Here is a 43768-nt window from a genome sequence, read left to right on the forward strand (position 1 = left end):
GGGCTATAGCCCATCCCATAAAGGGAAATTAGGGGAGTATAGAACCCAACCCATATCGCCAACCCATAACCCATATTAGCGATCCATATATGATCCGGTTGGTTATTTTTATGTGGGTGGACAGGCTGGACAAAGTGGACAGCTATATTTTTTGGCTGTCCAGTATGTGTGTCTGGTAGTGGGTGGACAGACTGGACAAAGTGGACACCAGCCGTAAAGCCTTGATATATAAGGCTTTATCTCTTGCAATCTGTCCATTTGGTATAGTGGACACGTTGTTCTGTCCAGTGGACAACAGCTAATTAGGGTTTAAAACTGTCCATTTGCTTGTCCAGTAGTCCAATTAGCAGGGTGGACAGCTTTGTATGGTGGACAGGATCGAGGTAGAACAGTGTAGCTAATGGCGGTGTTGGAAGCAATTAAGGGTTTTGGGTTTTGTTGGTTTGGGTTTATGGGTATCAACCTAAATCCCATAGTAACCCATACCCTATTTGATACCTGATCTCAAATTAACAGTAGTATAGATTAGTATAGTCTATATTGTAATTGCTAGTTGTGGTTCATTTGAGCTACAATATTATCAATCCAACGATAACAGGAAGCATCGAGCATGAAACTGATTACCCTACTGTCTAAACACTTCGACGTTGAAGTAGCTGATTTTGAGATGGAAGATGAAACCCTTACTGGAGCAATCTGGATTTATGAGAAGGGGCAAGACTCTGAACCAGTTGTGATCCTGAAACCAACAGAACAGCCGGGAAACTGGAAAGTTGGAAACATCTACTCTGCCCTTCCTCATGATGCCATCCTTTCAGAACAACAGCTAAAGGAACTGGTAAAGGCCGGGAAGGTGCTGAAGGGCTAACGCCCTGACAAAAACAAAGAGTATAGACTATATTATACTAATCTATACTCTGTTATCTTCTGGTCTGCCATTATGGTTCCAGCTCCGGCATAAGGTAAAACTCGCCTTTTGGTTATACTTCTACTTTCTCCCTGATGTGCCTGATTACCTTAGTTCTACGCCAGATTTCAACACAGAGAGTATAGTCTATATCAGTATATACTACTTGTTTTTGTTGCTCACATGAGCTACAGTATAACCATTAACCAAAAGGAGGTTTCCAACATGATGCATTTTAAAAAAATTATTTTTATACTTTTATTGCTGCCTATTTCAGCTATATCAGGTGTTAATTCTGAACAATTATATCAAATGTCTAAGGATTATAATGAAAAAGAAATTACAAGTGTAGGTTCTTTTTTCTCTGGGTATGTAATCGGGATTGCATCTTTAAATAATATCCAATCACATATTTGTATCCCACAGAATGAAAGTAATGCTACCGTTGTTAAAAATGTATCAAATTACATTAATAACCATAATGAGCTTAAATCCTTAGATGAAGGTGTATTGATAGTTTCTCTTGGTTTAATTGATAGTTATAAATGTAAAAAATAATATAACTTTTTAAATGCTATATAAAAAGATATTATTTAATATTTGCTAAACTTTTCTAAACCACGCTGTAGAGCCTTTAGGTAAGCTACTGGCCTCCTGAACGTATTAATCACTTCCCTGTATACTGTCCTGTCTTCATAGGGGCTGTAATCAGCAGGGTTCTTGTTAACGTCCATAATGCAGATTATGATCTCTTTTTTATTTTTATATTTCATGTCAATTAAGAAAACAGCTTTTTTACCATTATCTAATTCTTTCTCCTGACCACTGATAGACTCATATTCTTCAATAAGCTCAATATTTTTATTGCTTGTTGTCAAGCCTACAGATCTGTTCAGCTTCTTAAGCTCTTTATACATGTCTCTTAAATATACAACAATAACAAACTTGGATTGATTATGTTCTCTATCCTGTTTTAAGGATTCAATGTAATCTCTATTGCTCTTAATAAATGCTTCATGCTGCTCAACATCATAAGACAATAACTCTTCTCTATAAAGTATGTTTAAGAACTCATTAAAATACATAGTTTCGTTGTTTTCTAACTCAAGCTCTTTAATCTCCTTCACGATTTGTTGAAAGCTAATAAATTGTTTTTCCATATAATACCTCGTTAAATATTGTTATTTGCTTTTTGTTGGACTTTTAAAATAACTCATTATAGCTTCAGCCATTTCAAAGTCTGCTTCTTGTGCCGCTTCAAAAGATACAATATGTTTTTCACCTTTGAGCATTGCTATAAAATTATCGTTTGTTCTTTTTATTTTCTCTCTCCTTTTCAAATCCATTATTGCATCATCTAAGGATTTATCTATCATTACTGTTGTGTGTTCTATTTTCATTATACTTCTCCTTTTGTTTTGGTTTATGTATATACCTATAACCGATATAAAGTAAAAGTATATAGTAAAATATACAAATCCTTTATGTTTCCGACAAGCGGTAGATATACATCCTTTTTAATCAATCTTTTTTGTTTTAATAGAAACCACATATAAAAATAAAAACATTAAAGACCACAAACCAAAGAACAAAAAACAATGGATAAAAGGATTTTGCCAACTTAAAAACCAATCATTAATTCGCTCTACCTCTTGTTTACTAATATTGTAGCGTCTTGAGAAAACCTCCGGGTTTATTTGAGCATAAATTAGATGATAAGGTGCAGTGATACTACCAATTGCTATAAACGCACATCCTTTAGCAAACCTTTTGAATATCATTTTCATTCCCATGATGTAATCTCCACAATATACAAAAGCACAAATAATATTTGAAATGGCATTAGATAAAACCTGCTTGCTACATAATAACTCATGACTATAACCGAACTGATACCTAATGCGGAAACCAATTCATTAACTAATGCTACTTGTATATTTAAACTGTTAAAGGCAGCAACTAATATTACTAATACCAATGAAATAATAAATGGCCTTTCAAATATAATACTCCCCTCGAAAGGATTAAAACCAAAGTCTTTTACTAACTTTTCAAATTCTTTTATTAAGTATTGCTTTATGATAATCATAATTAACACCTCCATATAACAGCCCCTTTCGGGGCTATGTTAATATTACTCATCGTTTTCGTTTCTGTCAGCTTCAAGCATTTCTAAAACCTGCTCACAAGCATCATATTCATCTGATACATCATCAACAGCTAAAGAGTCATTGATAAGATATAAGTTAGCTTTTAAAACATACTCTTTTAACTCATCCTCTGTATCAAAGTAGTCATGACCAAAATCATGATTCATACCATAATATGAATTGATAACACCGGTATAAAAACCATCGCTTCCTAATGAATCAATAGCGCTATCTAAATAGTCTTTGATATAATCGGTGTTGTCATATTTAATATAATCTTCTTTTTCAAGGTCTGATATTGCTTGATAAATATAATGTGCTAAAACTTTCGTTGTTATAGTTGCTATCTCAAGTGGGTTATTGTATTTCATACTGTTCTCCTTTGTTTTGGTTTATATATATAGTTATAACCGATATAAAATAAAAGTATATAGTTAAATATACTTTTACTTTATGTTTCAGATAAACGGTGTAGTTATATCCTTTTTATAGTGGTTTTATTATTGGCTGTTGGTATAAATGATTTTAGATATACGCTCTGAAAGTGTGCTATTAACATATTAATCAAAACTGAATTAATATTTCTACAGCCATTAAGGTTAACAGTGTTATTTATAAAGTGATCTCTTAATGCTGGTAAGTTATCTGACACAAAATCTATTGTCGCCTGAAACCCTTCTCTTCTGTTTATTTCGTCTAACAGAATAACAGCCTCCCCTTGAGATAATACTTTTGCTTTAGCCTTTAATTCGTCTATAAATGTTTTGTGTTTTATCATATGACTTCTCCTTTTTTGTTTTGGTTAATAATCTTTAATCTATAAAAAAGAAAAAGTCTAATTTATTTTATACTTTTTTTTTATTATGATAAGAGGTATAACTAAAGGATTGTTTTAAGTTGTTTAATAACGCATTGCCATTAAATATTTTGACTGATTTTATATCTACGTCTTTAAAAGCTACTGGAGCCATAATCTGAACAATAGCCATCTTAACCATTAGTGGATCTATGTCGTTCATTTGAACAGCCTGTTCAAGATAGTGTCCTTCTCTCCTACAGCGTTCTCTGAGCCTTGCCAGTGTCATAGAGCCTGCGCCACAACATTCTTCATAGAACGTTCCTGATTGCCCTGATGTTGCCTGTAATGACGCTGTAAGGCTGCTAATGTCCATAGGAGTAAGGAACTGGCCTAATCCGTCGCCGTTCTTACCCGTAAGGTAGAGATCTTCAAACAGCTCTGATAGAACGTCTGTAAAGGCTTCTTCCTGTTTTATAATGTCCATGTAGAGAAAAGCGGCGTCTGCTGCTTTTGTATATTTAACAACCTCATTCTTAGACATGTTTTTGATTATGTTGCCATCAAAAAATTCAGATGTTATTTTGAATAAAGAATCTTTCTTGGCTAATCCATCACAAACAAGATAAAGGCAAAAGCCAGTAAATAGCTCAATGCCTTTTATTAGATTTGCAGCATTCGAAGGTGATGAAGGGTTTTTGATTTCAGTGATGAGTTTTGATAAATGCTGAATGTTATTCATAATGTTTTCCTTTAGGTTTTAATACTTAAAGTTAACACTATGACAAAAGCATAAATCAAATTTATTTCGATTTTAAAAAAAGAAAGCCCCTGAACGGGGCTTGTAAAACTTTTATCTTGAGAATACTACTCTTTCTGAATAGATGGTTTTAGAGAGAATAAAGGTTAAGATCAAAAACACAAATAGAGAAGCTAAACCAATAAACATATTCTCTGAAAAAATCAGCACCACAAAGCTTAATACGACAGATAATAAAGCGCCAATTTGACCAAACCATAACGGTGCTTTACCGTATGTTATGTTTGCTCCGCAAGGTAAACACACACCTAAGCCGTGTTTTGTTTCGTGATCACAAAATGGGCAGCGAACAGTTTTATTTTCCATTTTATTAATCCTTTTCGAAAACTACGCCTTGATAAACTACGCCCTGTTTTACTTTCTCAATTTTGAAAGTCCAAGATCCAATGTCTTTGTTTTGTGTTCTAGCAATGTATACAGGTTTTTGGCTTTCATCCCATGACTTAACATTAAATGTGCTGTCTTTAAACTTGATTACGTCCTTTTCAATATCAAGCCTTACCCCATACTGCTTACTGATGTATTCGCCATAAATGCCGTCATTACAACCAGCCAGAAGTGAAGCCATACCGATAACCGCAACCGCCATAAACTTTTTCATACTCAACCCTCATTCATTATAAAAGTGGTCAGTTATGCACCAGATCGGCGTGACAGTATCAATAAAAACTAGTTAAATCAATTAGTTAATTAGGCTTTTGTTAGGTGGGTAAGACAAGCCCCGGTCGGGGCTTTTGGTTAGTCGGCGTTGGTAAAAACAAGCACTGAACTGGTTTTAAAGCTGGAACAGAAAGCGGTTATGTCTGCCATGCTGGATGTGGCCGCAATCTTAGATCCTGATGTGGTGTTGCTTACGTTCCTGTAAACCACCCTGCCGCTGCTTACAAGCGTAGAACAGGCGCTTGGTGGCACATTGTAGTAAGACACATCATAAGAGTCGTCCAAGCCGTTGTGAGCCGTTATAGTGAGCTTACCGCCATAAGCATTCACAAGCGTGTTAGTTCTGGTGTCTACCATCGTAGAGGGAAGACTCTTTGAACTGATGAGCATACTGTTAGCTTCAGCTACAGTGGGCTTAGAAGCTGTTATAGCGCTCATGGCTTTACTGATAGTTGCCAGATCACGTATAGCGTTGCTTGTTCTGAACCCTTCCTGCAGCTTGCTATACCCGTAAAACGTTGCTCCGGCGATGCCAGTAGCAACTACCAGCACTAATAACATTTCAATCAGGCTAAATCCTTTTCTACGTCCTTTCATTGAAACCTCCTTATGCCGCAAACTTTGGCTTGAAAAAACCTTTTATTTTTGAATGGATTTTCTTTCCTAAGAAGAAAATACCCAAAATAAAAGTCATTGAATAGGTGATTTTTAAATAGTGAACAAATATAAGAGATAGAATAATGTGAACTTCTCTTGATAAATGAACTGATATGAATAATGAAGCTAATAAAGCAACTCCTAACCATCCTATATTTTTATATATCTTTGTTAATTTCTTACTGTTTTTGATGTTAATGCCTGTATAAATAAAAAACGCTATAAATAAACAAAATACTATAACGCCAGATACTATTGATAATATATTCATAATGTAATCCTTCTTTTATTAGTTTAAAAATACGCTCATTCCATTAAAAGCTTCTCTGCTGCTTTTGGTTCTTGCGTTGATTCTTTTTTGTTTTCTGTATCTTCTGATAATTAACATTGATAAAATCCATAAGTGAATCATCATCATGATAATTATGCCTTCATCAATACCTACTGCCTTTGCTGTTAGACTTATAAAAAAGAGTATGGTTATTGTTGCCATCGTAAACTTTAAGTAATCTTTTGGATTAAACCAATCCTTTTTGAAAGTGCTTTCTTCTATACTACCGCTTACAGTCATAAGCTTTTCAACAACTATTATATTCCTTTTAAACCACGCCCTTATAATGTCTCTTCGTGTTCTTTCTGTATAAACACATGAAAAATACAACCCCATCACAAACGCACTTGTTTTTACTAACACCAATAAATCATTTATCATCTCCATCTGAATCACCTTTTATAAAACTCATTGCCTTACCCTGTGTTTTTACCGCCTCTTCAAGAACTATGTTTGTTAAGTCCTCTTTCATTTGCTCAATAATACTCGTTGTTTCATTTGCTCTTTTCTTACCTGCCGGGGCATATGCCACTTTGAGTATTTCGACAAACGGACTATCTACCCTGAACCTTTCAAACTTACGCCCACGTAAAACTTTGACTATTTTTAGTTTTATTTCGTATGTCGCTGTTGTATTAGAAACCAAGTGGTAATCGTGTTCATTAAAACTAATTGAATCCAATATCATTATAACCCTCCTTTATTCTGGTCTTTAAAATGTATGAAGAATGAATTACTTTGAGCTAACTTGAAAGTTAACAACTTTAAGAACTGAGCTTCTTTCTCACTGTCCTGATCATTTTCAGGAGCGTAGAAGAAAACAGAACCCGCTACTATTTCATTTTTTCTTTTGCTGTATGAAAGTATGCCATCAAGTTTTTTGAAAGTTGTTATTTTCTTACCAAGCTTGCCGCTTAAATAGTTAGTTAAATAATCAACATCTATTCTTTCTGAACTTGCGAAAACTTCATTGTGATTCCTGCCTTTTCTAATGTCATTTAATATTCCATGAGCTAAAGCTATTGTTTTAATCTCTTTTATAGAATTCATATTTTAAACCCTCATATATTTAATTGTGTATATTATTATATATAAGGGATTTTAAATATAAGTCAATCTATATTGAGACTTTATTTTATAATTAATTCAGAAACTTCATATAAGTCTTCTTCTTTTAAAATTTCACGGTAATATACATTACGGCAAAAAGCTAATTTGGCTTTGTGAGATATGTTATTTTGATAGCTAATAAGTAATTTAATGATGGGGATGGAAGGAGGGGTAAAGCGGTTATGGAAGGAATCAAAATACTCTAACAGGTAATCATGTTTTACGTCTTTAAAATCTAAGCCACTTTCTGAGCATTCTTTTATAACAGATTGTATCTCAGTATCACTACCTGAACGAACCGTATGAAACAACTTATCAGCAAGACGTTTCCTGTGCTGTTCTTTGCGTTTTTTATCATCCAGAAAATCATTTAAGCTTTTGTATTTCATCTGTGTTTCTTCATGATGTATTAATATTGTTGAAGGAGGTCAACGCCTCCTTCATCACTAAGAACTAAGCTTGTGTTTTCTTTATTAAATCATAAATCTCATCATTAGCAAATTGAGTCATGAATTCAACTTTGAATGTTTTGCTTATTTGATTAAACAATGCCTGAGCATGTTCAATTTTTCGTTGTTCTTCAAGGCGTAAGCTATCTTTACCATCAACATTTTTTGTTTCAATGATAAAGTTTAAGTAATCACCACTTGTAGTTTTAACAACATAAGCAAAGTCAGGGGAATACGTGTATCCTCCTGCCACCGGAATTTTAATAGAGTTCTTCGGTATCTTCGTAAAAACAGCTACAGACAGGATCTCTTTATCTGTTATGTTAAGTCTTTCCAGCTCTGAGTCATAAAAGACCTCTTCAAAAAGATATGAATCCAATGGTGATTTTGTATAATCCTGCAATACACCAAGATCACTTGATAATACCTCACTTAGAGGATTACCATCTGCATTAGTGAATTTTGTAGGATGAATAGAGCCTGATATCACATTGTAGCCAAGACTGAACTTATTAAACGAATTGTTCAACAAATACTTGCTAAAGCCAGATTTAATCTTTCTGATAGTTTGAATGTTCAGGTAGTCAGTGATATTGATAGTATCTTTTATATCACAAAACACCTTATGCAAAGTATCGTGTTTAGCAAAAATAGTTTGTGATAAGTTATCAAGAAACTCTCGATAGCTCATTGTATTGAGTTTAGCAAAGTTATCATCATCACTAATGATACTTTTCGACATTGCTGTATTATCACGAATGTAAATTTTATCAATGCGTGTGTGAACGCCTGATTTAGTAAATCTATCTGATTCTTCGAGCATAAATGATTTGAATATGGATAAGAATTCATTCTCGCTGTTTATCTTATACTCAATCACAGCTTTCTGATTTATCAAATCCCACAAATCTTTAAGTTCACTGAACTTGCCAACACGCATTTTAGTGCGTTTTTTTCCATCGGTAGCTTTTTTAATTTTGCTTGGTTTTACTCCAGTAGGGAATGCTGCCGGGTATTTACCTTTTAAGCGTGTATAGGAATCAGAATCTTTGAAGTTGTCATTGTCATCAATGATTTCATCATCAAAAACTTCATTCATGAGCGTTCTGGATGAAAGCTCAGGATACTTAGTTAGGATTTTAACCTTAAGCTCTTCAGTAAACTTACTTGGAACAGTTTCTTTGAAGGAGCTATTGTTGACCTCTTTGACAAGAGAATCGACAAAATCCTTTTCCGTAAAATCAACATAGTAGTTGAGTGTAAAATTGCGATCTTTCACTCGACACATGTATTCATTCACTGGAAGACGCAACCCACGCCCTACTTCTTGAAGTTTAGATGTGGTGCTACCGCTCGAACGTAGCTTACAAATCTGGAATACGTTAGGGTTATCCCAGCCTTCCCTCAATGTCCACTTAGAGAAAATGAAACGGCGAGGATTATCTAAAGATAATAAACGCTCTTTGTCATGAAGGATTTCGTTGATTTCCTGTTCAATTTTATCATCCTTATCACTATTATCTTTTGAAAAATAACCACCATGAACAGAAGATACATCCTTAACAGTTTTTTCAAGGTAGTTTCTGTAAAACTCATCTTTTTCTGTTTTTAACAGTTCATTCGCTTCTGCCAAAATGAACGCTTCAAACTTAGTTTTCAGGCTTCCGGCAATATCATTACCATCACGATACCCTTCAATGTCATCAATGAAGAATAGAGTAAGAGGCTTTATACGTGGTCTTTGTGTCAGATACTCTTTTTCTAACTTAAAATGTTCTTTGACTGCTTTAAGCATCATGTTATCAGCGAGCGTCTGATCGTAAGAGTAAGGGTTTATTGAACTACCAATTTTTAGTTCAATACCATTACTCAACACTGCCGTGCTCTTGTTCAAGGCATCCAGCGTTAAATCATGAATTGCACTATGTGTTTTAGATAGTGATTCATCTTTTGCTAATTTGAATTTTTTTTTGTTGCCATTTTCATTCAGTTCAAAAGTGGCTTCTTTCCCATCAGATTGAACAAATCTGAGGCTGGCATTACCATCACCAATCATATCTTCAATGTAAGCATCAATACCTTTAACTAGATCTTCATTGAATGCGTCCACGGCTGTCAGACGATAAACTAAGTTTTTATAGCCCTCGCTAAAGGTTGCGCCATAACGAACAATATATTGAGCATTAAATTTCTCAATATTTTCCCATGTCTTTTTACCCGTAGGGAATTTATGAGGCTCATCAATGATAATGAATGGTTTTACCGCACTAAGAGCAGCAAATGGCGTATCAAACTGATTATCAAGCAAACCAACATCATAAGAGTCAGTTAAAGACTTGGAGTTAATCATCCCTGAGTTGATTACAAGGACGTGTATATATTTCTTGTTAAAATTACTTGCTTCAACAAAATCATGGATAGCTTGAGGCATATACGATTTTGTGTTTTTTCCAGAGCTTTTTTGACTTTCAACAACATAAGTCTTTAGTTCACGCTCGTAATCATCTCTAAAATGCTCTTTTAAAGCATCACTTTTTAAAAAGTTAACTGTCCCGGCCTTTATCGATAGGGTAGGAACAATAATAATAAATTTATTAATGCCAAAATATTTGTTCAGATCAAAAATGGTTTTTGTGTAGGTATAGGTTTTACCCGTCCCTGTCTCCATAGAAACGTCAATGACGTTGCTTTTAGCATCGTAATTATCTTTTGAATGCTCAATACCATTGAACTCCTGAACATTTTTTATGTTGTTGTAGTATTGCTGTTCAGACAGATTCAGTTCTGGATTAGATAACAGGCGAATAGCAACATTATCCGTCTGATGAGGTACGGCAGATACAAAGACATTCATCACCGCATCAACGCCAGCCTTTTGATGAGGTAAATTCTTTTCGAATGTGAACCCTTTAGACATGATTAGTTCCTTACCACCAAATCTAAATCAATTGATTTTTTATTAGCATAACTTTTTAGTGCTTCATTAAGTTCCATCTGTTTCGCACTTTCGAAGTTGCTGCCATAAAACACGACTTTGTTAGGTGCAAAGTCTTTGTCTGAATCAAGCTTTTGAAGTAAAGCTTTCAGAGCTTCACTGGTGAAATTAGGCGCAATGAGATAAAGGCGACCATCGCATAAGTGCGCTTTGTAGCCATTAAGATCAACATCTTCAATTGGCGTTGTTAGCAAGCTACCATCATACACGCACCATGTAGTCAATAGGGTGTGATACTGCTCAGGAGTCAATACAGCATCATCAAAGAAGGTATGGTTCGATAACGTAAGCTCTGACTCATCTTTTGTACGAAAATCATTGACTGTTTCAAATATTTTGAAGCCAAGATCACTTTCACAGCCACTTTTTTCTTTTATTATACTTTTTCGACATTCTGTCAGTCTGTTTTTTGTTATATCAAAAATTGATGTGTATCCGTTTTTAAATGCCTCACTGCCGTCAGCTATTTTTTCATCTATCTGTATATTAATGAAATTTCGATTACCATTATCTAAAGAGTTTAATTCCATTATAGCATGACCAGTAGTTCCCGATCCCGCAAAAAAATCCATAACTATTGCATTTGGATCTCGTAAAGAAACACATAGTTTTTCAATAAGTTTTTTTGGTTTTGGAAAAGACATTAGTCCTTTATTCCCTAATGTGATCCTAAGCTCTTCTTCCCCATCTTCATTGGACCCCCACCCATCACTAAAAAGGTTATCTATGTTAATAGATTTGAAGCTGCTTTCTGTGTCGTCACCAACTCTGGGCAATAGATCTTTCAAAGTTTTATATCTCGGCTCGTCAACAATCCTTCTTAGATATAAGTCCTGAGTAATATATAACTCACCGTTATTAGCATACTCAGTCATTGCATCTTGTTTATAACGCCAGTTCCCTTCAATCTTAAGATCCTCTGCAAGTTTAGAGTCTTTGATAATAAGATCAGTATGTAATACAAGGTCCATAGTTGACGCTGAGATAACAGAACCCTTTTTCATAAAGTAATTGCTTTCTCTATATTTAGATACTATTCCTTTAGGAATGGTTCTGATTTCTCTCTTATTGCTTGCATTAACACATGGATAAGTCTCGGTAGAGTGATTAATCTCACCAATTAAGCCATTGAATTTTTCTTTTTCTTTCGAATACACGTATATATATTCTTTAACACTGCTTATTGTGTTGGAAAGGAATGTTCCTTTTTTCTTTTTTTCCCAAACCAATTGAGATATAAAGTTCTGCTCACCAAAAACCTCATCGCACATTAATTTCAATTGTGCTGATTCATTATCATCAATGGAAATAAATATTACTCCATCTTCTTTTAAAAATTGTTTAGCTACATATAAACGAGGATACATGAATGTCAGCCATGCACTATGGCTACTTGAACCTTTTACAGTAAAATCGAGGATACGTGTAGCTTCATCAAGCTCGATACCTGCAAGTTCAGAAAGCTGTTCAGGCGTGAACTTGCGATCATCGTTATAAGCGAACCCATCCGAACCCGTGTTATATGGTGGGTCAATATAAATCATTTTAATCTTTTCAGAATAAGCATTAACCATATGCTTCAATACTTCGAGGTTATCCCCTTTGATCAACAGATTCTGGCTGTTCTTGTTCTCTTCACGTTGGTTATGGTCTTTATCTTCGGTGAGCAACGTCTTCGGTGGTAGGTTAGCCAACAGCCGGGCATAGGACTTACCCAGCCAGTTTAAGCTGTATGATTCTTTAGAGAGTTCAACATCCGAGGATTTGACGATCTCAAGTAGCTTCTCTTGAATGAACGCCCCGTTTTTATCAAAACACTGTGGGAAGTTAGCCTTTAATACAGCAAGCTGCTTGCTGTTAGCTGTTTCTACTTCTGAAAAAAGCGTTTCTTTTTGCATATCCATGTTAAACCTGATTATTTATCGTTCGATTTGGTGGTGTTTTTGATTGAAGCTTCACTTAAACCTATGCGCATTAGTTCGGCTACCGCACCATCAATGCTTTTGAAGAGCCGTGCTTCGTATGGCTGTCTTGAGCTACATAAGACTAATGGCTTACCTTCCCACTCTGAACCATCAAAAATCACGGTATACTCGCCTTTAGAGCCTTGTATTGTTGCTCTATCAAGTAGACCTGATCTGACCCTTTCCTTAGCCATTGAGCTAAGGATAAAATTTCCACCATCAAGACCTGACATCATCGTTATGACCTCGTTATGCGATACTGAAACAATATCAAATATCGTCTCAATGGTAAACTTTTGCTTTTGTTACGAGGGTGAATACGAGAGTCTTACATTGGTGTGCTACTCCAGAAATGACAAAGGGGCTTATGCCCCTTGTTTCGCCATTTTGATAAAATCTTTTATCACTTTAAACATTAGCCAGTTCAGATTTAAGGGATTTCAACTCGTTTTCAATTTTAGCAATCATATTCATAAGCGTATTAACCTTGTCTTCTTTACTGTCGTCTTCAACATGCTCTAAAACAAATGTTTTAACCTGCTTATGTCCAATCAGCTCTTTAAACTCTTTAGGGTTTAGTGTTGTTGTAAGAACAAGTCTGATATGTTTAAAGCGTAAATAGTCCATTAGAGCGTGAAGCTTAGTTATCTCTAATCTCGAATCATCTAATAAAAGACAATCACGTTCTATACCATCAATGATGATTGTGTTAATACTTAATTTTGTAGATGTTAAACCAAATGCTTTAGTCTTCCATGCATCAAGTTTTTCTGATCTGGTATTAGATGAGCTATTACGCAATAGATTAAGTATTGAAGTTTTACCTGTGGCTTCTCCACCTGTTAAAATAATTACTTTGCTTGAGTATATAGCTTTTTTAACTTGAGTTGTTTTATTTTTTATATATTTATTTACTGTATTCATAATTTATTTCCTCTTATTATTTTATTGTGATAACTTCTATGCCATAGTTTTCTTTCGTGTGTTGTTCAAGATATGGACTTAAAAAAACCTTATCATTCGTAAATGATAAAACCTTGTTGTTATTAGATGGCTTTTCAAATATTCGATTTGCATAACTGTTATCGTTAACCATAGCAAAATAGCTATAACCTATACCTCTTATTTGATCTACCTCTCCGCCAAAGTGCTTGTCATAAGTTTTTTCAGATATACTAATATCGAGATGGTCAAAAACAAATAAGGTGTTTATAGATTCCATCATTACTCGTCTGAGAGCAGCTTTTGTAATATTAGAATCGTTATAGAAAACTATGTTATCTATTCCTTCAATATTTAAATCCTTCAAGCCTAACATAATCTCATCTCTGTGAGACATATTTCCACCACGCACAACTACTATTCTTTTATCTTCAAATGCTGATTTTATTTCTTCTTGTATGTTTTCTATTTTCATAATGTTTTCCTTTTTTAATGTTTATAATGTAATGAATATTTCTATTCATAGATATGTTGTATTATATTTTAACTATAAGTCAAGTTTAATTGAGAAAATAAATTAAAAAAGAGAAGATAGTTAAACCTCCTCCTTTAATTATTTAAAATACTTGCTTGAGCATCTTGTAAAAAGCAAACCCGGTTGTTGATAATAATAAGAACGGCAAGTATATAATGAACGCCAACACCATAAGAAAACCAAGACTAAAAGCCGCCATGAAATCAAACTGTTTATTAATGAAATCATCAAAGGTCATTTCCTTACTGGATTCATTTTCAAAATCATCATCCTCACAAGTAAGTAAGAACTCATCGTCTTCTTCCGATAATTCTAAGTGCTCATAATCTTTTTTCATAATCACTTCCTTTATTTCTTCTTTTTTATAATATACTCTAACTCGCCATATAGACTATTAATCTTTTCATCATGCTCTTTTTTTAATTCTTCAATCTTTCTTTCTAAACCTATTATTTCACTTTGAAGAGTCATGTTTTCGAGAACAATGTAATCATAATCCTCATCTGCTTTATTCTTTTCCTCTTCCAGAGTTTCTATTCTTAACGTTAAAGCTTCTTTCTCATCCTTTAATTGATTGTATTCTTTTTTATACATAGTAGAATCACTTTCATTCAAATCATTAATCATTTCTAATCTGAATAAATCAATGGAATGTTCTTTAACTTCTTCTTTTAGTTTTTTATTTTCAGCAATCAATCCCTGTATAAATTCATCAGCCTCTTCTAATAACTTTCTTCCACAGTTAGATATTTCCTCTTCTTCCTTTAGTTGAGATTTAAGATATGAGATCTCATTTAATAAATCATCAGTCTCAGTGTTATTTTTTTCAGTATACATGTTAAGCATGTCATTAATTGCCTGTTCCGATAACACATCATCGTTATCTACTTCCGAGAGTGGTATCTCATCAGGGAACGTTTCTACCGTGTCAAATGCTTCTATAGCTTCTTTGTTTGCTGCTGTTCTCTTAGAAGCTTTGTTTTCAAGGTAGTTGACTTCAATAGTCTTCATAGGTCTATTTTTTAAGAGGTAAGCAATTTCTTTTCTGCTTTTATTGGATGTTAAAACAACTTTTATATCTTTATCTTTTAAAGCATCAAGAGCTATATTTATATCACCATCTCTATAGGTATAATCAGCTCTTTCAATGAATACTACTTCAACACTCTTACAGTCTGAAAACTTAGGATGTTCAATATCATATTCAAAAATCAACTCTGATCTATGATTGTAAATAGTCTTTGTGTTTTGTTTGGGTGTTTTTACCTTCCTTTCTAATGAGGATTTAGCTTTCAATTCAGAAACAACTTTACCGCATAAAACAGTATCACCTGTTAATAAAACTAAATTACACTTTCCAAATAATGCCTTTAATACTTGGTCTGCTTTTCTTTCAAAATACTTTTCTGTTCTTTTCATAACAATCTCCATTATTCATTAGTTAATATTTAGCGAGGTGTCATTATTGATAGCCTCACATTTGTAATTAAAACAAATAAAGAGAAAGTCAATAGATAACGATAAATTAAAAAATAGAGTCGATGCTATTATTTTAAAGGCATTTGATGTAGCCGCTTTAAACCCAGTAAATACGCCACTCTCTAATAATGCATACTAAATCTTACTTAATAATCACAACTGATAATTAAGTTATCAATGTCGCAAACAGGGTTTATCACCCTGTTGCTAAATCTAAATATTCCATTTCTTGACGGTATTTTTTAGCTTCATTAATCTTTAAACGATAACTGATTGTCGTTTCATAACCTTGATTGTAATCAGTGATAGCGTTTCTACAGCATAGCTCTATAGAGTGGATCACCGTATTCATTAGGTTGTTGTACGCCAACTGAGCAAAACAACAGGCTATAGCCACATCATCAAGATCTATGCAAATCATCTTGGTTATCTGCTGGCCTTGCTCCAGTTTGTATTTAGCTCTTGCGAGTGATAAAGCTCCCATACCACAACACATATCAAGCTCTATGATGTTGACTCTGTTCCCCATCATTTCGGCAACGGCTGTAGCTACAGAATCAGGTGTGTAAAACTGCCCGTTTCGCTTGGCCTGTGGCGCTCCATCAAGTATGAGTTCACTGTAGATAGGGCTTAACAGGTCTGTATACGGATCAGAGACTGATACCAGCTCTATGTATGTCATTATGGCATCACAGATAGCACTGGTGCTTGTTCTTGCGTATACATCCGGCCTTACCAAGAAATCACCCGTTTCGATCTCAGAGACATAAAGCCGGGTTGTATCCCTTGCGGCGGTAGCTGCCGCAAAAGCAAAGGCTGAAAAGCTTTTGTGTGTGTTATCACTGATAGCCTGAATCTGTTTAATCAGTTTCTTTTTAAGTAATTCATCTGTTTTTTTCATTTAATGCTCCTCTTGTTCATTGTTATTCTTCAACCTATCGCCATATCTAAGCACTTATCGTTATTATCTACTTCTTTATCATCAAGTTTAATTCGATAGTGAATATCCCATTCATCGCCATAATACATAACAGCGTTCATGCACTTTAAATCTATCAAATGAAAAACCGGATTTTTTAGATTGTTGTATGCCAACTGAGCAAAACACGCTGCTATAGAAGTTGGATCGATATCTACTCCTTTCATTACACAAATACTCTTGCCTTGTTCCAGAGCGTATCTTCCCCTTGCCAGAGCTAACGTTCCCATACCGCAACACAAATCAAGTTCTGCTTTGTAGAACGTATTACCCACAAATCTCGCAACGCCATTAGCTAACGAACGTGGTGTATGGAACTGTCCTGTTCTCTTGGCCTGTGGTGCGTAATCAAGCTGTAGTTGATGGAATACATCGCTTAACAGGTCTGTATACGGCTCAGAGACTGATACCAGCTCTATGTATGTCTCTATGGCATCACAGATCTTGCTGTAGCGTGTTCTTGCGTATACATCCGGCCTTACCAAGAAATCTCCTGTTTCGATCTCAGAGACATAAAGCCGGGTTGTATCCCTTGCGGCGGTAGCTGCCGCAAAAGCAAAGGCTGAAAAGCTTTTGTGTGTGTTATCACTGATTGCCTGAATCTGTTTAATCAGTTTCTTTTTAAGTAATTCATCTGTTTTTTTCATTTAATGTTCCTGTTATTCATCGTTATCTTTTTTATCAGCTTCAAGCATTTCCAAAACTTGTGAGCAAGCATCTAAATCATCGGAAACATCATTAATAATTAAAGAGTCATTAATGATAAATAGATCTTCTTCTAAAAGAAACTCGTTTAACTCTTCTTCTGTGTCAAAATGGACTGCTTCATATTCATGATTTTTCCCATAAAAGTTAGTTATTATATTTTCACAAAAAATATCTGTTTCTAATGAATCTATAACGTCATTTTGATATGCTTCTATATCCTCTAAAACTTCATAAACATCTATATCTTCCTCATGAGATTGAAACCCAGCTAAGTCTTCATATTTAGCCAAACTCTCACCATCAAGTTTTTTTATTCCTTCATAAATGTATTTTGCCAACATATTAGTTGTTATGGTTGCTATTTTAAGAGCGAGGCTTTGCTCATTTTTTAAAATAATATCTGTTTTTTTCATTCAATATTCCTTCTTGTTATCTAAATAGCGTCAAGATTTAACCATTCGTTAAAAGCACTCGAAACATAACGAGGCCATTTAAAGCTTCTTTCTCCTGAAATATGTTTATAAGAATAAAACAACTCACCACATTCAAATAAACATGATGTTTCACAGCTTTTGTAGCTACCTTCACCCCAGCTTGTTATTGAAGTTATAGCGGCACAACTATCAAACATACTGGTAATATCAAGTAAAATATCCTCTGCATCATGATGGTTTTCATTATTGCTAATAAAATAAAAATCAAGCCATTCCTTCCGCTTTCTTTTTACCAGTATAAAATGATTGCTTTCAGTGTCTTCTCTTCTTTCAATCAATAGTCCATGATCTAATAGAAATAACTCTATGCCGTCATAATCGGTAATCCAGTCTTTCAAAATGGATTCATTCCTTTTGGTTTTCTGAATACTTATAACATTCAATGTTCTGTTAACCATATTACGCCTCTTTGTTTTTAATAAGATTCATCACATAATCTACATCTTCACTATCACCGCTAATAACCATCAGCATGTAATAGAAATGAGAAAGATAATATTCGAATGAATAGCTAACCATTCTGATATCAAAAACACCATAAAAAAGAGAACACATAGGGTTTACATCATCAAACATGCGATTTAACCTTTCTGTCATTTCTTCAATGTAATCATCAGGAGCATATTCATTAACATACTCAAGTAAAAGATACTTAACAGCGAGAAGTTTTATATCAACATCTTCTTTGCTATCAATGCTGTCTTTTATGTATCTCTCTTTACTTATGTTTAATGATGATTTTCCATCATTCATCCAAACTTTTATCAATGGGCTAACTTTACTTTCAATCACGTTCAAAATATCTTCTTTCATAGTATTTTCCTTTTGTTGTAAAAAAATAATTACGCTGCATTTTGGGTGTGTTCGTGCCTACTCCACATAAGGAGCAAATCAGTAGCTTTAACGGCCTTATAGCCATTCGCTGTTTTCTTACGTCTTCCTGCCGTATAGGTAATGTCAAAACGCACTACAGAGGCATCAGAGGCGTGTTCTTCAAAGAAACCATCATTAGCCTCACGGTTAGCTAACCAGACATTACAGCACCGTTCCTGTTGCTTACGACACCATGAGATCAGTTGTTGATGGTCTTCATCAGTGAATGCATGGCCATAATCGGCGTAGCTCGCCCGGTAAGGTGGATCACAGTAGATAAAAGCCCCTTCCGGCACATCGAGATCAGCATAAGAGCCACACTGGATAGATGTTTCCTGCAGGGCGGTATGCCACTCTTTCAGTAGAGAGTAATCAAAGAGGCTTGTTGTATGGTTAAGCAGTCCTGCAGCCGTTCCGTAGCGGCCTGTTTTGCGTGAAACCTGCCAGATTCCATTGAAGCCGGTTCTGAGCAAAAAGAAGAGCAAAGCAGATGCCCGGACGGTTCCGATCTGTGCTTTCCAGTATTGTTCCCGGACACGGTAAAAGTGGTAGTTCCTCACTTCCAGAGAACGATAACCAAGATAGACCGCTTCCAGCTCCTGCAGATGGGTAATCAGCTCATCATGATCATGCTTGATAGTGTTCAGTAGAGCGATAAGCTCCGGGTTTACGTCATTGATGATTGCCGGGATATGGCTGTAGGTAGACTTAACAGACGCAAAGAGAGCGCCAGCGCCAAAAAATGGCTCTACGTATGCGCTTACGCTGTTCAGGTCTGGTAGATAGGTCTGGTAGCTTTTGAGTAGCTTAGATTTGCCGCCAGCCCACATGTAGAGGGGCTTTAAGCTTAATGATGGGGGGTTTTGGATAGATACAGTCATAAACCAACCTTCTGATAGTTAGATCAGCCCCATCATTGAGATGGAACAGGCCGGAACCATTCCGGCGGTTGGTTGATACCCATCTATCGAAAGATGGAGGGCTAAAGCCTGAACCTACGTATCATTTAACTATCAGAAGCAAATATGACTGCTTCGATGTGAACTATCGTATGTATTTCGTTTATGACGATCAACTACTTTTTTCACTTTTTTGAAAATATTTTCTAATTGCGATTGACAGGTAAAAATAAATTGATTACTTAATATCTATCCAGTTAGAAATTAATTAATACCCTATATTAAATAATGAAAACAGGTGTCAAACATAAAGTATCCTTTTATATAAAATGTTGAATTGGTAGTATTAGAAAAGCGCTTCTCCGGCGCTTTTTCTATTTGTATCTTCTGGACTTATAAACTTCTGTCAGAACATTTTCATACTGAATGATAAAATCTAAAAAACGGTCATTACCAATCTTCAATATGAGATCATACCCGCTCAAACCTTGCTTATTTCGCTTTTCAAGTGAAGCGCCATTCATTAACAGGAAGTTAAAGAAAGAAAGTTTATCCTGTATAACAGCCTCTTGAAGAGGCGTTAATGTATCAACAACAGTATTCAGATATTCAGGTTTTGCTATTAACTGAATCATTATATTGATAAAGTGATTACCTTGTTCGTCTTCTTTCAATACCCTGATTAAGTAAATAAGGGCATTAAGTTTAACTTCTAATGTTTGAAACATGAAGTGATCATAGATAATATCACCTCGATTCTGTTTTATTGCTGTAATTAACGCTTCTTTTATATCCATGATTAAGCCTTTTTCTTAGCCTTATTTTCTTCTGATAACAACATGCGAGATATTGCCTGACTGTTCTCTATGTCTAACATCGCAGCATAATCAGCGGCTTTTCTTCCGGCGTTATCTTTTATTAAAACATCGCCACCATTAACAACAAAAAATTTAATTGCTGGAACATTACCCATTATGACGGCGTGAAATAAAACTGTTTTACCTTCTCTGTCTTGGTTGTTTATATCAAAGTATTTAATAAGCATTTTAGACATTTCATAATCTTTATATTTCTTATAAAGTAGTGTGTATAACAATAGAGTGTGATGATTTGTTGTAAGCCAATCATCCTTACCAATGCCATTATCTATAATATATTTTTCAAACCCGGCAACATCTTTTGAAGTAAATAGTTCTTTTGGGAAGTTTTCCATAATATTCTCCTTAATAATTAAAATGTGATGTATTTTATATACAAAATTAATTCTTATTGGTCAATAATATAGAAATAAAAAACCCGCAATTAAGCGGGTCAGAGAGAAGGAGTATTAATTTAAGCGCTCAATAACATTCTTTCTTCATTCTTTTTTCTTACGTTATTTTTAAATACCTCTATAAAATGACTGTAGTTTTTCCTGTCTGCCATTGTCATGTTTTCATAGTGATAATGACCATCAGCACTTTTCAGGAATGGATTACAGCCCATGTTAATCAATCGGGCAACATTCAAAAGCTTGTTGGTTTTAAAAAGCACTGTCTGGCCTTTGTTGTTTCTGTGGTTGATTTTAGCGCCACAGCTAACAAGATACCTGATTACATCAATATTACTATTGTGAAATATAGGTGTTTCACCTTCATTATTCATAAAGTTAACATCAGCACCAAGTTCTACAAGAGCCTTAGCTACATCAACATTACGCGCCACTGAAAGCGGAGTAAACCCCTTGTAGTTCACAAAGTTAACATCTGCGCCCTTTTTTATTAAATCTACAACTTCTTCATAGGTGTTTACCAAAAAGAGATCGTAATTGTATTCTTCAATTAAATTTAAATCTTTCATATTTAACTCCTTCTATGTTCTCTCTCCTTCTTATATACACCATAATAATAACATTTTCAAGTATAGATTAGTATAGACTATACTATTTTCTTTTAAAAAAGTTGCTTTTAACAAGGTTAAGATGTATATTTAAATCTATTCATAATGTATTTCCTCCATTTGAGGAAAAAATCTTTTTATATTGTATGGTCGGGATTTTCCCGGCCTTTTTTTATGCGTAAAAAAGCCCCGCATAAACGAGGCTAAAGTTAAACCTAATCAATAATCAAAAAGGCACAAAATCATCGTCTAACTCTAATGGTTCTCCATCTACTACTGTATCAACATTGCTGTGCGCATACTTAATGATTTCCTCAAGATCAGCTTTACTATCAATAGAGTTGTTAATAAAAGCTTCGTCAAGAAGCGCATTTTTGGCCTCTTCGCTTTCTGTTTCAATCACAACAGGTCTGTTCTTAAGAATAAATGTTTTTTCGCGGGTAGAAGTTGAACCAAGAAGCAATTGTTTTGCTCCCCTTACTCGCTTAGTATCATAGAGTTCAAGTTTCTTAGCAGAAGCTACAAGCTCTGTAATTTCGAGTTTGAATGAACGTCTTAGGTGTTCATCACCCATCGTATTTAAAATAACATAACCATCAAAATCATTTGGTGTTTCCATAGGGCTATTCAAATGAATAATACCTAAAACATTACCTTTTGACTGAGCCATATCAGAATAACGCTTCGCTTCTGATTTTTGAGCCGCTACTCTGTTAGAGGAATCATCATCAGAATAAGCGTAAGTTTCCCAAACAAAAGAAGCTTTATTGGCGTTGATCATGAGTTTGAGAATGTCCATATTATCCCAATGTTTCTCATTTACATCAAATTGAGGAATGTCCTTATTTGAGAATCTTGATTTGTGTATATCAATAGCTTCATGGCAAATCATGCCATATTCTTCACCAAGAATAGCTCCCACAATATCAGCACCAATTTTTGAAAGTGCTATTGTCTGAATGGTTCTTCTTTCATCATGAATGATTTTATAGTTAGGGTCATTTATTAACTCACCCTCATAAGCATAAATATTAGTTCTCAACTCATCTACATGCTTAACGATATAATCAATAATAAGGGGGTATAAATGACCAAAATTCTGGTCAAGCTGGTTTAGCCACCATTCAACAACATCACCACGCCCTTCTTCTAAGTTAATACCAAAGATGTTTATCTCTGGATCTTCTACGTCAAACTCAAAGATACGTGAGTCAATGGCGCTTTGCTTCATATCCCCTCTTGTTAGTTCATAAAGGGATTTATTACTGGTAGTGAAAAAGATACTGTTCCACATTTTACCTTCTGAAACTTCTGTATCTTTATCATACTTGGAACGCCCACCATTGTTAGCAATAGTCATGAGCTTAGAGATCGCATCACTGGCGCTACCACGGAACATATCATCAATCTCATCAATGACGAAAAAGCCATTGGTGTAAGATGCCAAGAGTTCTTCGAGTCCGGGGAACGTGGTCTTACTGTCTCTGATAAGACCATACTCACGGTTAGGCGCTCCCTCAATACTGGCTATCATGGCCTCTAATGTAGACTTCCCTTTACCCTTCTCACCGAAAATGTTGTAGATAGGTGAGAAGTTGGCTGTTTTACGTATCAGCCCCTTTGTATAGGAAGCAAAAGCAACAGATATAAATATGCTTGCAAGGCGTGAGGACTTAATCAGTTCTTGGAATACGGTGATCTGTATAGAAGCATTACCAACACGTTTAGTTCTGGTCTTGGACACACCTACGAATTGTGGATGGCTTTCTCTTATGTGTATCAGGCTATCAACAATCCAGCCTCGCTTTGTGTAAGCAGGTAAACAATCAATGAGCTGGTTTTCATCATCAATGATTTTACCATCCAAACGTTTATAAGGACTCTGAGCAGTAGCAAGGACGGTGCTCACTGCTTTCTGTATCTCTTTTAACTGCTGATTATCGCTGTAAGGTAAAAGATACCCGGCCTTTTTTAGCTTAGATGATTTGAGATCAGAAAATTGGTCGAGTGGAATAGAAAGAATTTTCTTTTCATTACGGATGTTTTTAAAAGCTACATTAACATACATGCTATTAATATCTTTGTTAGCATCATTGTTATCGCCTTCTAAATCCACTGTGGATAGAATCTGAACAGGATAAATATAATAGTCTGTAATTTTAATCCAGTAGTAATTAGCTTTTTTGTCTTTAGCTGGATTGCTCTTTGCTAATTTATATATACCTGTTTCGTGAATGATATAATCACGAGCAGCAAAATAAGAAGTCTCTATTAGTTGCTTCTCGGTATATTGTTCTTCTTCATGGTAAACTATATCAGTTGATAGTTCACTTTTGATTGTTCTCATATTCATAATGTATCCTTTTATAATCTTTTTTGTGTGCTCTAATGGCACTTTTACTATTTATAACATTTTCTCACTATAAATCAATAGTAGAGTGAGAAATAATTAAGCAATCGCCTTTAAATTTCGCTTCCAGTTATAAACGTAGTTTTCTATATAGATTTTAGAAAGATTGTTTGGGGCTGTATTTCCATACTCATTTTGAATGTCATTTAATACATCTTTTATTACTTCAAGCTGTTTTTTTTGATCAACGTTGAATATTGATACTGCTACAGGTAAGTTTCTTAAGATACATTCCTTGAAAAAGAAATATAAAAACTCATCATTATATGATTCCGGCTTGAAACAACCCCACTTTTTAAGCTTTGAACCAAAATAATCAATGAACATATTTACCTGCTGACAAGTAAAATTCTCATCGCCATATAGTGAATAACTGTTTATACCTTCTTCAACAATAAGTGTTTTATTGTCATTAAATGGTAATGAGTGTCTGAAAATAATTTTTTCTTTCCTTGATAAGTCAGTTCTGTTCTTCCAGACATATCCAAGCAATGAACCATAATCAACCTCAACATTTGAGGTTGTAGCGGTTATTTCAACTTCTGGCTGTGGTTCCTGTGCTTCTGCTTCTTTTCTGGATTGTATAGCCATCCTCGCTTGTTCTGTTCTATTCATCATAATGTTTTCCTTCAAATGTAATCGGCTAAAGCAAAGAGGGGCTTTTCAGCCCCTTCTAATTATTTGTTTTTAGGTTTCTTAGGGTCAGGATTATTATCTTTCTTGCTATCTTTAGCTTGTTCTAAGCGTTGTTTATTATCATCTTCATAAACCTTTAGAGCGTCATTCAGGTCTTTATTATCATCTTCTAATTTCGCCTTGTCAGATTTAAGTTCTTCAATTTCTTTTTGAACAGATTTAAGTTGTTCATTCAAACCGTTGTTTTCAGTTTGAAGTTGCTCCTTCTCTTTTTTCAGTTTACTTACATCAGCAACTTGTTTAGTTATTTCATCGGTTAATGATTTATTTGAAGCTTTGAGCGCTTCGATAGCTTCCAAATGACCTTGTTTAAGTTTTTCAATTAAATCATCGAAATCTTTACGCTGTTTATCTTTCTCTGTTTTCAGTGTAGCAAGATTATTTTCCAGTTCTGTATTTTTTCTTTCAAGATCTGCAATATTGGTATCTTTGCTAACAATAATAGCGTTAAGTTCTTTAAGCTCATTACCATGAGTAGTTTTAAGCTGTTTTATTTCTTCTTCTTTATCAGCTAAAAGATTGTCAAACGTTTTTTGCTGATTTTCTAACGCACCTTCATAGAACAATTCTTGTTCCTGAAGCTCTCTTTCATGAGTAGACTTAAGCTCTTCAATCTCTCTATTTTTAGCTGTTATTTCAGTAGTATGCTTAGTCGTGAGGTTAGTGATCTCAACCTCATGTTTTGCTACTGTAGTGGAATAAAGAGTATCTAACTCATCATATTGAGTAGTAATTTCAGTATAATTGGTTTTGAGGTTTTCATGTTCTTCTTTTAATTTTTCAAGAACAACATTTGTATCATTGAGTTGTTTCTCAAAAGCTTCTCTTGATTCTGCTTCAGCTTTTAATGTTGCTTCTGTAGTTTCTAAAAGCTGTTCAGTAGAGGTAAGTTTCTGTTTTATGGTGGCTAAGGCAATAGCATTTTCAACAGAAGAACGTGTAATGTTAACAAGCTCTATTTCCCTGTAAGCCTCGGCAAGTTTTTCTTCGGCACGTTTAGAAATATCAGCAAGTAATTTTTGCCCACTAATGATACTTTTATGAAGTTCAGCATCCTGAATATCTTTATCTGAGAACTCTTTTACAGCAAGCTCTTTAGATATTTTAAGATTTTCTAATTCTGAATTTAATTCTTCTTGCTCTTCATCTTTAATAGCATCCTGTAAAGCATCTTTAGCTTTAGCTTTACTTTCATCCATCTTCTCATCTTTATTTAACCAATGAGTTTTTGGAAGTCCAAGCGCTTCAAGTGCATCGTTAATGCGTTTTCTTTTTAGTTCTCGCCATTCAGCTTCTGAGCCAAGTAAAGAGCGTCTTGTAATACTTCTCCAGTCTGGATTATTTGGTAGGATGATTGGCTGATCATTATGGTCTATTCCATAGTAGTTCTTGTTATTTAAAGTTCGTGAACCAACAATCATATGGAAATGAGCACTTTTACCGTCTTGGCTAACATGAGTGCCAGAAGCAGCTACAAAACAATCACCAATATGAACAGTTGGCGTATAACGACCACCACCTTTACCTTTCTTATACCACTCATTAGGGTGTGCGAAAGCTTCAATAACTTCTTTTTTGAAGTCAGGCCATTTTTCTACCGGAGTTCCTTCAGGGATTTGAATTAACAAGTGAGTAAACTCTACATCAGATTCACCATCACCTATTCTTCTTTTCGTGTTATATCCCGGTCTGTCCTGTAATTTTATAAATAACTCATCGCTTGGAAAGTCTTCTGGTTTAATCAAACCATCAATATACTCTCCTGTTTCGGTATTACGATAGCCGATGTATTTATCAATAAGTTCTTTACTGTTTTCAGCAGTAATAAATGTCTTTGATACTGGATCATAAAGTAAAGCACCATCGTGAGAAGCCTCTTTGAAACTCTCAGAATGCCTTAAATCACTTATTACCCCTTTTTTTGATTTTTCACCAAGTATTTTCATCATAATGTATATCCTCTTATTATATTGTCTGTTTTATGGGTTTTGGGTTTCAGCCCATAAATATATCCTAACCCATATTTAATTAATTACAACAGACGAAGTATTCCCTTTATCAATTATTTTTCTGAAACGATGATTTTTTTATTTTCTTTTATTAACTCATCGGCTTTCAAATCGGCAAGAGCTAAAATAACGTTGGAATAAGGTTCATCGGAAAGAGATTTAATTTTCTCTTCCAGCGCTTGAGGAATACGGATAGCTGCCATACGGAAGTTATCTTTTTCACGGGTAATCTTGAAGGTGCAACGCACGTATGGCGTGGTTCCCGGAGGAATATCACCAAGATCGATATACTCATAGTTCCAGTAGGTTTCCGCATACTGGTTAGCAAAGGCCGTTTCAAGAGAGGTTTTTTCAAACGACTCCATATCATCTAACCAACTTGCTGCTTTTTTCTTCTTTTCTACTTTCTTATCAGTCATCACAAACTTCCTCAGATTTCACCAGAATGAATATAGTCTAGTCTATACCAGTCTATACTATAATGCATGTTTTTCAGGGTCAGGCTTCACTACCACCGGATGCAAGTTGCTTAATCTTGCTACCCATAACAGATAACAGATGTTCGAACTCGGCCTGAGCATCGTTAGCTGATGGCAAACCTGATTTTGGTTCGAATACTGTTATACCCATGCCGTAAGCGCGAGGGTAGGCAACACGTTTTCTGATGAAAGGTTGTTCATAGCCATGAGCGCGTGCTTTCTCTTGGATGCGCTCTAACAGTTCGCCTTGCTCTTTGTTCTGGATCTCAACACGGTTAGGAAGCAACAGATAAGGCTTCTTCATTTCGTTCTTCAGCTCATCAATGCTTTTGAGCGTAATTGAAAAGCTGGAAGCATCGAGGATAGTCGGCACGATCACAAAGCTACCCAAAGCACCACCGCTATTCACACCGGGGCTGTGGTCAAAAATGATGTATTCAGAATCGGCTGCAGGTTTACGGCCAACGTGAAAAGGAAGCTCTTTACCGTTCTGTTTGGCATATCCGGCAAAGATAAGTGAACCGCCTTGAGGGTCAAGATCTACAAGACTTGTTTTACGTCCCTGAGCCGCAAACCATCCAGCTATCTGGATGGCTGAATTTGTTTTCCCAACACCACCCTTACGATTCCACACACTGATAGTCAACATAACACTCACCTTTTTCTAGGTTTTTCAGTTGGTTAGGCTTTCCGTCAAATTGACATTCCGCCGATATAGATTAGTATATATTAGTATAGACTATACTAGCAATGGGAAAGTTTATGACAACCAAAACAATTACTTAAAGAGAGGAAACAATATGACAGACAATACAGAAAACTTGTTCGATGAGAACGGAAATATTCAGGATGTGTTCAAGGAAAAAACAGTAGAAGAGCTGGAAGCACTCTTCCCCTCGATGGATGAAGAACCGGCTTTACCAGTAGAAGCTAACCCGGCTGATGAGCTTATCGAGAACCGCCTTGTTCTACAGGAACGTATCACCAAGATTAATGAGCTTATCGCTAACAAAGATACGCATGGCTTCAATGACGCTGTTATCAGTACGTTCAATGATGAGTTATCAGAACTGGAAGGTTCACTTAAAGAGATAAACAGCGTGTTAAGTAGTGATCCGGTGGCTGACGTTGAAACGCATAATCTCGCAAACAAGCAAACACAACTTATGGAACAGTTTGATAAAGATATAGATGATTTATACGCTTTGGATTTTAAAGACATGACTACCGAAGAGTTAGAAGAGTATTTTGAAAAGCAAAAAGCACTAAATGAACAAGAGATAAGAAATTGCGATTGGGTCATTCATAACCACTATGATTTTGATGTAAGTGATGTTATAGAGGCAACTCAAAAACGTGATCACTACATGAATAAGTTCGATATTATTTCTCAAAGAGTAAATGATGAATTGAACGTAAGGAAAGAAAACGCTGAAAATGATTTATTTAATATTTTAACGAATAATCAGTCTCCGCAAACAACTACCAAAAATGAAATAGATTATACTGATTTAGATCGTTTTACTGAACAACATCGCAACCCTAAAGATGCGGATAAACTTATTGAAGAAAGAAATAAGTTAGAAGCGACTGTAGAAAATTTCTCCAACCTAATAGAGAACAAGGATACATTAAATTTTGATGATGCTTTTATAAAATCTATCATAGAAAACAAAAATGATGCGTCTAATAAACTTGAAGAAGCGAACAAATCTATAAAAAGCATACTTAACAATAAAGATCTTCCTGATATGACACATAATGAACTTAAAGAATGGAGTGATATTAAAAGGGATGCTTACATGTTTGTTAACAGTAAAATTTCAGATGAGCTTATGACAACAGAGAATCATATTATAACTACAAGGCTTATTAATGAAAGAAATGAAAATGAAAAATGGTATAAAGAGGTAAGTGAAAAGATAAAAGAAGAAGAACTTAAAAGAGAACGTGATTATAATAGCTTTATGCAAAGCATGCATGATGAAATTGTTAAAGAAAATAGCCAAAAAGAAACGCTTACTGATGAAGATAAATTGACAAGAGAAATATACAACAATGTTGGTATTGAAGAGACAATGACTCTTAAAAAGTCTTCAAACCTTAAAAATAAACTATCTCAAACAAGAGAAAGAATAGCTACCAACAAAAAAGTCGATTATGAAGAGGAACATCAAACGCCGTGGTATAAGAAATTAGGTGATGTTGTAGATTACTTTGCTGATGGTTTAAAAGGTAGTTCCAATGCTAAACCTGTTTTTTTAAGTGAGGATAAAATCTATGATACGTTTGGTGATGAGATTGATAAAATCATAAACAGATCTAAAACACGTATTATTCACTTTAAAGATAAAACATCTGTTCTTGAAAGTGCTCAGGAAATAAGAGCTAAAGGCAAAAACTATAATACAGTATCAGAAAAAATGTCTAAACTCGCCATAGCTAAAGGCTGGAAGTCTATAACGTTTGAAGGTAGTGATGTGTTCTTGGGTGTAGCTTATGAGAAAGCAACCCGTTTAGGGCTTGTCGTAGAGCCTCAGAACGCTGAACAAGAAGAACTGTTCAAAGGTATCCATAAAGCCAAAGGTCTTGATGAGATCATGCCATTCAGCGGTATGAAGAGAGAAGAGGTTAACAATAAAGAGATTGATGTTCCAGAGGTAAGAGCCACACAAGGCCAGAGGATGAGAATGTAAAAAGGGGCTAACGCCCCCTTTTTATGCTCTGTATGAAGATCTTGATTTTTGTTCTGGTTCATCTATTTCTAATGCCGCCTCTGCTTCAAGGATCTGGATATTTGATTGCGCTGATTTTAAACCATCACTTAATGTAGGCTGATCACCGCCATATTCACCATCCCATGCTATAAAACGGAATCCCTCATCAGAATTTAAAGATTTAGATGGATTATGGTTTTTATTAGATTCTATTGAAAAGACAAGCTCACCATTACTATCACTTAATGACGCATATTCTCTATCGGTATCAATTGAAATTTCGCCATTTGATAATCTTCTATTCAAATCAGAAAGTTCAGGGTCGGTTTTTATAGTATCTTCAATTTCTTTTGCGGCAAGTTGATGTGATAAATCATCAGATAAAGCCTTGTAATCTTCCTCTGTATAGTTAGATATATCAATCTTTTTATTGCCAAGATCAAGAACTAAATCACCTGTAGTTTCATCAGAAGTGTATTTAGATGTGGATGGAGTGGATTTTATTATACTTTCAGCGTTATCATGGAACATTTGAAAATAGGTTTTATCATCATCATAATATTCTTGCTTGCTGTTATATTCTTTTGTTTGTAATGCTGCGTTATCTAAAACATCATTAATACTAACTACTTTATACTGTTTACCCATAATGATTCTCCTTTTGTTATATGGTTTATTAATTACATCATATATTCAATAAAAATCAAATTAAATTGAGATATTAAATAATAAAACAAGATTAGCGGTATAGGTAAACACAAAATAAAAGGGGCATTAAGCCCCTTCATAGTTATTTATGATTCATCCGGGTAAGTAAATGCTTTATGTTTTTCATGTTCTAAAGCTGACATAACATAATGTAATAATGTTGGGTTATTATCATGAGATTTGTTTATCAGGAGCCTTAAAAACTCCATATTTAATCTTTGCCTTTCGTTAAGGCTGTTTCTGTCATGTTTAATCTGTTCGTAGCTATGGCTATTGAGATAATCAAAATAGTGCTGCATAAAACCAGCCACAACATCACTCACCTGTACCAGCGGGTTTTGCTTGGAATCAGCGAAAGAGTAATTAAGCGTTAGATTAGGGTTGGCTTCTGCTGCCTTTTGTAGATCTGCTTCCACTACCTTCTCTATGTCAAAGATATGGTTGGAAGCCTCGAACATCTGCGCCCGGTTCTGGTAGAACATAGCAAAACCATCAACAAGGCGGTTATCGTCGTCTGCAGGCGGTTCATCTCTAATATCCATAGTGAGTGTCATATCATCTATGTTTTGGTCAGAGCAGGCCATCAGGAGCTGCAGGAGGCCATGAGCTAACCGGAGCTGGAAATCATCTTTATTGGTAGCTGTATAGAGGTTAACGCAATGGTTAGAGATCTGGCTTGATAGCCCTTGTATGAAATCCTTCTCCTTACCTTCTATGTATGGGAAGTCATAGGACTTGAGGAACTGGATGAAAGCAATCTTGTTAGCCTTAACGTAGGTGTGTAGAGCATCCTTGTTTGCCATAAGGTAGGCGTGAAACTGTTGATCACTACTATCTCTGATAAAGCCCTTCTCACGTCCATAGAGGAAACAGTCATCAATGATGTCCACGTATCCCCAATATTCCATATTGAGATGGAAGTAGTGTAGGTATAGATCACCATAGAGAAGCCACTCAAAGAACGCTGTGAGCTTCTTAGACGTGAGCATAGTCAGGAAGTCGCCTTTGGCTAAGTGTTTCAGCTTGAACTCTTTGGCGTTGGCCTGTAGCTGTATGCGCTGGCGTAAATCATCAAAGTCGGCACTCGATGAAGAACCAGTATGAGCAACACCGGCTAACACGAAGTTTACGCTGTTGTGCTTGTCTGGATCATGGTCAATGTTATAACCATCAATTTGTTTGGAAAGATATAGTTTACGAACGTTATTAGATTCATCGTAATAGAATTGATAGCTTTTGTTTTGCTGCGGGAAAGGATTCATACACATCACTTTTTTTGTGGGTTATGAACCATATATAACAATGTAGGATCTGGAAGTCTATAAACAAAAAACCCGCACAAGGCGGGCTTCTTTAAGAGAGAGAGTATTGCTATTATAAGATATTCAGATTGAATATTTTAGATATGACAGTTAAAAACGCTACCCCCGTCATTCCGAATGTTAAAAATATCAATCCTAAAGCAGGTAAACCTAAGACTGCCATGAATGGTGCAGCAGCGCTTGAATCAAGATTCTTCAATCCTTTGATTTTACTAATCGGAAGAATTACACCGAAAATAAAAGCTAAGGTCAAAGCAATCTGAAACATTAAAAGCGGTATAGCATAAAACATGTTTGCTAAAGTTTTAGTCGTTTCGATATACCATTCAGTGATTTCCCATAACATTTTAAAGCCCTCTCTCTCGTTTTGTTGATTAAATAATATCGTACAGTTTTATTGATATCAAATTATTTTTTTAAAATATTTCTACCCTTTGGGTAGAACTGAACTGGAATTTCTTTTCCATCTTTTTTTGCCATAGCAATATCATTGAAGGGATTGGGTAGAATATCTTCAAGAGATTTAAAAGTATCAAGCTTGTAATCAAAGGAGCGTATCTTGAAACAGTAAGCAAAAACAACAAAGTGAAAATACTGAGTAAACACTAAAATTGTAAGACTTAAAGAAGAAGAAACAAAAAGTAATTTAGTTCCATTACAAGCCATAAAGATGGTGATAGACATGAATAAAATAAAAAATAATAAAGACAGCCACGCCATCGACGCACAGCGTTTATACATGTAATTAAGTTTCGCCTCATTTAGATTTTTAATTTCATACCAAACATCAAAACTATTAACTTCATGTCCCGGTAAGCCTCTGGCATATCTAACTTTGTTAAATATTTTTTTTGCCAATAAAAATGGGATAAGAAATGGAATGGTAAAGAGTTTAAAAAAACCAATAATTGGAAACGCGGCTACTTTAAGACCTGTTTTTAAACCATTGGGTATGTTTATTTCATTTTTTTTCATAATGTATTTCCTTTTATAATAAGTGTGTATAATTTTATATACAAATAAAAAAATAACATGTCAATAGAAAAGCCTCTAAAAAGAGGCTTTATATATTATTTTTTATTTATTATTTTCATCTTCACCAAAGTCTTTGATATCTTGTCCACTATCACCTTTAACTACAGGCTCAGTTTTTACATCATCAAATCCCGTATTACTACCTTCGGTTGCTTTAGGATCATTACCACCCGGTGTTGTTTCTTTAGGTTCAGTTTTAGGCTTGGTAAACTGCGGAGACATCATATTAGACATCATTCCAGCACCTGCCGCTGCCGCCGCTGCGGTTTTAGCTGTTGATGATTCAGCTTGTCCTGAAACCATGCCTAACACAGAGGATGTTGCCCCACCGATCCATTTAAAAAGATTATCAGGAATAACATGCATAAGTTTTAAACACATTAACTCTACAGTTAGCATTAATGAACCATATAGTAGGAGCATAGTTAAGCCTTTATTTATGGCTAATAAGCCACCTTCAGTATTACTTCCTGCTGTAAAGAAGGTAGAATTCATCATATCGAAAAGTATAGTTGTCAAAACGAAGGAACCAGCATACCCAGCCATGTTTAATGGTGGTCTTAAACCAATGTTTAAAACAAGCATGTATCCTTGCCCTTGCTTACCTACAATACCATCTTGATCTGGTAATAACATAGCCAAAACTAAAAGTGGCGCTCCAAACATTGCTTCAAATATTAATATGTAATATCCAGCAACACAGAAGAAACCTATTATGTAAGGCATCATTGGAATTACGAACGCTAACAAATTCCCACCTAAAATAGTGTTTTTTAGTATACTATTAAAGAGTGGAGATACAAAGATTGCTGCTGTTTGTATACCATTACCAACAAACGGAATACTACCACCTGCCACAGCACCACCCGCTAAAAGTATATATGATGTTTCAGCACTAACTATCATTCTTGAACCCAAATTAACGGATACAGAAAGAGGCATTAAACTTGATGCTTTAGATGCTTCATAGTTGTTTGTCCATGATAAGTTTCCGCCTAAAGTTGATATAATCTTTTGATACCAACCATCATCACCTTTATTAGAATCTAACATAGATGAGTCTACTTTATTTGCATCACTCAAAAGTTTTTGAAGTCTTTCTAATTTTGGATATACTTCATAAAGCTGATTTCCACTACTAAAACCATAATAGTTAGCATTATCATTTTGTTGAAAATTCATTGAAGCCGTAGGATACCTGTTAACCGCTGCATTAGCTTCTGATATTGAATCAGCAATTCTTGAATAGAAAGTATAACTATAAGTCCATCCTTTCTCTGTTAGCTTATCAATTTCAGATTGTGTTAATGACTCTTTCATAACGCTTTCAGCGGAAGCTTGTATGAATTGGCTATAAGCATTAACTAAAGTATCTATAATCTTATTTAATTGTTCAGCGTTATCATTTGGCATTGATGAAAGATAACCTGCATAAGCAGTAGCTCCCTTAACCAAAGCTTCATTAGCTTTTATTTGGGCTTCTTGAACGGCTTTACTGATTTTAGTTGTATCAATCAAAGTAGAACCCGATTTTAAATCCTTGTCTATGAGTTTTAACTTAGTGCTACCGCAAAGGTCTATACCATTTCCATATGAACTGTTAGGTGCAGCGGGTAAACCGAAATTATAACCTACAACTTTGTCATTTTTAATCGGAGTTGTATCCATATAACGATAAGCAGGCCCCCATTTCGAATTTGCATTAACTTTCTTAGCATTTTCATTGTAGATATTAACACAAGCTGCTGAATATAATGTATTCATTACTACTTGTCGTATTGCTGCTTTGTTATCAACTGATATATATGTATTATCTGTGATTAGGCGTGGTGCAAGCTTATTCCAAACATCATTACCCCACTGATTACCAACTAATACTAACCACAATATAATCATGTGTAGAGCAGAATAACCATTGGAGATCGGGAAAAGTAAACCCGGAACCAAGGCTGTTCTTATAGGAACCCACATTGAAGACCATTTTTTACCTAACATCTCACCGTCATGAGCTGTTGACATTGTTCCGGCAATAAGCGTGTATGCGGCTATAATCCCACCTAACTGCATTATAATAGGCAAGTAAACATCAAGAACGGCTCCTGTGATGTTTGATTGAAACGGGTTAAACCATTTGTCTATATTGTTTCCTACAGCATCCTCACTTCCCGTCACTAAACCAAAGAGATTCAATGCATGGGCAGGTGAGGTTATGAATAAGCTTAAGAATAAGCTTAGAATAAAAAGATTTTTCTTCTTCATAACTTTCTCCATTTTGTATGTTTATTTGTTTTGTATCCTTATTATTTTTATTTGGCTTACATATAAATAAATACAACAATAATTAATATAGTCAAGATGTGTATAATATTATTGACAAATATATTTTAATTAGCTAATTAATAAATGAACAGAAAACAAAGGAGAATAAAATGAAATATTATATGCTAAAACCATTCCGAATAGGCATCTTAGAGAACGATATAACTGTTAAAGAATCAGAACAATATGTGATTATTGATATAATTAGCGGAGAGGAAATACTTTATTGTGATGATAATTGTTATTTAATTACTCCAACTTTATTGAAATCTCTTAAAGGTAGCAATCTTACAGGTGTTAATGTTGTAAAGCCTAAAAATATGAAATTTAGTATTGAACACAACATGAAACATCCTAATAAAAGTTTAAGGGAATGGTATAGACTAATACCATTTAAGTATGATAGCAGTAAGAATCAGGAAATATTTCTTGATCAATACGACAATCTAATCATAAATGAGCGCATAAAAAATATAATATATAATAAGGATATTCATAGGGTAAAGAGGGCTTTTATAACAGAATATGAGATGGATAAAGTAGTGCATCATGATGAAGAAATAATCGAGCAACCTGTTTTTAAGAAGGAAAATAAAACCACTTTTAAAGATTGGTGTGTTTTCATGTTTATTCTTATAACTATCATTTATTTGTTTTTTAAATAAGAGGCTGAAATATGAATATTGAAATCAATGATGGTATTACAGGCGAGATCTTAGTGTTAAATCAAACAACGTTTAACAATGATGTGGATACTATACAGTTAAGAATGACACCAGAGTTTTTAGCCCTTATCAAAAGACATTGTTCCGGTGCTATTGATGTGTCTATATCAGCTTTATTAGATTATGGAATCAACAAAATATTAGATGAAAACATTTCAATCTCAATACAACAAATTGAGAAAGAAATCGTAATTGAATCAGTAAAGCGTGATAGTAGCATTATTCCATTTACTACAGTTAACTATAGAGCATCAAGAAAAGACACACGCCCCGTATTCGTGAGATTGTGTAAAGATCTAAAATATAGGTTAAAAGAAATATCTCCGACTAAATATACACTTTCCGCAATTGGTATAATAAAGTATTCGATTGATACCTTGCTTAAAAACAATCAGTGCCTGATAATAAAAAGTGAGGTTGTTTATGAAAAATAAAAACATTGAATTTATGCTTAATGCTATTCTTTTTGCTAAGTTTCTTTTATATCAGGATGAGTTCACAAATGAAGAGCTTGAACGTGGTGAAGATGTTCGAAACATAAAAGAGCTTTTCGTATTTAAAGATAAAGAATGGATTAATGATATTAATACAATAAGATTAAAGGATATTAACCAAGATATTCATATATCATCAACATACATCATGTCATTAGATGGAGTGGGTTATTATGCTTACTCTGATAAATCAGAAGATGAGTTATACCAATATTTAGTTAATGACCTTTGTGATCATTACATAGCTGTAAGTGAAATGTCATTGGAAGACATAGAAGGTGCTTTAGAGGCAATTGAAGAGGATTTGTTTGATATATACAGAAGTAATCTGTCTTTAGCCAACAAAATGATTTTAGATGTTTCAAACAGATTTAAAATCAAACCAGATTTGAAAAGGCCATTACTCACCATTGTTTAAAAGGGGCTTAACAGCCCTTTTTTATTGTTCCCTGTTTTATGCTGTGCTATGTTTACCATCTAACTTAAATGTTGAAAGGGATAAAACATGAGCGCATTAGGGCAGTTTAATAACATTCGCACTATCAGAAAAGAAGCCCATGAGATGGGTCATGAAAGCTTCCTTGAGTTCGCTGAGAAGGTTCTCATCGTTAAAGGTGAAATCGAAGAAGCACAGCAGGAAGAGATCGCTAAACAGGCACTGGTAGAAGAGAAGCTGAAGGCTACTACTGAACTTCTACAGTCTGAGGGCTTTGAAGTAAGCCTTGAGGCCGTCAGAGCGCTTCTACTTGGTCAAATTGATGCACCTACCCCTACAGGCAAGGGTAAAGGTGGTAAAGGCGTTAAACGTGGTTCTGTTGAGCCAAAATATGCGTTCACTGTAGAGGGTGAAGAACAGACGTGGACAGGCCGTGGACGTATGCCGTTAGCACTGAAAGAACTGATTGAGAAGGGCGAAGAGCTGGAAAGCTTCCTGATCAAGAAAGAAGACTAAAAGCAATACCAACACCAGAGAAAAACCAAGCCCCTCGATAGGGGCTTTAATTTTGGATATTTTCACTTATAATCATTCATATTTATCATTGAAGTGTAAAACAAGGGGTTTCACATTTCCTTTTCTAATCTGTCTTAGCTGTTTTACTACTTTAAATGCCTCATACCATGCTATTATCGTTCCAGCTATAAATATATATCCCATGTTTAAATAAGAAGGGTTAATAACAGTAGCCCACAAAAGAGCACCACAACCAGCAAATACCAATGTTATATAAAACCATGCGTGTATAACTAAGACTAATTTTGTTCTATTCATAATTCATTCCTCTCTATTATTTGTCGTAAAAGTAAATTGTGACGGGTCTGCCGCCATAACCATCATCATTGTTGATACAGGCCGCTGTAAGTGTTGCCATGTTGAGATCCATACCGTTATCAGTGTTCTTCACTTCTGTAGACGCTACAATTATCTTAAAGAAGCTTGAACCAGCCTGAGTGACGAACTTGGCACAGGCATCTACAGACACGTTCTCAAACCCTATGTAAAAGCTACCGTCATAATAGGGTTCTATGAGAACGTTAGCGTTCCAGCTATCCCATATCTGGCCTTCGTCTACTAAGTCTTCCGGCACTAACTTAGCCTTGATAACGGCATCTACTGAAAGCCCGGTGTAGTTTGCTGATCCTGCGTATAGGTTTTTAATCCCTGCGTTAAGAGTTCCTAAAATCTTTATGTCATTATCTATTTTTTGTCCTGCGCTTATTTTTGGGTAAATCATGAAAACACCCACTATCAACGCTGATATAATTCCAAATACTAATAACATTTCTAATAATGAGAATCCTTTTTTTCTGTTTAATGTTTTAATCATGTTGTTAACTCCACTTTATATGATTGAAGAAAATATAATCGTAGAGTTATCTTCTGAAAAACATGCTGCTGATGTAGCTGCTATATCTATGTTTTTACCTTCCTCCAGATTTTTTACTTGCGTTGAACCATTGCCATTATAAACATCTATGATAACGAAGTTTCCTGATACTGCTGCTATGAGTTTAGAACAGTCAGAAGCCGGAACAGCGTCATAGATAATATTATACTTACCATGATTACCTGAATACTCTACTGATACATTCCCTTTCCACTCATTGATGAGTTTACCATCTTGGATCATGTTATCAGGGGCGTTCTTGGAAGCTATGAAACTATCAGTATTCAAATCCGATATTTTAGCCCTTCCACCATAAAGCGATTTAACACCTGCTTGGATAGCTGTTAAGTTTCTGCTTTCTCTATCGAGTCTTTGTGAAGCCTGAACTTTTGGAAATATCATAAATGCTGCTACTATCAATGCTGCTATAACACCTAACACCAATAATAACTCTAATAATGAAAATCCTTTCTTGCTCTTTCTGTCTTTTAATAATCTAAAACTATTTATCATAATCATTCTCCTTTGTTGTTTTGTTTGATGGTTTTACCATCATAGATACTGCCATCTTTTTTAAATATAAACGTAATAAACAAACCCATAAGAAATACAACACCTCCAACTCCTGTAATTACAGTCATCTTAGCAATTACGTCTGTATTGAAATCGAAACCCAAAAAACCACCAAATAAAACACTGAAAGAACCATATGTAATCATCCATATTCCTAATCTCATTATTATCATTGAGAATTCTCTAAGTTTTTTTCCGTTTTCACTATCAGAGTCATAAAGACTTCTAAATAAACTATTTATTTTATCCGCCATGTTAACCTCTACTTGTTTGATTGTTATTTTCTATCTGTTTGTAAATGATACCGCCATCATTCAAAAACTCTTTTATAAACTCAGCCCATGTTTCAGCTTCCTTTTCTCTTGTCTCTGTTCCCATAACTACCTCCTTTAAATATTCCAGTGTATATCTGCCTTAAAATTCTCTGCTGGCTCGCTCACATAGGCTTTAAACGCTATAACAGCTATGGCCTGATTGATGTAGCCGGATAACCTATATGCTGCCTTAATCTGATTGAAACCGTGTTTAACGCCATCAGGAATGATTTTGCGTCTACCTAAGCGTTCTATCAGTGCTAAGATGCTTTCTGCCCTCTCTCCTTCAATTAACGCCGCTTTTGCTATAAACTCATTACCATTATGTAAACCTAACTTCTTTAACTCTCTTGTTATGTCTTTTTTCATTTTTTTTCTCCGTTTTCTTTCGGCACTCCAACTATTAAAAACAGAAGAGGCAATGTAAATATAAACCATGATCCTAACATCCCCCTACATCACCTTTACTGGCTGCTGAATCATTACTCATCAATCCTAAAATAAATATCATGGTAAGTAATATGTAAGTTATCATTATTCCCGTTTTGATATAGCTCTTAATTCTTTCAGGAATCTTAAAACCTATAGTTTTTAACCTTTTTCTCATTGAATACTCCTTTTATTATCTGATCTTCTTAATCTTTTTCTATCACACTTCGCTTTGCTTACATCTTCATTGTTAGACTCTAAATCAAGCCATAGATATAATATGTGTAGGAGCTTAAAAACTAATATAGCTATATTTGATACCGCAAATAAATAACCTGCTGGTATTAACGGTGCTAATGCATAAACTATCCAACTATGATTACTTATAAACACATCACCAAATAATCCAGCGATACCATAAGCTAAAGCCATCATGCTAAATCCAATCATAATATATATTAAATTTGCCTTTATTACGTTCATCATAATTTACCTCTAATATTTTGATTAGTTCCAAACTCATTTGATATTTCATTCCTGTATGCGACTATCGTTAATAGTCCAACCACAACAGAAGCTATCCAGTAGCTAAGAGTGTTTTCAACCTTCAACATGCTTAGAAAACCAATAACAGCACATATATTAAAAATCATCATTCCTACTATATTGAAAACAAACTTAGCTTTTTTCATTTCTTGCTCCTTATGCTGCGTATCTTTTTTGTTCTTTATGACTTATTTCTATCCCGGCATCCATTAAAACACTCATCATGTTTTTGTCATTTAATAAGTGAGCGTAATATAAAGCGGTATGACCAAGTTTAGATTTATTGTTTATGTTTATACCTGATTTGATTAACATCCTTGCCTTAGACGTATCAGCCGTGTATAGCGCATTCATGTTATTGTTGTTTACAGCGTTAATGTCAGCGCCTTTATTCAATAACAACCATGTGCTGTTAAAATCACTAAAGAACAATGCTGTATTACCGAAGTTATCCTTTTTGTTTACGTCTATACCAGCTTTTATTAAAAGTTCAGCTATTTCAAAGCTTGCCCCGAACAAAGCTGTTTTACCATTTTCATCTGTAGTGTTTATTTCAGAAGTTCCAGCAAAGTGAATGTAAGACTTAACAGTTTCAACGTCATTAGAAAATAGCATTCTGTTTCTGCTTGATACTATACCTCTGTTTCTTATACTCTGTATTTTTGTATTTAAAGTGTTTTTCATAATGTTTATTCCTTATATTTAAATGTTTATAGTTAAGTTATATTCGATTTTAAATATAAGTCAATCTATATTGAGAAAATAAATTAAAATAAATTTGACTTTTATTTATATTAATTGGATATTGATTAAGAGAGTTAAGTATATTAACTGTTCATTCATAATGTTTCTGTTTATTTGTTTTCGGTTAGTGTTATTAAAGCGTCCTTCGGGGCGCTTTTCTTTTATATATACTCCGTTCGTCGGAACATAAACAAAAAGTATAATATATATTTGATTTTTACTTTATATTAAAGTATCTATTAACTATAACCAAACAAAAAAAGGAAAACATTATGAATATATTTAATAGCTTTAAAACAATCAAAGAAAAAATACACGTTAAATACTTCAAGAACAAAGAGGGGGTCGAGTTATATTTAATATTAGCATTAATAGCTGCCGCTTTGTTTGCATCTCGATTTCCAAGTCAAACAGATGAAGTGAACATAAATCCTACAGTAAAAATAGAACAGCCTTTAGTTGTTTCTTACCCTGACATAAACGAAAACAACTATAAAGAAAAACTTGAAACCTATCTTGAAGATTTCTACCCTACATTAGATAAAATAAAAGATGTGAATCTCAAAAAAGGCTTAGAACAATCTAATAATGAATATCTAAAAATCTATACCGATATAGAATCATTAAGGATGAAAAGACTTTCTTGCAATAATTTATTTAAAACAAAAAACGTCATTATATGTTCTCATGCTTATGATGGAATCGATAGTGAACTTTCTCTAAAAGTTCAGGAATGGGTTAATCATAGAATAGACCTCGCTAAAGAATGGTATTTAATAGATAGAAATGAAAAGTTTGATATTAACTACGTTGTTATAAGAGGCGATTTTAAAGGATACTATCTTGGTGTTAAGAGTGAACCTGAACCAAAAATGTTTTCAACATTAACAGGTTTAATTGGAAGTATGGTTGAAAAGTTATACGAATAAAAAAAGCCCCATTAAGGGGCTTTAGTTTTTCCATCTGATTTAGTCTTATCAGGTTTAGGGAGTCTGGTTATCCGGGAAGGTTTCAATTCACCTTTTGAGATTTTTACGGCTTCCTCTGCTGATTTCAACAACTCTTCAAAGAACTTGCTCATAATGATTACCGATCCATCAAAACAGGTCTGAATGTGTTCCGGTTCGCTCAAAGCGTAGGACTTCATCAGTTATCTTGTAGATGAGTAGCCAGTCCGGTTCTATGTGAGCATCCCTATAGCCTTTGTAGTTCCCCTGTAGAGGGTGATCTTTGTAGACTTGAGGCAATGGCAAGGCATCATTGATTAACAGCGTCATAAGGGCTTTAAGCTTGCTCATGTCTTTATGACGTTTCTGAGCCTTCTTCACATCTTTCTGAAACTGGCCTGAGTATTCAATCGTCCTTGTGGTCATCTATCAGATACCAAGCTGATTAAACAGATCATCAGCATCTTTAGCTGTATGAACGTCTACGCCTTTCTCACTGTTAGCGATGGTATTAGCAGTAAGCTCGTTAGGAACACGCATATCGAACGGCAGAGCCTTTTCTTTGGCTACCTTAGTCAGAGTGATACGAACCAGATCGGAAACGGTTAAGCCCATTCCGGCAAGCACTACTGCAGCTTCATTTTTCAGTGTTTCATCTATACGAGCACGAACAAATGCATTTGCGGCCATGTTGGAAACCTCCTTTTGGTTAATGGTTATACTGTAGCTCATGTGAGCAACAAAAACAAGTAGTATATACTGATATAGACTATACTCTCTGTGTTGAAATCTGGCGTAGAACTAAGGTAATCAGGCACATCAGGGAGAAAGTAGAAGTATAACCAAAAGGCGAGTTTTACCTTATGCCGGAGCTGGAACCATAATGGCAGACCAGAAGATAACAGAGTATAGATTAGTATAATATAGTCTATACTCTTTGTTTTTGTCAGGGCGTTAGCCCTTCAGCACCTTCCCGGCCTTTACCAGTTCCTTTAGCTGTTGTTCTGAAAGGATGGCATCATGAGGAAGGGCAGAGTAGATGTTTCCAACTTTCCAGTTTCCCGGCTGTTCTGTTGGTTTCAGGATCACAACTGGTTCAGAGTCTTGCCCCTTCTCATAAATCCAGATTGCTCCAGTAAGGGTTTCATCTTCCATCTCAAAATCAGCTACTTCAACGTCGAAGTGTTTAGACAGTAGGGTAATCAGTTTCATGCTCGATGCTTCCTGTTATCGTTGGATTGATAATATTGTAGCTCAAATGAACCACAACTAGCAATTACAATATAGACTATACTAATCTATACTACTGTTAATTTGAGATCAGGTATCAAATAGGGTATGGGTTACTATGGGATTTAGGTTGATACCCATAAACCCAAACCAACAAAACCCAAAACCCTTAATTGCTTCCAACACCGCCATTAGCTACACTGTTCTACCTCGATCCTGTCCACCATACAAAGCTGTCCACCCTGCTAATTGGACTACTGGACAAGCAAATGGACAGTTTTAAACCCTAATTAGCTGTTGTCCACTGGACAGAACAACGTGTCCACTATACCAAATGGACAGATTGCAAGAGATAAAGCCTTATATATCAAGGCTTTACGGCTGGTGTCCACTTTGTCCAGTCTGTCCACCCACTACCAGACACACATACTGGACAGCCAAAAAATATAGCTGTCCACTTTGTCCAGCCTGTCCACCCACATAAAAATAACCAACCGGATCATATATGGATCGCTAATATGGGTTATGGGTTGGCGATATGGGTTGGGTTCTATACTCC

The 43768-nt window shown here is 34.9% G+C and carries 62 protein-coding genes; 8 read left to right on the forward strand and 54 right to left on the reverse strand.

The features are described from left to right. Positions 1–610 precede the first annotated feature (610 nt). Both DSD31_RS25835 and DSD31_RS26270 read left to right on the forward strand, forming a co-directional pair. Positions 611–868 (forward strand): hypothetical protein, encoded by a 258-nt coding sequence (locus DSD31_RS25835; RefSeq protein ID WP_113991409.1) that lies wholly within the window; start codon positions 611–613, stop codon positions 866–868. A 264-nt stretch (positions 869–1132) separates the two neighbouring features. After that, positions 1133–1465: a hypothetical protein gene (locus tag DSD31_RS26270; protein ID WP_063815447.1), complete on the forward strand. Its 333-nt coding sequence runs from the start codon at positions 1133–1135 to the stop codon at positions 1463–1465. Between the two features lie 35 nt (positions 1466–1500). Here DSD31_RS26270 and DSD31_RS25840 read toward each other — a convergent pair whose 3' ends face one another. The 36 genes from DSD31_RS25840 to DSD31_RS26010 all read right to left on the reverse strand — a co-directional run bounded on the left by DSD31_RS25840 (position 1501) and on the right by DSD31_RS26010 (position 27869). Continuing rightward, entirely contained in the window at positions 1501–2067 is a 567-nt protein-coding gene (locus DSD31_RS25840; protein ID WP_113991410.1) for a hypothetical protein, read from the reverse strand. Between the two features lie 21 nt (positions 2068–2088). After that, the gene (locus DSD31_RS25845; RefSeq protein WP_050142416.1) at positions 2089–2307 is read right to left on the reverse strand and encodes a hypothetical protein; all 219 of its coding nucleotides are present in this window, start codon (positions 2305–2307) and stop codon (positions 2089–2091) included. Between the two features lie 117 nt (positions 2308–2424). Then, positions 2425–2700 carry a hypothetical protein gene (locus DSD31_RS25850; RefSeq protein WP_113991411.1) on the reverse strand — a complete coding sequence of 92 codons (276 nt, stop codon included), beginning with the start codon at positions 2698–2700 and terminating at the stop codon, positions 2425–2427. Next, positions 2691–2996, reverse strand: a complete 306-nt coding sequence (locus DSD31_RS25855; RefSeq protein ID WP_162786339.1) for a hypothetical protein — start codon at positions 2994–2996, stop codon at positions 2691–2693. The genes DSD31_RS25850 and DSD31_RS25855 overlap by 10 nt, the downstream gene beginning before the upstream one ends. Before the next feature lie 45 nt (positions 2997–3041). Then, positions 3042–3428, reverse strand: coding sequence for a hypothetical protein (locus tag DSD31_RS25860; protein ID WP_113991413.1), 387 nt, complete (start codon positions 3426–3428; stop codon positions 3042–3044). A 104-nt stretch (positions 3429–3532) separates the two neighbouring features. After that, the gene (locus tag DSD31_RS25865) at positions 3533–3835 is read right to left on the reverse strand and encodes a hypothetical protein (RefSeq protein ID WP_113991414.1); all 303 of its coding nucleotides are present in this window, start codon (positions 3833–3835) and stop codon (positions 3533–3535) included. 67 nt (positions 3836–3902) lie between these two features. Next, on the reverse strand, positions 3903–4595 hold the full coding sequence (locus DSD31_RS25870; RefSeq protein WP_113991415.1) for an N-6 DNA methylase: 693 nt from the start codon (positions 4593–4595) through the stop codon (positions 3903–3905). Between the two features lie 111 nt (positions 4596–4706). Then, positions 4707–4979, reverse strand: coding sequence for a hypothetical protein (locus DSD31_RS26275; protein WP_128334257.1), 273 nt, complete (start codon positions 4977–4979; stop codon positions 4707–4709). Positions 4980–4983: 4 nt separating this feature from the next. Further along, positions 4984–5274: a hypothetical protein gene (locus DSD31_RS25875; protein WP_063809397.1), complete on the reverse strand. Its 291-nt coding sequence runs from the start codon at positions 5272–5274 to the stop codon at positions 4984–4986. A gap of 137 nt (positions 5275–5411) precedes the next feature. Next, a complete protein-coding gene (locus DSD31_RS25880) occupies positions 5412–5930 on the reverse strand; it encodes a type 4 pilus major pilin (RefSeq protein ID WP_113991416.1) in 519 nt (172 codons plus the stop codon). 10 nt (positions 5931–5940) lie between these two features. Further along, complete coding sequence (locus DSD31_RS25885) at positions 5941–6261, reverse strand: hypothetical protein (protein WP_049111346.1); 321 nt, start codon at positions 6259–6261, stop codon at positions 5941–5943. Between the two features lie 18 nt (positions 6262–6279). After that, complete coding sequence (locus DSD31_RS25890; RefSeq protein WP_024192984.1) at positions 6280–6708, reverse strand: hypothetical protein; 429 nt, start codon at positions 6706–6708, stop codon at positions 6280–6282. After that, entirely contained in the window at positions 6692–7009 is a 318-nt protein-coding gene (locus tag DSD31_RS25895; protein ID WP_063809401.1) for a hypothetical protein, read from the reverse strand. Before DSD31_RS25895 ends, DSD31_RS25890 begins: the two co-directional genes overlap by 17 nt. Then, positions 7009–7371: a hypothetical protein gene (locus DSD31_RS25900; protein ID WP_113991417.1), complete on the reverse strand. Its 363-nt coding sequence runs from the start codon at positions 7369–7371 to the stop codon at positions 7009–7011. Before DSD31_RS25900 ends, DSD31_RS25895 begins: the two co-directional genes overlap by 1 nt. A gap of 80 nt (positions 7372–7451) precedes the next feature. Further along, complete coding sequence (locus tag DSD31_RS25905; protein WP_113991418.1) at positions 7452–7820, reverse strand: hypothetical protein; 369 nt, start codon at positions 7818–7820, stop codon at positions 7452–7454. Between the two features lie 64 nt (positions 7821–7884). Continuing rightward, positions 7885–10797 carry a type III restriction-modification system endonuclease gene (locus tag DSD31_RS25910; protein WP_113991419.1) on the reverse strand — a complete coding sequence of 971 codons (2913 nt, stop codon included), beginning with the start codon at positions 10795–10797 and terminating at the stop codon, positions 7885–7887. Positions 10798–10799: 2 nt separating this feature from the next. Continuing rightward, positions 10800–12779, reverse strand: a complete 1980-nt coding sequence (locus DSD31_RS25915) for a site-specific DNA-methyltransferase (RefSeq protein ID WP_064776711.1) — start codon at positions 12777–12779, stop codon at positions 10800–10802. Between the two features lie 11 nt (positions 12780–12790). After that, positions 12791–13075, reverse strand: coding sequence for a hypothetical protein (locus DSD31_RS25920; protein WP_077268739.1), 285 nt, complete (start codon positions 13073–13075; stop codon positions 12791–12793). Between the two features lie 172 nt (positions 13076–13247). After that, a complete protein-coding gene (locus DSD31_RS25925; protein ID WP_001569513.1) occupies positions 13248–13763 on the reverse strand; it encodes a hypothetical protein in 516 nt (171 codons plus the stop codon). Between the two features lie 16 nt (positions 13764–13779). Next, entirely contained in the window at positions 13780–14256 is a 477-nt protein-coding gene (locus tag DSD31_RS25930) for a hypothetical protein (protein WP_059347871.1), read from the reverse strand. 142 nt (positions 14257–14398) lie between these two features. After that, entirely contained in the window at positions 14399–14653 is a 255-nt protein-coding gene (locus DSD31_RS25935; RefSeq protein WP_113991420.1) for a hypothetical protein, read from the reverse strand. Positions 14654–14664: 11 nt separating this feature from the next. After that, positions 14665–15735 (reverse strand): hypothetical protein, encoded by a 1071-nt coding sequence (locus DSD31_RS25940; RefSeq protein WP_227538658.1) that lies wholly within the window; start codon positions 15733–15735, stop codon positions 14665–14667. 256 nt (positions 15736–15991) lie between these two features. Further along, the gene (locus DSD31_RS25945) at positions 15992–16696 is read right to left on the reverse strand and encodes an N-6 DNA methylase (RefSeq protein ID WP_045351302.1); all 705 of its coding nucleotides are present in this window, start codon (positions 16694–16696) and stop codon (positions 15992–15994) included. Positions 16697–16725: 29 nt separating this feature from the next. Further along, on the reverse strand, positions 16726–17421 hold the full coding sequence (locus tag DSD31_RS25950) for an N-6 DNA methylase (RefSeq protein WP_050142446.1): 696 nt from the start codon (positions 17419–17421) through the stop codon (positions 16726–16728). Positions 17422–17433: 12 nt separating this feature from the next. Next, on the reverse strand, positions 17434–17895 hold the full coding sequence (locus tag DSD31_RS25955) for a hypothetical protein (protein ID WP_113991422.1): 462 nt from the start codon (positions 17893–17895) through the stop codon (positions 17434–17436). 20 nt (positions 17896–17915) lie between these two features. Beyond that, on the reverse strand, positions 17916–18314 hold the full coding sequence (locus tag DSD31_RS25960) for a hypothetical protein (RefSeq protein WP_227538659.1): 399 nt from the start codon (positions 18312–18314) through the stop codon (positions 17916–17918). Between the two features lie 61 nt (positions 18315–18375). Continuing rightward, entirely contained in the window at positions 18376–18789 is a 414-nt protein-coding gene (locus DSD31_RS25965; RefSeq protein ID WP_060615691.1) for a hypothetical protein, read from the reverse strand. A gap of 29 nt (positions 18790–18818) precedes the next feature. After that, positions 18819–19730, reverse strand: a complete 912-nt coding sequence (locus DSD31_RS25970; RefSeq protein WP_113991423.1) for a DNA adenine methylase — start codon at positions 19728–19730, stop codon at positions 18819–18821. 392 nt (positions 19731–20122) lie between these two features. Continuing rightward, positions 20123–20545: a hypothetical protein gene (locus tag DSD31_RS25975; RefSeq protein WP_001569503.1), complete on the reverse strand. Its 423-nt coding sequence runs from the start codon at positions 20543–20545 to the stop codon at positions 20123–20125. A 2-nt stretch (positions 20546–20547) separates the two neighbouring features. After that, the gene (locus tag DSD31_RS25980; protein WP_001569502.1) at positions 20548–20961 is read right to left on the reverse strand and encodes an ankyrin repeat domain-containing protein; all 414 of its coding nucleotides are present in this window, start codon (positions 20959–20961) and stop codon (positions 20548–20550) included. 119 nt (positions 20962–21080) lie between these two features. Continuing rightward, complete coding sequence (locus DSD31_RS25985) at positions 21081–21587, reverse strand: ankyrin repeat domain-containing protein (protein ID WP_113991424.1); 507 nt, start codon at positions 21585–21587, stop codon at positions 21081–21083. 265 nt (positions 21588–21852) lie between these two features. Further along, entirely contained in the window at positions 21853–23979 is a 2127-nt protein-coding gene (locus DSD31_RS25990) for a DUF927 domain-containing protein (RefSeq protein WP_001569500.1), read from the reverse strand. A 96-nt stretch (positions 23980–24075) separates the two neighbouring features. Beyond that, positions 24076–24654: a hypothetical protein gene (locus DSD31_RS25995; RefSeq protein WP_105611656.1), complete on the reverse strand. Its 579-nt coding sequence runs from the start codon at positions 24652–24654 to the stop codon at positions 24076–24078. A 59-nt stretch (positions 24655–24713) separates the two neighbouring features. Further along, a complete protein-coding gene (locus tag DSD31_RS26000; RefSeq protein WP_227538656.1) occupies positions 24714–26681 on the reverse strand; it encodes a coiled-coil domain-containing protein in 1968 nt (655 codons plus the stop codon). Between the two features lie 113 nt (positions 26682–26794). Beyond that, positions 26795–27160: a hypothetical protein gene (locus DSD31_RS26005; RefSeq protein ID WP_001569496.1), complete on the reverse strand. Its 366-nt coding sequence runs from the start codon at positions 27158–27160 to the stop codon at positions 26795–26797. A gap of 79 nt (positions 27161–27239) precedes the next feature. Next, a complete protein-coding gene (locus tag DSD31_RS26010; RefSeq protein ID WP_001569497.1) occupies positions 27240–27869 on the reverse strand; it encodes a ParA family protein in 630 nt (209 codons plus the stop codon). A gap of 151 nt (positions 27870–28020) precedes the next feature. Between DSD31_RS26010 and DSD31_RS26015 the strand changes: the two genes are divergently transcribed. After that, a complete protein-coding gene (locus DSD31_RS26015) occupies positions 28021–29916 on the forward strand; it encodes an LPD7 domain-containing protein (RefSeq protein ID WP_113991425.1) in 1896 nt (631 codons plus the stop codon). A 21-nt stretch (positions 29917–29937) separates the two neighbouring features. On the opposite strand, the gene DSD31_RS26020 is transcribed toward DSD31_RS26015, so the two are convergent. The 5 genes from DSD31_RS26020 to DSD31_RS26040 form a co-directional block, all read right to left on the reverse strand. Further along, positions 29938–30585: a hypothetical protein gene (locus DSD31_RS26020; RefSeq protein ID WP_001570831.1), complete on the reverse strand. Its 648-nt coding sequence runs from the start codon at positions 30583–30585 to the stop codon at positions 29938–29940. Between the two features lie 146 nt (positions 30586–30731). Further along, on the reverse strand, positions 30732–31913 hold the full coding sequence (locus DSD31_RS26025) for a DUF3800 domain-containing protein (RefSeq protein WP_113991426.1): 1182 nt from the start codon (positions 31911–31913) through the stop codon (positions 30732–30734). 106 nt (positions 31914–32019) lie between these two features. Then, positions 32020–32313: a hypothetical protein gene (locus DSD31_RS26030; protein ID WP_025862245.1), complete on the reverse strand. Its 294-nt coding sequence runs from the start codon at positions 32311–32313 to the stop codon at positions 32020–32022. Positions 32314–32375: 62 nt separating this feature from the next. Next, positions 32376–32942, reverse strand: coding sequence for a hypothetical protein (locus DSD31_RS26035; RefSeq protein WP_113991427.1), 567 nt, complete (start codon positions 32940–32942; stop codon positions 32376–32378). Between the two features lie 102 nt (positions 32943–33044). Then, the gene (locus DSD31_RS26040; RefSeq protein ID WP_227538657.1) at positions 33045–35261 is read right to left on the reverse strand and encodes a DotA/TraY family protein; all 2217 of its coding nucleotides are present in this window, start codon (positions 35259–35261) and stop codon (positions 33045–33047) included. 170 nt (positions 35262–35431) lie between these two features. Here DSD31_RS26040 and DSD31_RS26045 point away from each other — a divergent pair, with 170 nt between their 5' ends. From DSD31_RS26045 to DSD31_RS26060, 4 genes are all read left to right on the forward strand, one after another. After that, positions 35432–35986 carry a hypothetical protein gene (locus tag DSD31_RS26045; protein WP_113991428.1) on the forward strand — a complete coding sequence of 185 codons (555 nt, stop codon included), beginning with the start codon at positions 35432–35434 and terminating at the stop codon, positions 35984–35986. An 11-nt stretch (positions 35987–35997) separates the two neighbouring features. Beyond that, on the forward strand, positions 35998–36480 hold the full coding sequence (locus tag DSD31_RS26050) for a hypothetical protein (RefSeq protein ID WP_104021984.1): 483 nt from the start codon (positions 35998–36000) through the stop codon (positions 36478–36480). Then, positions 36470–36958, forward strand: coding sequence for a hypothetical protein (locus tag DSD31_RS26055; protein WP_050142471.1), 489 nt, complete (start codon positions 36470–36472; stop codon positions 36956–36958). The genes DSD31_RS26050 and DSD31_RS26055 overlap by 11 nt, the downstream gene beginning before the upstream one ends. An 87-nt stretch (positions 36959–37045) precedes the next feature. After that, positions 37046–37492, forward strand: a complete 447-nt coding sequence (locus DSD31_RS26060; RefSeq protein ID WP_064776706.1) for an H-NS family nucleoid-associated regulatory protein — start codon at positions 37046–37048, stop codon at positions 37490–37492. Between the two features lie 72 nt (positions 37493–37564). On the opposite strand, the gene DSD31_RS26065 is transcribed toward DSD31_RS26060, so the two are convergent. The 9 genes from DSD31_RS26065 to DSD31_RS26090 form a co-directional block, all read right to left on the reverse strand. Then, positions 37565–37810: a hypothetical protein gene (locus tag DSD31_RS26065; RefSeq protein WP_004150495.1), complete on the reverse strand. Its 246-nt coding sequence runs from the start codon at positions 37808–37810 to the stop codon at positions 37565–37567. A gap of 16 nt (positions 37811–37826) precedes the next feature. Next, complete coding sequence (locus DSD31_RS26070) at positions 37827–38366, reverse strand: type 4 pilus major pilin (protein ID WP_113991429.1); 540 nt, start codon at positions 38364–38366, stop codon at positions 37827–37829. A gap of 15 nt (positions 38367–38381) precedes the next feature. Continuing rightward, the gene (locus DSD31_RS26075) at positions 38382–38939 is read right to left on the reverse strand and encodes a type 4 pilus major pilin (protein ID WP_078044254.1); all 558 of its coding nucleotides are present in this window, start codon (positions 38937–38939) and stop codon (positions 38382–38384) included. A gap of 2 nt (positions 38940–38941) precedes the next feature. Then, on the reverse strand, positions 38942–39253 hold the full coding sequence (locus tag DSD31_RS26280) for a hypothetical protein (protein WP_162786340.1): 312 nt from the start codon (positions 39251–39253) through the stop codon (positions 38942–38944). Position 39254: 1 nt separating this feature from the next. Continuing rightward, complete coding sequence (locus DSD31_RS26580; RefSeq protein ID WP_004150490.1) at positions 39255–39377, reverse strand: hypothetical protein; 123 nt, start codon at positions 39375–39377, stop codon at positions 39255–39257. Positions 39378–39388: 11 nt separating this feature from the next. Then, the gene (locus DSD31_RS26080) at positions 39389–39682 is read right to left on the reverse strand and encodes a hypothetical protein (RefSeq protein ID WP_050142475.1); all 294 of its coding nucleotides are present in this window, start codon (positions 39680–39682) and stop codon (positions 39389–39391) included. Between the two features lie 234 nt (positions 39683–39916). Then, positions 39917–40228, reverse strand: coding sequence for a hypothetical protein (locus DSD31_RS26285; protein ID WP_158699137.1), 312 nt, complete (start codon positions 40226–40228; stop codon positions 39917–39919). Continuing rightward, on the reverse strand, positions 40225–40434 hold the full coding sequence (locus DSD31_RS26085) for a hypothetical protein (protein WP_050142480.1): 210 nt from the start codon (positions 40432–40434) through the stop codon (positions 40225–40227). The genes DSD31_RS26285 and DSD31_RS26085 overlap by 4 nt, the downstream gene beginning before the upstream one ends. Positions 40435–40444: 10 nt before the next feature. Then, entirely contained in the window at positions 40445–40972 is a 528-nt protein-coding gene (locus DSD31_RS26090; protein WP_113991430.1) for an ankyrin repeat domain-containing protein, read from the reverse strand. A 332-nt stretch (positions 40973–41304) separates the two neighbouring features. Between DSD31_RS26090 and DSD31_RS26095 the strand changes: the two genes are divergently transcribed. Further along, a complete protein-coding gene (locus DSD31_RS26095; protein WP_050395500.1) occupies positions 41305–41961 on the forward strand; it encodes a hypothetical protein in 657 nt (218 codons plus the stop codon). 11 nt (positions 41962–41972) lie between these two features. On the opposite strand, the gene DSD31_RS26290 is transcribed toward DSD31_RS26095, so the two are convergent. The 4 genes from DSD31_RS26290 to DSD31_RS26110 all read right to left on the reverse strand — a co-directional run bounded on the left by DSD31_RS26290 (position 41973) and on the right by DSD31_RS26110 (position 43191). Next, entirely contained in the window at positions 41973–42179 is a 207-nt protein-coding gene (locus DSD31_RS26290; protein WP_162197110.1) for a hypothetical protein, read from the reverse strand. Beyond that, positions 42130–42405, reverse strand: a complete 276-nt coding sequence (locus DSD31_RS26100; RefSeq protein ID WP_004150484.1) for a type II toxin-antitoxin system YafQ family toxin — start codon at positions 42403–42405, stop codon at positions 42130–42132. Before DSD31_RS26100 ends, DSD31_RS26290 begins: the two co-directional genes overlap by 50 nt. Before the next feature lie 3 nt (positions 42406–42408). Further along, on the reverse strand, positions 42409–42669 hold the full coding sequence (locus tag DSD31_RS26105; RefSeq protein ID WP_001570852.1) for a type II toxin-antitoxin system RelB/DinJ family antitoxin: 261 nt from the start codon (positions 42667–42669) through the stop codon (positions 42409–42411). A 264-nt stretch (positions 42670–42933) separates the two neighbouring features. Further along, on the reverse strand, positions 42934–43191 hold the full coding sequence (locus DSD31_RS26110; RefSeq protein WP_113991409.1) for a hypothetical protein: 258 nt from the start codon (positions 43189–43191) through the stop codon (positions 42934–42936). Positions 43192–43768: the final 577 nt, after the last annotated feature.

The sequence above is a fragment of the Klebsiella sp. X13 genome (assembly GCF_003323835.1).
GTDB lineage: Bacteria > Pseudomonadota > Gammaproteobacteria > Enterobacterales > Enterobacteriaceae > Klebsiella > Klebsiella ornithinolytica.

Bases quoted from the DNA above. Each gene is read 5' to 3' on its own strand.
- DSD31_RS25835 (WP_113991409.1), top strand. From the start codon at position 611: ATGAAACTGATTACCCTACTGTCTAAACACTTCGACGTTGAAGTAGCT.
- DSD31_RS26270 (WP_063815447.1), top strand. From the start codon at position 1,133: ATGATGCATTTTAAAAAAATTATTTTTATACTTTTATTGCTGCCTATT.
- DSD31_RS25840 (WP_113991410.1), bottom strand. From the start codon at position 2,067: ATGGAAAAACAATTTATTAGCTTTCAACAAATCGTGAAGGAGATTAAA.
- DSD31_RS25845 (WP_050142416.1), bottom strand. From the start codon at position 2,307: ATGAAAATAGAACACACAACAGTAATGATAGATAAATCCTTAGATGAT.
- DSD31_RS25850 (WP_113991411.1), bottom strand. From the start codon at position 2,700: ATGGGAATGAAAATGATATTCAAAAGGTTTGCTAAAGGATGTGCGTTT.
- DSD31_RS25855 (WP_162786339.1), bottom strand. From the start codon at position 2,996: ATGATTATCATAAAGCAATACTTAATAAAAGAATTTGAAAAGTTAGTA.
- DSD31_RS25860 (WP_113991413.1), bottom strand. From the start codon at position 3,428: ATGAAATACAATAACCCACTTGAGATAGCAACTATAACAACGAAAGTT.
- DSD31_RS25865 (WP_113991414.1), bottom strand. From the start codon at position 3,835: ATGATAAAACACAAAACATTTATAGACGAATTAAAGGCTAAAGCAAAA.
- DSD31_RS25870 (WP_113991415.1), bottom strand. From the start codon at position 4,595: ATGAATAACATTCAGCATTTATCAAAACTCATCACTGAAATCAAAAAC.
- DSD31_RS26275 (WP_128334257.1), bottom strand. From the start codon at position 4,979: ATGGAAAATAAAACTGTTCGCTGCCCATTTTGTGATCACGAAACAAAA.
- DSD31_RS25875 (WP_063809397.1), bottom strand. From the start codon at position 5,274: ATGAAAAAGTTTATGGCGGTTGCGGTTATCGGTATGGCTTCACTTCTG.
- DSD31_RS25880 (WP_113991416.1), bottom strand. From the start codon at position 5,930: ATGAAAGGACGTAGAAAAGGATTTAGCCTGATTGAAATGTTATTAGTG.
- DSD31_RS25885 (WP_049111346.1), bottom strand. From the start codon at position 6,261: ATGAATATATTATCAATAGTATCTGGCGTTATAGTATTTTGTTTATTT.
- DSD31_RS25890 (WP_024192984.1), bottom strand. From the start codon at position 6,708: ATGGAGATGATAAATGATTTATTGGTGTTAGTAAAAACAAGTGCGTTT.
- DSD31_RS25895 (WP_063809401.1), bottom strand. From the start codon at position 7,009: ATGATATTGGATTCAATTAGTTTTAATGAACACGATTACCACTTGGTT.
- DSD31_RS25900 (WP_113991417.1), bottom strand. From the start codon at position 7,371: ATGAATTCTATAAAAGAGATTAAAACAATAGCTTTAGCTCATGGAATA.
- DSD31_RS25905 (WP_113991418.1), bottom strand. From the start codon at position 7,820: ATGAAATACAAAAGCTTAAATGATTTTCTGGATGATAAAAAACGCAAA.
- DSD31_RS25910 (WP_113991419.1), bottom strand. From the start codon at position 10,797: ATGTCTAAAGGGTTCACATTCGAAAAGAATTTACCTCATCAAAAGGCT.
- DSD31_RS25915 (WP_064776711.1), bottom strand. From the start codon at position 12,779: ATGGATATGCAAAAAGAAACGCTTTTTTCAGAAGTAGAAACAGCTAAC.
- DSD31_RS25920 (WP_077268739.1), bottom strand. From the start codon at position 13,075: ATGATGTCAGGTCTTGATGGTGGAAATTTTATCCTTAGCTCAATGGCT.
- DSD31_RS25925 (WP_001569513.1), bottom strand. From the start codon at position 13,763: ATGAATACAGTAAATAAATATATAAAAAATAAAACAACTCAAGTTAAA.
- DSD31_RS25930 (WP_059347871.1), bottom strand. From the start codon at position 14,256: ATGAAAATAGAAAACATACAAGAAGAAATAAAATCAGCATTTGAAGAT.
- DSD31_RS25935 (WP_113991420.1), bottom strand. From the start codon at position 14,653: ATGAAAAAAGATTATGAGCACTTAGAATTATCGGAAGAAGACGATGAG.
- DSD31_RS25940 (WP_227538658.1), bottom strand. From the start codon at position 15,735: ATGAAAAGAACAGAAAAGTATTTTGAAAGAAAAGCAGACCAAGTATTA.
- DSD31_RS25945 (WP_045351302.1), bottom strand. From the start codon at position 16,696: ATGAAAAAAACAGATGAATTACTTAAAAAGAAACTGATTAAACAGATT.
- DSD31_RS25950 (WP_050142446.1), bottom strand. From the start codon at position 17,421: ATGAAAAAAACAGATGAATTACTTAAAAAGAAACTGATTAAACAGATT.
- DSD31_RS25955 (WP_113991422.1), bottom strand. From the start codon at position 17,895: ATGAAAAAAACAGATATTATTTTAAAAAATGAGCAAAGCCTCGCTCTT.
- DSD31_RS25965 (WP_060615691.1), bottom strand. From the start codon at position 18,789: ATGAAAGAAGATATTTTGAACGTGATTGAAAGTAAAGTTAGCCCATTG.
- DSD31_RS25970 (WP_113991423.1), bottom strand. From the start codon at position 19,730: ATGACTGTATCTATCCAAAACCCCCCATCATTAAGCTTAAAGCCCCTC.
- DSD31_RS25975 (WP_001569503.1), bottom strand. From the start codon at position 20,545: ATGGATATAAAAGAAGCGTTAATTACAGCAATAAAACAGAATCGAGGT.
- DSD31_RS25980 (WP_001569502.1), bottom strand. From the start codon at position 20,961: ATGGAAAACTTCCCAAAAGAACTATTTACTTCAAAAGATGTTGCCGGG.
- DSD31_RS25985 (WP_113991424.1), bottom strand. From the start codon at position 21,587: ATGAAAGATTTAAATTTAATTGAAGAATACAATTACGATCTCTTTTTG.
- DSD31_RS25990 (WP_001569500.1), bottom strand. From the start codon at position 23,979: ATGAATATGAGAACAATCAAAAGTGAACTATCAACTGATATAGTTTAC.
- DSD31_RS25995 (WP_105611656.1), bottom strand. From the start codon at position 24,654: ATGATGAATAGAACAGAACAAGCGAGGATGGCTATACAATCCAGAAAA.
- DSD31_RS26000 (WP_227538656.1), bottom strand. From the start codon at position 26,681: ATGATGAAAATACTTGGTGAAAAATCAAAAAAAGGGGTAATAAGTGAT.
- DSD31_RS26005 (WP_001569496.1), bottom strand. From the start codon at position 27,160: ATGACTGATAAGAAAGTAGAAAAGAAGAAAAAAGCAGCAAGTTGGTTA.
- DSD31_RS26010 (WP_001569497.1), bottom strand. From the start codon at position 27,869: ATGTTGACTATCAGTGTGTGGAATCGTAAGGGTGGTGTTGGGAAAACA.
- DSD31_RS26015 (WP_113991425.1), top strand. From the start codon at position 28,021: ATGACAGACAATACAGAAAACTTGTTCGATGAGAACGGAAATATTCAG.
- DSD31_RS26020 (WP_001570831.1), bottom strand. From the start codon at position 30,585: ATGGGTAAACAGTATAAAGTAGTTAGTATTAATGATGTTTTAGATAAC.
- DSD31_RS26025 (WP_113991426.1), bottom strand. From the start codon at position 31,913: ATGTGTATGAATCCTTTCCCGCAGCAAAACAAAAGCTATCAATTCTAT.
- DSD31_RS26030 (WP_025862245.1), bottom strand. From the start codon at position 32,313: ATGTTATGGGAAATCACTGAATGGTATATCGAAACGACTAAAACTTTA.
- DSD31_RS26035 (WP_113991427.1), bottom strand. From the start codon at position 32,942: ATGAAAAAAAATGAAATAAACATACCCAATGGTTTAAAAACAGGTCTT.
- DSD31_RS26040 (WP_227538657.1), bottom strand. From the start codon at position 35,261: ATGAAGAAGAAAAATCTTTTTATTCTAAGCTTATTCTTAAGCTTATTC.
- DSD31_RS26045 (WP_113991428.1), top strand. From the start codon at position 35,432: ATGAAATATTATATGCTAAAACCATTCCGAATAGGCATCTTAGAGAAC.
- DSD31_RS26050 (WP_104021984.1), top strand. From the start codon at position 35,998: ATGAATATTGAAATCAATGATGGTATTACAGGCGAGATCTTAGTGTTA.
- DSD31_RS26055 (WP_050142471.1), top strand. From the start codon at position 36,470: ATGAAAAATAAAAACATTGAATTTATGCTTAATGCTATTCTTTTTGCT.
- DSD31_RS26060 (WP_064776706.1), top strand. From the start codon at position 37,046: ATGAGCGCATTAGGGCAGTTTAATAACATTCGCACTATCAGAAAAGAA.
- DSD31_RS26065 (WP_004150495.1), bottom strand. From the start codon at position 37,810: ATGAATAGAACAAAATTAGTCTTAGTTATACACGCATGGTTTTATATA.
- DSD31_RS26070 (WP_113991429.1), bottom strand. From the start codon at position 38,366: ATGATTAAAACATTAAACAGAAAAAAAGGATTCTCATTATTAGAAATG.
- DSD31_RS26075 (WP_078044254.1), bottom strand. From the start codon at position 38,939: ATGATAAATAGTTTTAGATTATTAAAAGACAGAAAGAGCAAGAAAGGA.
- DSD31_RS26280 (WP_162786340.1), bottom strand. From the start codon at position 39,253: ATGGCGGATAAAATAAATAGTTTATTTAGAAGTCTTTATGACTCTGAT.
- DSD31_RS26580 (WP_004150490.1), bottom strand. From the start codon at position 39,377: ATGGGAACAGAGACAAGAGAAAAGGAAGCTGAAACATGGGCTGAGTTT.
- DSD31_RS26080 (WP_050142475.1), bottom strand. From the start codon at position 39,682: ATGAAAAAAGACATAACAAGAGAGTTAAAGAAGTTAGGTTTACATAAT.
- DSD31_RS26285 (WP_158699137.1), bottom strand. From the start codon at position 40,228: ATGATGAACGTAATAAAGGCAAATTTAATATATATTATGATTGGATTT.
- DSD31_RS26085 (WP_050142480.1), bottom strand. From the start codon at position 40,434: ATGAAAAAAGCTAAGTTTGTTTTCAATATAGTAGGAATGATGATTTTT.
- DSD31_RS26090 (WP_113991430.1), bottom strand. From the start codon at position 40,972: ATGAAAAACACTTTAAATACAAAAATACAGAGTATAAGAAACAGAGGT.
- DSD31_RS26095 (WP_050395500.1), top strand. From the start codon at position 41,305: ATGAATATATTTAATAGCTTTAAAACAATCAAAGAAAAAATACACGTT.
- DSD31_RS26290 (WP_162197110.1), bottom strand. From the start codon at position 42,179: ATGAAGTCCTACGCTTTGAGCGAACCGGAACACATTCAGACCTGTTTT.
- DSD31_RS26100 (WP_004150484.1), bottom strand. From the start codon at position 42,405: ATGACCACAAGGACGATTGAATACTCAGGCCAGTTTCAGAAAGATGTG.
- DSD31_RS26105 (WP_001570852.1), bottom strand. From the start codon at position 42,669: ATGGCCGCAAATGCATTTGTTCGTGCTCGTATAGATGAAACACTGAAA.
- DSD31_RS26110 (WP_113991409.1), bottom strand. From the start codon at position 43,191: ATGAAACTGATTACCCTACTGTCTAAACACTTCGACGTTGAAGTAGCT.